Genomic DNA, 57,671 nt, shown 5'->3' with positions numbered 1-57,671 from the left:
CCTTCTGCATTGGTAGAGTAAACATCTTTATCTTTGTCGTAGTGTGCAACTAACGCTTCAGTTTCACGAGTTTCAGGTACAACCACTTGACCATGAATATTCGTTGGAATACCACCCATTTGGTAATGGATTGTTGGTACTACAGGAATTGGTTCTTTAGTGATGTCAACGTTTGCGAACTTCTTACCAATCTCAAATACAGATGGAAGACGTTTCATGATCGTATCCGCACCCAAGTGCGTCATATCAAGTAAGATGTAATCGCCTTTAGGACCACAACCACGGCCTTCTTTAATCTCTTGGTCCATAGAACGTGATACGAAGTCACGTGGTGCCAAGTCTTTTAAAGTTGGTGCATAACGTTCCATGAACGGTTCGCCGTCTTTGTTACGAAGGATAGCACCTTCACCACGACAACCTTCAGTCAACAATACGCCGGCGCCCGCAACACCTGTTGGGTGGAATTGCCAGAATTCCATATCTTGTAATGGAATACCCGCACGAGCTGCCATACCAAGACCGTCACCAGTGTTGATATATGCGTTTGTAGATGCACGGTAAACACGGCCCGCACCACCTGTAGCAAACAATGTTGCTTTCGCTTGGAATACTGCAATTTTACCTGTTTCTTGGTCAATTGCGGTTACGCCGAGTACGTCGCCTGCTTCGTTACGAATAAGGTCAAGTGCAATCCATTCTACGAAGAATTGCGTACCCATTTTCACGTTGCCTTGGTAAAGCGTATGAAGAAGCGCGTGACCTGTACGGTCGGCAGCAGCACATGCACGTGGCACTGCTTTTTCACCGTAGTTTGCTGAGTGACCACCAAACGGACGTTGGTAAATCGTACCGTCAGCGTTACGGTCAAATGGCATACCTAAGTGTTCAAGCTCATAAACCACTTGTGGCGCTTCGCGAGTCATAAACTCGATTGCGTCTTGGTCACCTAACCAGTCCGAACCTTTTACAGTGTCGTAGAAGTGGTAGTGCCAGTTATCTTCTTGCATGTTACCAAGAGATGCACCAATACCGCCCTGCGCTGCTACAGTGTGTGAACGTGTTGGGAATACTTTCGTTAGTACCGCAACTTTTAAACCTGCTTGAGCAAGTTGGTAAGATGCGCGCATACCAGAACCACCACCACCAACGATGACTGCATCGAAAGTTTGGTGTGGAATATTTGTGTAATCTTCTTTAGGGGTTATAGCGCCCATGATTGTTTCCTATCAATTCGCCCAAAAAATCTGGATTGCCCAAATTGCATATGCAAATACAGCAATGATTACCGCCGAAGTTAATACGAGGCGTAAACCATTTGCTACAGGACCCATTGCGCGAGTTGTCACGTAATCCGTGAACACTTGCCACATACCAATCCAAGCATGTGCAACTAAAGATAAGACGGCCAATAAAGACATAATCTTCATTGGTGTGGTCATCATAAAGCCATACCATTGATCAAAGCTGAAATCACCATTACATAGGATCCAACCAAATACCACAACTGTGTAAACCGCTAAAACGACAGCACTTACACGTTGCAGAAACCAATCACGAGAACCTGAACCTGTTAAACCAGTAGCACTTTTCATTAGAGTACGATCCATACAAATGACGCAACGATACCGATTGCAGACAAGATTAATGCGATAGTAGCTGCTGTGCGACCGCTTTGCAGTTCTTCTGCAATACCTTGGTCAGCAAGTAAATGCTTAATACCTGCAATGAAGTGGTAAATTAAGCCGGCTACAAATACCCATACGATAAAGCGCACGACAAAACCAGACATGATGTCTTGAACTTGCGCAAAACCTTCAGGAGAAGACAATGACTTGTCTAAAATCCATAAAAGTACCGGAACGAGTAAAAATACGATGACACCAGAAAGACGGTGTAGAATTGATGCAATAGCCACAGGGGATTTTAAGTTTACGTCTAAAACTTGACCCATGGACAAATTGACAGGTCTGTTGCTTTTCACAGCGGGCATCCTGTAAGTAAAAACTCCATCCGGAGTTTGTTGGAATTAATTCGAAGGAAAGCTGGCATTTTTAGGCATTTATCATAAGTGCCTAAACTTAAAACGACATCGAATTATAAAACGTCGACTATTAAAATACAAACAGTGCTACTCGGGTTTTAACCAAAAAAACCTTAAATAAGAATCATTAACAAAGATATAAATAGTTAAAACCAATATGAATTAACTATAAATTACGCTATATCATTGGTTTTGCAGCACTATCGCATTTTTTTATTAATCGTTTTTGCCTTTAGCATATTAAAATTACATTTAGACTAAAGATAGAGAAATCTTTTAAATCACTCCCCTCTTCATTATAAATTTAAGCCTAAAGCTTCGCCAAGCTTTTATTTTTTAGCAAAATATTGGTCATTTATTTAAAAAACAGATGATCAATATCATCAAATTAAATAGAGACTTATCTAATTTTACATAAAAAAAAGTAGCACAGTTTTAGATTAAAAGTTATACATCAGCCTACTCAAGTACAGCATTTAGTGTGTTTTTTAGGCAAATTTTAAATATTGATCAGCTACTTTTTAGCCAAACGATTCATTTCTTGGTATTGGCTTAGTGCTTTTTATGATTAGAAAAAGTGATGCATATTAGTGAATACATTCAACCTAAGTTATGAAAACTCTACTATTTTAGTGCACTATTGCTGAAATATATGCTGGGATAGCTAGAGCTTTTGCCAATTAAAAATCGTCCAAATTTAAGCCATTAGACTTAATTTTTTCTGCACAAGGCGTGTTTTTGACTTATTATATCGCGTCGGTGTAAATCGCCTGTTTTGTCATATGCATAATTTTTGACTCTATCAAGCATGAGATGTCATTTTTTTATCCATAAGTATAATTGACAAAACTTGCACACCCTCTAATCTTATAGCAATTTTTTGACCGGTCTGATTCAACTATTAATTAAAAATGTTTATGAGTCAGATCTAATATTCACCAGGACAGGAGATCAATTGAATGTCTGAAGTAACTGGCAAGAAAGCCGTATTACAGCTTGATGGCAAAGAAATTGAATTACCGATTTACAGCGGCACTTTAGGCCCTGACGTAATCGACGTTAAAGATGTATTGGCTGCAGGTCATTTTACTTTTGATCCTGGTTTTGTCTCTACAGCTGCTTGTGAGTCTAAAATCACGTTCATTGATGGTGGTAAAGGTATTCTTTTACACCGTGGTTACCCAATTGACCAATTGGCAACTAAAGCTGACTACTTAGAAACTTGCTACTTACTTTTAAATGGTGAGCTTCCAACTGCTGAAGAAAAAGCTGCATTCGATGCTAAAGTTCGCAACCATACAATGGTTCATGATCAAGTCGGTCGCTTCTTCAACGGTTTCCGTCGTGACGCGCATCCTATGGCGGTTATGTGTGGTGTTGTAGGCGCGCTTTCTGCGTTCTATCACAACGGTTTTGACGTTGAAAACGTTGATCACCGTGAAATCACTGCAATCCGTTTAATCGCAAAAGTACCGACTCTAGCGGCTTGGACGTACAAGTACACAATCGGTCAACCGTTTGTTTATCCACGTAACGACTTAAGCTATGCGGAAAACTTCTTGTACATGATGTTTGCAACACCTGCAGATCGTGACTACAAAGTTGATCCTATTCTTGCAAAAGCAATGGACCGTATCTTCACGCTTCATGCTGACCACGAACAAAACGCGTCTACATCGACTGTACGTCTTGCTGGTTCTACTGGTGCGAACCCATATGCATGTATCGCAGCGGGTATTGCAGCACTTTGGGGCCCTGCTCACGGCGGCGCGAACGAAGCTGTTCTTAAGATGCTTGATGAAATCGGCACTGTAGAAAACGTTGCTCCGTTCATGGAAAAAGTGAAAACTAAAGAAGTTAAACTGATGGGCTTCGGTCACCGAGTTTACAAAAACTTCGATCCACGTGCGAAAGTAATGAAAGAGACTTGTGACGAAGTGTTAACTGCACTTGGTATCAATGATCCACAACTTGCACTTGCAATGGAACTTGAACGTATTGCGTTATCTGACGAATACTTCATCAAGCGTAACTTATACCCTAACGTAGACTTCTACTCAGGTATCATCTTAAAAGCGATTGGTATCCCAACAGAAATGTTTACGGTAATCTTCGCGCTTGCACGTACAGTTGGTTGGATCAGCCACTGGTTAGAAATGCACAGCGGTCCTTACAAGATCGGTCGTCCTCGTCAGCTTTACACTGGCGAAACGCAACGCGATATCCAAGGTCGTTAATTCTTTAAGAATTAAAGATTTTGAAAAACCGCCCCTTCGGGCGGTTTTTTTATGCCAACTTTGCTCGTGTTAAAAAAGGAATACAGGCTTCATAAGCACTGCATTCTTGACCTTTGGCACGTCTTAAAAAATAGTCTTGTACCATTTGCGCTTGTTGTTCAATGCCGTATTTAAAAAATGCTTTGCCTTCTTGCAACACATAACTGTATTTACGATTAAATAGGGCGCGCAACAATACGCGCATCCCTTGTTGGACTTGCCAGACATGGGTTAATTCATGAATTAACCAGCTTTGCTGGCTTATAGATTGTATTGAGAAATCCTCACACCAATTGGCAATATTAAAATAAATCTTACCATTGGGACTTACTCCATAATCTTTGAGCACCAAACGATGGGCAACAATTTCTACTGTTTCTAAATTTAAGCTGTCGCCAAAGACCGACTGTGCCAAACACTTTTCGCCCTGAGTTAATGCTCTACGCTTGATAATAAACCACTGCCCAAATCCGGTTTTGCCCTTGGCTTGCGCCATATTGCACCTACATATTATTAAACCTGACTAACAAGGCGTATTATGCAAAGAAAGACAGGCTTTTTTGGATGTATCGGGCTTTTTTTTACGATTTCATTACGCAGTGTGCAGCAATTCGTATATAGTAGAACCCGCAAATTACTTATTTTAAGACTTTATTTTGCTGTTCAACACTTCTACATAATCTTGGACTTATAGCAATAACAAACTCAAGTTATGTACATATCCTGATAGGTATAGGATTTTATTGGAATGAAAAATTTTAACATTGCCCTTGCACAGTTCTCTCCGCATATTGGCAATATCGAAGCCAATACTCAAAAAATGCTGGAACAAATCAATGCTGCGAAACAACAAAAAGCTGATTTAATTGTTTTTCCTGAGTTAGCAATCATTGGTTATTCTGCAGAAGATTTATTATTACGTCCAAGCCTAAGCAAACGTACTGAGCAAGCTTTTGCTGCATTAAGTGAAGTCAAAGACATTGTCTTGGTGTTTGGTTTTGTCCATCAAGCTGAAGATGGTCAACGCTATAACTCAGCAGCTGTCATGAAAGATGGTCAAGTGCTTGGCATTTACAACAAACAAAACTTACCTAACTACAGCGTGTTTGATGAAAAACGTTATTTTAACGAAGGTCATCAACACCTCGTATTTGAATATTTAGGTCATAAGTTTGGTGTGCTGATTTGTGAAGACGTTTGGGCTTTACCAACCGTGCAACAAGTGGCACAGCTTAATGTTGAAACGGTATTGGTACTCAATGCTTCACCTTATGAAGTGGGTAAACCACAGCACCGTGTGCTGACCATGCAGGAGCTGGCTAAGCAATTACAGCTTAACTTGGTTTACGTAAACCAAGTCGGTGGCCAAGATGACATTATCTTTGATGGTACCAGCTTCTTAATTAACAAAGATGGCTCAGTTGCACTACAAGCAGCCACCTACCAAGAACAGCTGTATATCGCTGAATACGACGCCGATCAACAACGCTATAAGCAAGCTGAGATTGTCCCAGCGCTTGATACCATGGCTGAGATTTACCAAGGCCTGGTCATGGCAACTCGTGACTATGTACAGCGTTCAGGCTTCCCTGGTGTGATCTTAGGCTTATCTGGTGGCATTGATTCAGCCTTAACACTTGCGATTGCTGTAGACGCCATTGGTGCCGATAAAGTTCAAGCCGTGATGATGCCATATACGTATACTGCACAAATCAGTGTAGAAGATGCTGCAGCACAAGCCAAAACTATGGGTGTAACCTTTGGTATTGCCGAAATCAATCCAATTGTGAATAGCTTTATGCAAACGCTATTCCCATTCTTTGGTGAAGCCAAAGCTGATACCACAGAAGAGAACTTACAAGCACGTTCTCGTGGTACCTTATTAATGGCACTGTCTAATAAGTTTGGTAATTTGGTGCTGTCTACAGGCAATAAATCTGAGCTATCTGTGGGTTATTGCACTCTATATGGCGATATGGTTGGTGGTTATGCAGTACTCAAAGACGTGTATAAAACCATTGTATTTGAATTGGCGAAATACCGTAACAGCATTGCAGATACACCTGTGATTCCTGAACGTGTGATTACCCGTCCACCTTCAGCAGAACTCAGCCCAGATCAAAAAGATCAGGATTCTTTACCGCCATATGACATCCTCGATGCAATTCTTTACGCCTATATTGAAGAAGATATGAGCCAAGAAGATATCATTGCCAAAGGCTTTGAGCGTGAAGTGGTTGAGAAAGTGATTCGACTGACTGACCGTAGCGAATATAAACGTCGCCAAGGTGCAATTGGTCCACGTATTTCATCGCGTGCTTATAGCCGTGAACGTCGTTATCCAATCGTGAATGGTTGGAAGCCCGGCATCTAAACTGAAGCCTTAATAAAAATCGTCAACATCGCCTGCTTATAGAAGCAGGCGATTTTTTTATAGATGGGGGTTAAACTCAAATATAGCTTAATCATGCATGAAACAGCTGCTCACCGAGTGATGATCGCCATTCATAAAGGCTCAATATTTTTTAGACAAAAAAAGAGACCAAGCTGAGAGCTTGGTCTTTAAAATGGTGGCTATGACGAGACTTGAACTTGTGACCCCCGCATTATGAGTGCGGTGCTCTAACCAACTGAGCTACATAGCCGTAAACTGTGCGCGTATTATGTAAATATTTTACACTCAGGTCAAGGCATTTTATTTACGAATGTTCACAGTTTAAACAAATAACGTAACTTTGTTATTTTTTTGCGCAAAATCCAGCAAAACATGCTATTTCAAGTAAATAATCTAATAAAACTTGGGTTTACATCATGATGAAATTTCTTATCTTAAACAGCATCTGTTTAATTTTACTCACGGGCTGCCAATTCGTTTCGCCGATTGTGACTGACTATAATGGGGTACGAATGGATGTAGCGCGTTATATTAATCATTCATGGCGCTTTAGCTTAAAAGAACGTGAAATATTAGTGGCCTATGCCAAGCAACAGCAAAAGATTACTGCTTGGCAGCGTTTGACTGTACCAGAACAACAACAGTTGGTAGAACAACGTTTAGTAGGACGTCATTGTGCAGCACAGAAGATCAATCCTAAAAAACTCGACTTAGTTGACCAACAAATATTTGCTAACAGCGATCTACAAGCAAAGCTTCAAGCCATGTATGCGCTACAACAAAATGTGAATATTCAGCTTGATCAAGTTCAATGCAGTGAAAAATTCTAGACAAAAAAAAGACCACATTAGTGAATGTGGTCTTGAAAATGGTGGCTATGACGAGACTTGAACTTGTGACCCCCGCATTATGAGTGCGGTGCTCTAACCAACTGAGCTACATAGCCGTAAACTGTGCGCGTATTATGTACCTAATTAAAATATCCGTCAAGTACTTTTTTCACAATTTTGTAAAAAATTTTTGAAGTGAGCCGATAAGCCGGGTTCTGTCGTGAACGATCATTCCTCTAGGCGCACAATCACTCATGCGCTCAAGCGACCTACCCGAATCCAGCATGGGCCATGCCTAATGGATTCCTATTTGGTCTTGCTTCCGGTGGGGTTTACCTCGCCATGAACTGTTACCAGCCATGCGGTGCGCTCTTACCGCACCCTTTCACCCTTACCTTCGATTCTAATTGCTTAGAAACATATTGAAGGCGGTCTTCTCTCTGCTGCACTTGCCGTCGGTTTACACCGCCCAGGCGTTACCTGGCACCTTGCCCTATGAAGCCCGGACTTTCCTCCCCTGCTTCAATCACGGAGATTTCCACAGCAGCGATCGTCTGGCTCACTTCGAGCGGCATTCTAACAAACTTTGCAATTAATTGCTTGCGCTTTTTTGAGCAGTTAGTCGTTTATATTTATCCATGAGCTCGTCAGGGCTTTCCACATGCTGAGGATCAAGCGGAATACAGTCGACTGGACAGAATAATTGACACTGCGGTTTGTCATGATGCCCAACACATTCGGTACATAGGTCAGGGTGAATCTCATAGATCACTTCACCCATAAAAATCGCCTCATTAGGACAGACAGGCTCACACACGTCGCAATTAATGCATTCATCGGTAATATATAGGGACACTCTACCAACCTTGTTGTAGCTTGCGTTTAAAGGCGTCAACCACCACTGGCGGTACAAACTTAGTCACATCACCTTGTAAACGCGCAATTTCACGCACCAACGTAGAAGAAATAAATGAATATTGCTCCGACGGGGTTAAAAACACTGCTTCAAATTTAGCATCCAACTGACGGTTCATATTGGCCAATTGAAATTCATATTCAAAATCAGAAACAGCACGTAAACCACGTAGTACCGCAGTTGCCTGTTGCTCACGGAAAAAATTCACCAGTAAACCATCAAAACCAACAAATTCTACGTTAGATAAATGACTTAAAGATGCCTGTGCTAAGGCCACCCGTTCGTCCAAAGTAAAGACTGGGTTTTTATGATGACCGATGGCAATCGCCACCACAACTTCATCAAACATTTTGGCCGCACGTGTCACAAGATCGATATGCCCATTGGTAATCGGATCAAATGTGCCTGGGTAAATCACGCGAGTTTTAGACATCCATTGTACTCTAGTTTATTTTGTTCGAGCCTTATTCTAGCAAAAAGCGGCTTTTTTAGTGAACCAAAAGTTAAACTGGGTAAATTTTTTCAAACATTTATGAATTGTCAGCATGGCGCGCTTGGGGCACAATAGTCTTTAAGTTGGGAAGTGTCTTATTATGGCAAAAGTATCGGTAGTGAAAAAAAATAATGGCGGGACCATTGCACAGAATAAACGTGCACGTCACGACTATTTTATTGAAGAAAAATTTGAAGCAGGTTTATCGTTACAAGGTTGGGAAGTCAAATCGTTACGTGCTGGCCGTATGACCTTAAGCGAAAGCTATGTCACCTTTAAAAATGGTGAAGCGTATTTGTTTGGTGCACAGATTCAGCCTTTATTGTCTGCATCGACGCATGTCGTGCCAGAAGCAACACGTACACGTAAACTGCTGCTGAGCCGTCGTGAACTGGACAAATTATTGGGTGCTGTCAATCAAAAAGGTTATTCTTGTGTACCTTTGGCCTGTTATTGGAAAGGCCCTTTAGCCAAGTTAGAAATTGCTTTGGTCAAAGGTAAGCAATTACATGACAAACGTGCCACGGAAAAAGACCGTGATTGGCAACGTGATAAAGCCCGCATTATGCATAAATAATAAAAAACCTCCATTTTGGAGGTTTTTTTGGTTTTAAACTCATCAAAAGCTTAAGCTTTAGAAGCTAAACGCGCCAAGGTTAAAGCAATATATTCACCAAACCAAATCGCGGTGTCTAAATCGCCTTGCGGTGGCGTCACTTCAACCGGTGCATTATCGGATTGGGTCATTAAACCTAAGCAGCTGGATAGGCGGTTGAGATCAGTGTCACTCGAACCAGTTGCCATTAAAGGCAAACCACACCACAGCATGCCATGTTGCATGGCAAATAAATTAATTTGCTGTAGTACCATGAGTTTATCGCCACTTAAGCCACCTGAATTAGTAAAGCCTGCCGCCAACTTGCCTTGCCAACTCCGTTTTTGCCAACGTTTCGATGAACCATCCATAAAGGCTTTAAACGCAGCAGGTGCACTGCCCATATAGGTTGGGCAACCAAAAATAATGGCATCGGCTGCATCTAAGGCATCCCAATCTAAATGCTCAATTGACATATTAACGACACGAATACCCGTTTCTACAGCCCCTTTAGCAATATAAGTGGCCACTTTAGCGGTATGTCCATAAGGACTGTGATAGACAATTGCGAGCGATTTATTAGATAAAGACATAGTCATCAATGCAGATCATTTTAGTCAAGTTTAGCAGTTTTTAGCCATAAACACGAATGTTGCCATACGTCCAGTTTTGGCTTCACGGCGATAAGAAAAATATTCATCCGCCTGACGATAGCTACATTGATCACCGCCATAAACCTGAGTTACGCCATGCTCGGCTAAGATATAACGCGCAATGGCATATAAATCGGCATAAAATTTATCTGCTTGTTTACCATGCATAAATGCTATTTCTAAAGCTGGATATTTATCGCAAAATGCGGCTTTTACTTCTGCACCAATTTCAAAATTGGCTTGACTAATCGCAGCACCTAGCCATGCCCAGGTCGGTTGAGTGTGCATAGCAGCAATGGTATTTTCGATAATGCCATGGGCTAAACCTTTCCAACCGGCATGTAAATTGGCGACTTCTGTACCCTCCGCATTACCTAATACCACAGGTAAGCAATCGGCGGTCATCATCATTAAGGCATGACCTTGAGTGTTGGTGACTAAAGCATCACCCTCTTGTGCCACTAATGTGGCTTGCTCTTCAACCCGATGACACAGCACGCTATGGGTTTGATTCATCCATGTAACTTTATTGACACCAAAGGCATTAAGCTCATTGAGTAATTGCATACGGTGTTGTTGCACACGCTTGGCATCATCACCCACATGTAGCGCCAAGTTAAAACCATTTAGGCTTGGATTGTCTGTCGGTACAACAGCGTCATGCGCAATGCGCGTTTGTGCTACATAAACGCCCTGAGGCAAACCAGAAACAAATTGCATGCTGTTTGTCCTTAAAATAAAAATGGCTATATTGCTATAGCCATGTTGAGATTAATATGCCTTGTTTTCGCTACGTAATACTTCAATTAAAGCATTAAAGTCTTCTGGCCATGGGGCTTCAAACATCATCTCTTCACCTGTACGTGGATGCACTAGGCCCAGTTTTACCGCATGCAAAGCTTGGCGTCTAAAACCACGTAAAGTGGCATTGAGTAATTCTGATGCACCTGCTGGTACACGCACTCGTGGCATATATACTTGATCACCGACTAAACCAAAACCGATATAGCTAAAGTGCACACGGATCTGATGCGTACGACCAGTTTCTAAACGCGCTTGCACACGGGTAAAGTGTTGGAAGCGTTCTTTCACGTTATAGTGCGTCACCGCATCTTTACCGCCCGGTAATACGGTCATTTTGACCCGATCTACTGGATGGCGTTTAATTGGCTCATCGACTGTACCACCTGCAATCATATTGCCGTACACAATCAGATCATAAACACGATAGACCGATTTTTTAGCCAATTGCTTGGTTAAGGCAAATTGCGCTTCTAAGTTTTTCGCCACCACCAATAAACCTGAGGTGTCTTTATCAATACGATGGACTAAACCAGCACGGGTGAGTTCCGCTGATTTTGGATAATGATGCAACAAAGCATTCACTAAAGTGCCTGAACTATTGCCTGCCCCTGGATGTACCACCATACCGACAGGCTTATTGACGACTAAAATATCGTCATCTTCATAGATGATATCCAGTGGAATATCTTCAGGTAGGCTGCGTGTTTGCGCCTCTAGCTCAACATCAAGGCTTAAAACTTCTGTGCCTTCACATTTGTATTTCGGTTTAACCACTTGGCCATTGACCAATAAATGGCCTTCTTTGAGCCACTGTTTCAGTTTTTCGCGGGAGAAATCGTTCCAAACTAAAGCCGCTACTTGGTCAATACGTTGACCTAGATAGCTTTCATCTAATTGAACTTGCAACGTTAAACGTGTTGCAGTTGTTTCTGAAGTATGGTTATCTGCATCCTCTGAATCTTCAAGCAAATTGAAATCAGTTTCAGGGATATTAGAATCGGAAGATTGTACTTGGGTCATTTGCTCATTCAGACAAAAGTGATTTAATGGTGCAATTGTAGCTTATTGCCCGTATTAACAGAGGAATTTTTATGTCGCTGCCACGTTATAAAATTACAATGCTTGCGCTTACGCTTGGCGCTGCATCTGCAATCGTGGGTTGTAGCAGTAATCCAAAAAAACAAGTGGTCGATACTGGGCCACAATCGAGTGAACAAGTTTATATTCAAAAAGCCGAAAAAGCACTGGAACGCGGTCAATATGTCGAAGCTGCAAAAAATTTAGAAGCGATTGATACATATTTCCCCACAGGTGATTATGCCACCCAAGCCCAGCTTGAGTTGATGTATGTCAAATTCCAACAAAAAGACTATGAAGGTGTTGTGGCTCTTTCAGAGCGTTTCATCCGCAGCAACCCTGAACACCCGCAAGCAGAGTATGCCTACTATGTGCGTGGTGTGGCCAATATGGAACAAAACTATCACTCGATGTTGCGTTATACCTCACTTAAACAAGCACACCGTGATGTGAGCTATTTAAAAGTGGCGTATCAAAATTTTGTTGATTTTATCCGTCGTTATCCATCAAGCACTTATGCAGTCGATGCAGCGCAGCGTATGCAATTTATTGGTCAAGAGTTGGCTGAAGCTGAGATGAATGCGGCACGTTTTAACTTAAAACGTAAAGCATGGGTGGCAGCACTTGAACGCAGTCAATGGGTAGTCGAGCACTATCCAAAAACCCCACAAATTCCAGAAGCTTTAGCTACTATTGCCTATAGCTATGAAAAATTAGGTGATCAAGCTTCGGCACAGCAATATATTGATGTGTTAAAGCTCAATTACCCACATTTGGTCAAAGCCAATGGTGAAGTCAATTTACGTGCCGCACGTTCTGAAGAAAGCTTCTTGAATCGTGCCACTTTAGGTATTTTTGGCCGTGAAGCTAAAACCAATTTAGATCAAGACCCAGCAACGCTAGAGACACCAAAACGCAGCTTAAGCAATCGATTAAGCTTTGGTTTACTCGATCGTCCAAGCCAAGACTAATCTTAAGGTTCGCATTTTTGTTGAGGGCAAGTTATTATACTTGCCCTTTTCGTCTTAATCGGCATTGATTAGGCGCACAAATTGGTTTAGTTTTTAAACGCATCTTTTTCTTGTTTGGTTAAATGGCACTGACACACGATGGCAATTCCTCAGCATATTATTGATCAAGTCGTGGATCGCACCGACATTGTCGATTTAATTAGTCAGCGTGTAAAACTGAAAAAAACCGGCCGTACCTATTCAGGTTGTTGCCCGTTTCACCAAGAGAAAAGCCCGTCTTTTCACGTTTATCGTGACAAACAGTATTTTCACTGCTTTGGCTGTCAGGCCAACGGGAACGCCATTCGTTTCTTAATGGATATCGACAGCCGAAATTTTGTTGATGTCATGAAAGACTTGGCATCACAAGCAGGCATCGAACTGCCTAAAGACGATATCGACAATAAAAAACGCATTGCTTATAAACGCGAAATCAAAAAACCTGTAGCAATCGCTGCCCCACAGCCCACTCAATCAACTGGCGCGCCCAATTCCTCCGAAGAAGCCAGTTATTTTGACTATCCACCGCCAAATGATGAAATTGATTATTCAGCGCAATTTGCGGATTTTGACCCCTTTAGTACCCAAGCAGAAGTAGAACAAGAAGGCGACTTATATACCCTCCTTGAAAATATTGCCCAGTTTTATCAAGCCCAATTACCGCATAGTCAAACTGCACAAAATTACTTTAAACAACGTGGTTTAAGTCAAGATACCATTGCCTATTGGCGTTTAGGTTATGCACCTGAAGATTGGCAACATCTAGAAAAAGCTTTTCCACAAGATATAGAGGGCTTAAAACTACTCGGTTTAATTCGTACCAGTGACAAAGGTCGTGATTTTGACTTATTGCGTGATCGGGTGATTTTCCCCATTCGCGACAGCAAAGGTCGTGTAGTAGGTTTTGGTGGCCGTGCACTCAATGACGACATCAAACCTAAATACATCAACTCGCCTGATTCTGAAGTGTTCCATAAAAACCAATTGCTGTATGGCTTATATGAAGGCCGTAAGCAAAAAGCCCATGATTGGTTGATGGTGGAAGGCTATATGGATGTCATTGCGCTACAACAATATGGCATCTATGGTGCTGTGGCAACTTTGGGTACCGCCAGTAACACTGAACATTTAAATATTTTATTTAAGCAAAACTCGTGTATTACTATTGCCTTTGATGGTGATGCTGCTGGACAAAAAGCCGCACGGCGCACGCTTGAAATTGCCTTACCTCTATTAAATGATGGACGTGAACTGAAATTTTTTGTGTTGCCTCACAATCACGATCCAGATTCCTTAATTCGTCGTGAAGGATTGGAGAGTTTCCAGCGTCTGCTCAAACAAGCCCCGCTATTGTCTGATTTTGTCTTTGCGCATCTAACTCAAAACCATGATGTGAATACCCCTGAAGGTAAAAGTCAGGTGATGGCGGAATTACGTCAACTGACTGACCTTTTGCCAAAACATGGCTCATTCCGTTATCTACTCAGTCAATCTTTTAAAGAAAAGTTAGGTTTTGGGCGTAAATGGACACCTAAGGTCAATAATGATGCTTCGTTGTCTTTTAATATTCATACCCGCGATGAAGACTTTGCCGTGGCAATTTTAATGCATCATCCATTTTTATATATTCATTTTGAAACTTTGCGTGCCTTAATGCAGCCAGATGAACTTTTGTCACGCATACTAGATCGTTTAGACGGTATTTTTGATCAACTCCCCGATGATCAAGAGCTTGCCACCTACTATGTTTTGGGTGCTTGTAGTCGTTATGCGCATGAAATTGCAGACATTATGCAACGCACCAATATTGAAGCTTTAACCGAAGCGCCAGAAATGGCCGATAAATTGGCTGCTGAATATGCCTTATCACTACAAGAGAAGTATTTAAAGCAAAAATTAAAATCACCAAAATCATTGGTAGAATCGAGTAATTTACGCCAACAACTGAATGAACTGACCAAAAAAATCAGCTTAAGATTGGTGTCTTAAGCTGATCATGTTAACGCTTGGGCTTGCGTGGATGCTGTATGGTGTTATCCAAGCTGTCGCGAATAAAACTAAAATGCGCAGGATTATCAGCTTTGGCAGCCTCACGTAATAAAATTGAGGTTGGATGCAATAATTTTTGCGCCAAACGATGCGAAAAATCTTGCATCACGCTTGCTGCATCTTCACCTTTGGCAATACGCGCTAAAGCCAAATCTAGTTCTTGCTGACGCAAGCTTTCGCCATGCTCGCGATAAGCATAAATACTACTACCAGCTTCCTTGACCTTTTGTTGGGTCATTAACTCGGTTGCCAGCTGATTGACCATCACTTCGGCTTCGACTGCCGCTTGGCGACGCTGCGCTAAGTTTTCATCAATGACACTTTGTAAGTCATCGACACCATATAAATAGACGCCATCTAAGTTTTCCACTTTTGGGTCAATATCACGTGGTACAGCTAAATCTACCAGTAACATCGGTTGATAACGACGTTTTTTTAGCGCAGCTTTAACTGCGGCAAACTCAATGACCTGATGCAAACTACCAGTACAGCTTGAAATCACATCAGCACGATGTAAATGCGCATCAAGTTGATCAAAATCAATAATTTCAACTTCAACCCGCTGTGCAATTTCTTGGGCAAGGTTTTCAGCACGGCTACGGGTACGGTTACAAATCATGATTTTACCGACGCCCATTTCGGCTAAATGCTTAGCAACAAGGCTATTCATTTCGCCGGCAGCCACCACCATCACGGTGAGTTTTTCAGGGTGACTAAATACTTGTAGAGCCAACTGCGCCACAGCATAGCCCATAGACACCGCATGACTGCCGACTGCCGTTTCCGAACGCACGCGTTTGGCTGCATAAAACGCATATTCGAAAATACGATTTAAGGTTTTAGAAACCGTAGCAGAATCCTTAGCTAAAGCCAGCGCAGTTTTCACCTGCCCTAAAATCTGTGGCTCACCCAACATTAGCGAATCAAGACCACTGGCCACCCGCATCAGATGTGTCACGGCTTGCGCATTTTCATGACGATAGACATGATTTTGTAACTGTTTGACATCTAAACCGTTCACTTGTGCCAGCCAGTTGAGTACCACATCTGCATTATCAGACATCGCATAGACTTCGGTTCGGTTACAGGTAGACACCACCACCAGATCGTTTAAACGCGGGTCGTGACTTTGCCCTGCCAAGAGCTGGCTTAACTTTTCAGGGTTAAACGCAATTTGCTCACGCAGTTCTACAGAGGCGGTTTGATGGTTGACACCCAATGCAAAGAAAGACATATCAGATCATCATTTCGCTAAATTTATGCTATTGTGCAACATCGGTGTCATAAAAAGCATTACTTGGATTAAGAAAAATTGCGTCAAATAAATGGCCAAAACAGCACTTCAACAATAAAGCAATATTCTAGCACATTGTTACTCATGGGTAGCATGCTGTGCAGCACACATCTTTTGGCTGCAGCTACAGCCTATAATGCCAACAATTACACTGCAATCCAACAAAGTATGATTGCTGAATTTGCATTGGCCTATACTGACACCGCCACTGCCCTACATAACTATACCGTTTTGGCCATTAAGAGCAATTCCACCACTGTTAAGCAACGGGCACTGAATATTGCACTTGAACAAAACGACCTCAAAGCAGCGCTCGATATTGCCACACATTGGGTGGTACAAGAACCTAGCGATGTACCGGCTTTATTTTACTTAGCCCATATTGCCTTACAAGCACATGAATATGAACTTGCAGCAGAAAGCATTGATAAAATCCTACGCCATGACCCAAGTGCTGATCTTGAGAAAATTCTAGCCGGCATTGCGCCAGAATCTCAACAAGACCAAGCGGCGTTGATTGATGCCTTACAAAATAGTCAAGGCAAAGACAATCCCTCTATTTTGGTCATCATTGCTGCCCTAGAAGCACAAACGGGTGATTTTCAACAAGCCTTAAGCACCATTAATCGCGCTTTAAAAAAGCGTCCTAATGCCAGCAACTTCATTCTCATGAAAGCCAATTTACTCAGCGCCTTAGGCGATGAAGCGCTCACCCGCAAATGGTATAGTAAGGCTTCTCGGCAGCATAAGTCCAATTTAGAAATACGTTTAGCAGAAGTGAAATATCTGATTAAGATCAACGACTCAGAATTGGCCTTAGAAAAATTAGAAAAAATTCTATCTAAATGGCCCAAAGCCGAAGAAGCCCTATTTATTGCGGGCTTAACCAGTATTGACTTAAAACAATATGAACGTGCCGAACGCTATTTGGTGGAACTGCGTAACTCCAGTCAATATCAAAATGATGCCTACTACTATCTAGCCCTCAACGCAGAACGTAAGGGTCACTTTGAAACGGCTAAAGCTTACTATCGTTTGGTAGATGGCAGTTTATATGCCGTATCTAGACAAAATTTGATTAACATTTATAGCGAACAACAACGCCTAAATGATGCGTTACGTTTTTTAACCCAAGAACGCGTCAACTATCCGCAGCATGCCAGCTTTTTATATCAAGCACAGGCAGAAATCTTAAAAAAAATGGGCAATAAACGTGCAGCCATTGGTTTACTTGAAGAAGCCATTCAGCATTTAAGTGATGATCCTGAACTGATTTATGCCGAAGTTTTGCTATTAGACCCGTTTTTACAACGTGACCGTCTGGACCAACTGCTTACCCTATTATTAGATTTAGAGCCCAATCATCCAGCTTATTTAAATGCTTATGCCTACACCTTAGCCTTACAAAACCGTCGTTTAGACGAAGCACGCGAGTATGCAGAACGCGCGTTAGACATGGCGCCGGATCAAGCTTCGATTATGGATACCCTAGGATTTGTGGCGTATTTGCAAAATGATTTTAGCACTGCCGCGCAGGTGCTTAAAAGCGCATACATGATGAGTGACAGTATCACGATTGGAATACGCTATGCACGAGCGGTGTATATGCAAGGCGATTTAGCCGGGTTTTATGAAATTTTAAAACAATTGCAACAAAAACATCCTAACGACAAACAGTTAGAACCCTTAAATTCATTACTAGTTCCCCAAACCTTGCCAAAGAGTTCTTGATTTATGTTACAGCTCCCACGTTTTGCCTTGCTTGGTACATTACTTGCCAGCTTAACATTGACCGCTTGTCAGCCTTTTAGCCAACCGCAGCTTAAACCTACTCCACAATTACAAGACAGCCAAAATTTTAGCTTACAAGGCAAAATTGGTGTACGCACGCCACAGCAATCTGGTAGCGCTTTTTATACCTGGGTACAGCAGCATAACCAATTTGAAATTGAACTGAGTGGTATTTTAGGCATTGGTAAAACCCAAATTAGCGGAGAAAAAAACGGCGAAGTTAGTCTCAACAGCAGCCAAACCGGTTTAATTCGTGCTGCCAGTCCAGAAGAATTACTCAAACGCGCTACAGGTTGGGATGCACCAATTACCTATTTAATGGATTGGATTCAAGCCAAACCTGCCACAGAAGATGCAAAGCTTAGCAAAGACGACCAACAACGCATTCGCCAAATTATTGAGGCCGGTTGGGTGGTGGATTTAAGTTATAACCAAAGCTCGCTCCCAAATCGGTTAATTTTAAAGCAAGCGCTTGAAAATGGTCAGGAAAACCGTATTACTATGCTCATTCAAGATCGTTAAGTGAAAGTTATGTTACGCGTCCCCTCTCCTGCCAAACTGAATTTGTTTTTACATATTACTGATCGTCGTAGTGATGGCTACCACGAATTACAAACCATTTTTCAGCTCATTGATTTGTATGACTGGCTAACATTCAAGCAAACCGACAATACAGACATTACAATTGATGGTTTAAACAACGTTGATCTTGAACAAAACTTAATTTTTAAAGCCACGCAACTGTTAAAACCATTTGCCAAAGCACCAACTGGTTTGAAAATCAGCGTCGAAAAACACATTCCCATGGGTGCAGGCTTGGGTGGTGGCTCATCCAATGCCGCTACAACGCTGATTGTACTCAATCAACTGTGGCAGTGTGGATTAAGTATTGAACAATTGGCACAACTTGGCCTTAAACTCGGTGCAGATGTCCCTGTATTTGTACATGGTAAAAATGCCTGGGCTGAAGGCATTGGCGAGCGTTTAAGTTGGATAAATTTAGCTCAAAAACAGTATATTGTGCTTAAACCTGATTGTTTTATCAGCACACAATTACTTTTTTCACAAAAAACGTTGACAAGAAATGAAAAGGTCTTTAAATTCTGCGGCTATCAGCAAACGCCATCTGATTTTAAGAATAACTTTGAGCCTCTGGCACGAAGCTTATACAAGGAAGTCGATGAAGCGATGCAATACTTAGATCAGTTCGGTGTTGCAAAACTTACAGGTACAGGTGCTTGTGTTTTTGTTGAAGCGACTTTAGATATGCCAGTTGATGACATTCTAGCAAATGCACCATGTAAAGCTTACTTGGTGAATAGCTTAAACGAATCGCCATTGATGGATTTTAAAGTAGATTAGGGGTATCGCCAAGTGGTAAGGCACCGGGTTTTGATCTCGGCATCCGTTGGTTCGAATCCAGCTACCCCTGCCATTTTCACCTGTAAAATAGATGTACTGTATTAGGGGTATCGCCAAGTGGTAAGGCACCGGGTTTTGATCTCGGCATCCGTTGGTTCGAATCCAGCTACCCCTGCCATCTTACAGTCATCAAATTAGGGGTATCGCCAAGTGGTAAGGCACCGGGTTTTGATCTCGGCATCCGTTGGTTCGAATCCAGCTACCCCTGCCATTTTCTCAAAAAAGACAGAACAGTCTTTATTGCTTTAAAGTTAAAAATTCTTGACATTAAGCAATAAAAATATTAAAGTTCTGCCGCATTAGGGGTATCGCCAAGTGGTAAGGCACCGGGTTTTGATCTCGGCATCCGTTGGTTCGAATCCAGCTACCCCTGCCATCTATTCCCATATATTCTAACCGCCAAGGGTGCTTCATGCCCAATCTTGTCGTTTTTAGTGGAACTGCGCATCCACAATTCGCTCAAAAAGTCGTAAGCCATTTACACATTCCTCTAGGTGCTGCATCTGTTTCTACCTTCTCTGATGGTGAAATTGCTGTAGAAATCACTGAGAACGTGCGTGGTAAAGACGTATTTATCGTACAACCTACTTGTGCTCCAACCAACAATAACCTGATGGAAATTTTGGTAATGGCGGACGCGCTTCGTCGCGCAAGTGCTGGTCGTATTACTGCTGTCATCCCTTACTTCGGTTATGCTCGTCAAGACCGTCGTCCTCGTTCAAGCCGTGTGCCAATTACTGCCAAAGTTGTTGCAGATATGCTAACAACTGTAGGGATTGACCGTGTGGTGATGATCGACTTACACGCTGACCAAATCCAAGGTTTCTTCGATATCCCTGTAGACAACATCTACGGTACGCCAGCATTACTTGCTGATCTACGTCAACAGTCACATCACAACCTTATGGTTGTTTCGCCTGACGTTGGTGGTGTAGTCCGTGCTCGTGCTGTTGCAAAACAAATGGGTGATATTGATCTTGCGATCATCGATAAACGTCGTCAAAAAGCGAATGAATCACAAGTGATGCATTTGATTGGTGATGTAAAAGATCGTGACTGCGTTATTGTAGATGACATGGTCGATACAGCAGGTACTTTATGTAAAGCTGCTGATGCATTGAAAAACTTTGGTGCTCGCCGTGTTGTTGCCTACGCAACTCACCCAGTTTTATCTGGTAAAGCAATCGAAAACTTGAAAAACTCAGTGATCGATGAATTGGTTGTTACAGACACGATTCCGCTTTCAGAAGAAGCTTTAGCGCTTGGTAAGATTCGCCAAGTTTCAGTTGCAAGCATGGTAGCTGAAACAATTCGTCGTATTAACAACGAAGAATCTATTAGCGCAATGTTCGATTCTTATCTATAATCGAACGCTTAAATTTCAAAGCCCTGCCTTTTGGCGGGGCTTTCTATCAACTAGACTGGTCGCAAGTCTAGTCCATTAACTTAAATAGGATGTCTATCATGGCAAACTTCGTATTAAATGCAGTAGCACGTGAAGAAGCAGTTCAAGGGAAAGGTGCGAGCCGCCGCCTTCGTCTTCAAAACAAAGTTCCAGCAATTATCTACGGTGGCGAAGCTGCTCCTGTAGCGGTTACTTTAGAACTTCGTGAACTTGTTAAAGCATTAGAAAGCAACGAATTCTTCGCTGAAGTTGTTGAAATCAACATCGACGGTAAAACTGAAAGCGTTAAAATCCAAGCGCTTCAACGTCACCCTGCAAAAAACACACCTATGCACGCTGACTTCAAACGCGCATAAGTGTTTATTGGTGTAATTAGTGGCTAATCTTTCGCTAATTGTTGGTTTGGGCAATCCCGGTCGGGAGTACGCCCAAACCCGCCATAATGCAGGCTTTTGGTTTGTCGAACGCCTTGCAGAGCGTTATGGTATCAATTTAAAAAACGACCCAAAATTTAACGGCATTAGCGGCCGTGGCAATATCGAAGGTCAAGACGTTCGCTTATTGTTGCCGACGACTTTTATGAACCTATCGGGTAAAAGTGTCGTGCCTTTTGCTAAATTCTATAATATTGCACCTGAAAGCATGCTCATCGCCCATGATGAACTGGATATGAATCCTGGTGTCATTCGCCTAAAAACCGGTGGTGGTCATGGTGGTCATAACGGCTTACGTGATATCGTGCCGCATACAGGTCCGAATTTCCATCGTCTACGTATTGGGATCGGTCATCCGGGTGCCAAAGATCAAGTCTCAAGTCATGTGCTAGGTAGAGCGCCGAGCAGTGAACAAACCCTGATGGATGATGCGATTCATCATGCCCTCGCACAAATCAAATTATTGGTTAATGGCGATATTCAACCAGCCATGAATCAAATTAACGCGTATAAGCCTTAAAATTTATCCTCTTGCGCATTGTGCATTTTCCACGCACAATGCGGTGCGCTCTGGTGCGCTCGAAAATTAATGGATGAATTGGGAGCTTGTATGCTGTCTCGTTTACTTAAATGCAAAATTCACCGTGCAGTGGTAACTCATGCTGAATTACATTACGAAGGCTCATGTGCCATTGATGGCACCTTGATGGATTTGGCGGGTATTCGTGAATATGAAGAAATTCATGTTTGGAACGTCACCAATGGCAAACGTTTTACTACCTATGCCATTCGTGGTGAAAATGATTCAGGCATGATTTCTGTCAATGGTGGTGCAGCTCACCAAGCGGACGTCGGTGACTTAGTAATTATTGCTACTTTTGGTGACTTTAATGAAGTTGAGGCTGCTTTGCATCAACCTCGTTTGGTGTATGCCAACCCAGACAATACTGTGAATCACACAGCAAATTGTATTCCGGTACAAGTGGCTTAAATTTTTTAAGTGCTAAAAAAAGCTCGCAATTGGCGAGCTTTTTTGTGGACAGCTGGCTTAAATCTTTTCAATTTCGATTTTGCCTTGCAACAAGTGATAGCGAATGCCTTTGGCGCGTACAAAAGCCAAATCATAAGATGCATTAGCCAATGCCAAAACGCGGCGTTCAAATTCATCCCAGAGCGGGCGCACTTGCTTATAGTGAATGCCTAAACCACTGTCATCCGTAAAATGGCGGTTTTTCTCACAAAGTTTTAGAGCATGATACAGCTTACGCCCACGACTGGCATTGGGACGTAAACGTACGCGTTTCGACTGCACAAAGCCTTCTACCTGCACTAAGTTTGCCTGCGGTAACATTGGGACTAAAATTTGGTCTAACTGCGCATCTAAGCGGTTCCATACTGCGGCATGTTGCTCAGGCGTATATTGATTCCAATGAATCACTTCATGGCTAAAACGTCGGCATCCACGACAAACCAAATCACCAAATACCGTAGAACAACGTCCTGCACACGGGGTTAAAGAGGCAATTCGACGCTCATTGCTCAAAATAAAAACTCCACATTTTGCCTTAAGATTTAGCGCGCCTAGCATAGCCTGAGATGGGCAGTTTAAAAAGGCATATTTTTTGTATGGAAATTTTGAATCTCTAGACAATATCAGTTAAAATGCGCGCTTTAGAATTTACTAGCTACATTTGGAGTCTCCATGAACGCTACTGTAGAACAGCTTGCACCTGTAGAACAGCAAGCGACCGTTAACTGGGTTGTTGCAGCACTTTACCAATTCAAAGAAGTTCAAGATCCTGCTGATCTGCAACAACGTCTTTTAGACTTGGTAAAAACCATCAATCTATGCGGTACTCTGATTGTAGCTGGCGAAGGCATTAACGGGACAGTTGCCGGTGATCGTGCAGCCATTGATACGATTCATCAATTCCTTTTAAACGAAGGCTTTAACGAAATGGAATACAAAGAGTCTGATAGCTCTGAAAAACCATTCCGTAAAATGAAAATTAAATTGAAAAAAGAAATCGTGACTTTAGGTGTACCAGTTAAGCCTCGCGATTTAGTCGGTCACTATCTTGATCCTAAAGAATGGAACGAACTCATCGCACGTGATGACGTGATTTTAGTGGATACCCGTAACGATTATGAATATAAAGCGGGTACCTTTAAAGGCGCGATTGATCCTAAAACTGAATCATTCCGTGAATTCCCAGAATATGTAAAAAACAACCTTGAACAGCACAAAGACAAGAAAATTGCCATGTTCTGTACGGGTGGTATTCGCTGTGAAAAATCAACTTCTTTGCTGTTACAAGAAGGCTTCACTGAGGTTTATCACTTAAAAGGCGGTATCTTAAAATACCTAGAAGAAACCCCACCAGAAGAAAGCATGTGGGAAGGTGAATGCTTTGTATTTGACGGTCGTACTGCAGTTACTCACGGTGTAGAAGAAGGTCAAAACGTCAAATGTCATGCATGTGGTTGGCCATTAACTCCTGAAGAAGTCGAACTGCCAAGCTATGAACATGGTGTGTCATGCGTATATTGCATCGACAAAACCACTGAAAAGCAAAAAGAAGGCTTCCGTATGCGTCAATCACAAATTGCCGCAGCAAAACGTAAACGTCTATAATATAAAAGCCCGCGTTAAGCGGGCTTTTTTAATTTACAAAACAAAGCTTTATATAAAAATAAAACTCACCTAGTATAAATTCACTGTCTATTTATCTATCTCTCTTATGAATTTGACTGCTTGGATTATTGGTATTATGGAACGTTTGGGCTACTTTGGTATTGCCTTACTGATGTTCCTAGACAATGTCTTCCCCCCTATTCCCTCTGAAATTATTATGCCCTCTGCAGGTTATTCTGCTTCACAAGGCACTCTCACCCTCTTGGGAGTAATTATTGCGGGTAGTTTTGGCTCACTCTTGGCTGCAGCAGCTTTGTATTGGGTGGGCTATCAATTTAGCCATGCTGCCATTTTCCGTTTCGTGGATCGTTATGGTAAATATTTATTTATTAAAAGTGATGATGTTAAAAAATCCTTAGCTTGGTTTGAAAAATACGGTCATCGTATGGTGTTTTTTGGTCGGATGGTACCTGCGGTACGCTCGCTGATCAGTATTCCTGCTGGCATGAGCCGCATGCCGTTTTGGAAATTTATGCTGTTTAGCAGCTTAGGTACGATTATTTGGACGACTTTTTTAGCCTGTGTCGGATTTTACTTTGGCGAGAATCAAGCGCTGATGCATCAAATTTTTAGTCAAGTGGGTTATGGCATTGTGGCTATTGTACTGTTGATCATTGGTGTGATTTTTTATCGTCGTTGGCAACGTAAACATAAAGCTTGATGTAAAAAGTCAACACTACATACCTGCTGTAACCTGATGCTACGCTTTTACCCTCATCAGCTACAGCAGATTGCTCTACCTTAATGAACTTATAACAACAATTTTAAGGTGAGCTTATGTCAGATCAACATCGTCCAGATATCAATGAAGTTAATCAAAGCTTATCGTCTGAACAGCGTGAGAAACTAGCTCGTGATGCGATACAAGCTCAGTCCCTAAACACAGATACACCTACGGGAGATGGCATTGTAGAAACCCATCCGCTGCATGCCAATGTCGATCAAGGCATTGAAAACAACTTAAGTGATCAACAACACCAGCATTTAAATGCCGATCCGCTCAGTGGTGAACCCGGCGCCCATCCAATTGGTACAGGCGTGGGTGCCGCAGGTGGCGCTGCTGCAGGCGCGGCTATTGGTGCAGTCGGTGGTCCTGTAGGCGCAGTCGTTGGCGGTGTAGTTGGTGCAGTGGTCGGTGGACTGGCGGGCAAAGGTGCCGCCGAAGCCATTAATCCAACCGAAGAAGACCATTATTGGCGCGAGCAAAGCGTTAATATGCCCTATTACCAACACACCTTAAAGCAATATCCTGATGCAAGCTACCAGCGTGATTATCAACAAGCCTATCGTTTAGGTTATGAAGAAAGACGCTTACATCCTGCAGATACTTCATTTAGTCAGGTAGAAGCCGAGCTAGAGCAAAAATGGCAGCAAGTCAAAGGTGAATCACGTTTAACTTGGCAACAAGCCAAACAAGCCAGCCAAGATGCTTGGCAACGGCTTACATAGGCCATAAAAAAAGCACCCGAGGGTGCTTTTTAAATAAAAACTTAGTTTGGTGTGTGATACATCAAATAAATTTCGTTTAAGTTATCTGGAATTTCTTCCGCTAACTCATCCATCAACTGACCATTACGGCGGAATGATTCCATTTGTGGATCTTCTTCGTCAATGCCACTAAACACCATAATCGGTAAAGTTAAGTCAACCAATTGTTCTTCAAACTCATCGGTAAACCATGCTTCTTCGTTTAAGAACATTGCGTCAACAAAGCCAACGCTCCAGTCACCTAAACTTGATTCAGTGTCTGCTTCTTCAATTTCAAAAGGAAATTCAATCCCTTCTTCATTGGCCAAGCTTTGGCGAATTGAGTCTAACCATGCTTTAACCTGTGCGATGATTTCTGCTGGAACCTTTTTCTGATTGCCTTCAAACAGCTCATCTAACCATTTGTCAAACTGAGGGCCAACTGCAATAGCACATAAAAAACCATGTGTTGCTGCAAAATCTAGACCGTATTCATTTTGGTCACCATCTAGATATTCACTTAACTGGTCTAAATCAAAAGCACTCATCTAATATCCAAACTTAGAAATATCGAAAGGTTTAGCATAGCATTTATTTAAGCCATGCCACATTGAAATTGATTAATCTTCATCGTCAAAATCGTCATCATCGTCGATGTCGTAATCAAATTCCTTAAGTTCACGTTCTAAACGACGTTGCGCGAGTAATTCATCGATGAGGCGGCGTTTTTCCAACGACTCTTTAGCACTCAGCTTAGTTGAGGCCTCTTCAAAACTAACATCATCATCACCGTAGCTATCATCTAGTTCAAAATCTGTCGAAGACACTAAAACTACCTCTAATGAAAAAATGTAATGGGTCTAGGCGCTATTTATCTGCCTTTTTTTATATTGTCAAGTTTTATTATTTCACTTGGCTTAAATTTACCATTTTGTACTTGTTTTTCGTCTAGATTTTTGTGTATTTTTTGCACACAGCATCATTCAATGTTAAACATGTTAAGATGCACATAGATTTACAGCAATGCAGCTTTTTAAGCTTGTAATTTAGACAAGCATCCCCATATTGTACTGTAACTATATATTTATAAATCATGCCTGAGCGATCAATTCAAAAACTATTTTTGAGAATTGTGCTATCATGCACGGTTTTTTACTGCCACAGATTCAATGAAGAGTAAGCAAAGATGAGCGATATGACTTCCCCTACTTCTCAAGTAGCGGCGCTGATTAGCCGAGGCAAAGAGCAAGGTTACTTAACGTACGCTGAGGTTAACGATCATCTCCCAGACTCAATCACGGAAAGTGAACAGATTGAAGACATTATTCAAATGCTTCAAGACGTCGGTATTCCAGTGCATGAACGTGCGCCTGAATCTGATGACACCATGTTCGATTCGAACAATGCTGATGCAGCCGATGAAGTGGCTGAAGAAGAAGCAGCTGCGGTACTTGCCTCGGTAGAAAATGAGCCTGGCCGTACCACTGACCCTGTACGTATGTATATGCGTGAAATGGGTACAGTTGAGCTTTTAACGCGTGAAGGCGAGATCAGCATTGCCAAACGTATTGAAGAAGGGATTCGCGACGTTCTCAATTCAATTGCTTATTGGCCAAATGCAGTTGAAGTTGTACTCCAAGAATATAATGACTATGTTGCAGGCGAACGTCGTCTTGCTGACATTTTATCTGGTTATTTAGACCCAGAAACTGATGAAGATATTCCTGAAGTTTTAGAAGACGATGCGGACTTAGACGATGATGAAGAAACATCTACGACTAAGCCAACCAAAGATGTCAAACTTGACGATGATGACGAAGAAGAAGAATCTGAAAGCGATGATGATTCTGAAGCCGATTCAGGTCCTGATCCAGAAATTGCCAAAGCGCGTTTTGCTGAGCTGTCTGACGCTTGGAAAAACACCAAGAGCGTGATTGAAAAACATGGTCGCAACAGCCCTGAAGCCAATGAAGCTTTAGAAGCACTTGCCACTGTGTTTATGATGTTTAAATTTACCCCGCGTCTTTTTGATTTAATTTCAGAAATGATTCGTGGTACACACGACTCAATTCGTAGTTCTGAACGTGAAGTGATGCGTTATGCAATTCGTCGTGGTCGTATGGACCGTACTCAGTTCCGTACCTCTTTCCCAGGTCAAGAATCAAACTTTGCATGGTTAGATGAGCAAATTGCCAAAGCCAGCCCAGATCAAAAAGGCTATCTTGAAAAAGTTCGCCCAGATATTTTAGCGTTCCAACAAAAGATCGCGGATATTGAAAAAGAGCTTGGCTTAAGCGTTAAAGATATCAAAGACATTTCAAAACGTATGGCAGTTGGCGAAGCCAAAGCGCGTCGTGCTAAAAAAGAAATGGTTGAAGCTAACTTACGTTTGGTGATTTCGATTGCGAAAAAATACACCAACCGTGGTTTGCAGTTCTTGGATTTAATTCAAGAAGGTAACATCGGCTTGATGAAAGCGGTAGATAAGTTTGAATACCGCCGTGGTTATAAGTTCTCAACTTATGCAACATGGTGGATTCGTCAGGCGATCACCCGCTCGATTGCTGACCAAGCGCGTACCATCCGTATTCCAGTACATATGATCGAAACCATTAACAAGATTAACCGTGTTTCGCGTCAATTGTTACAAGAAATGGGGCGTGAACCAACACCTGAAGAATTAGGTGAACGTTTAGAAATGGACGAAGTGAAAGTACGTAAAGTACTGAAAATCGCCAAAGAACCCATTTCGATGGAAACCCCAATTGGTGATGATGAAGATTCGCATCTAGGTGACTTCATTGAAGACAGCAACATTACGTCTCCAATTGATGCGGCAACGTCTGAAGGCTTAAAAGAAGCAACCCGTGAAGTGTTAGAAAACTTAACCGAACGTGAAGCAAAAGTCTTAAAAATGCGTTTTGGTATTGATATGCCAACCGATCATACATTGGAAGAAGTGGGTAAACAGTTTGACGTGACCCGTGAGCGTATTCGTCAGATTGAGGCGAAAGCATTACGTAAATTACGTCATCCTTCACGCTCAGAACACTTACGTTCATTCCTTGAGAATGACTAATCTATCGCTAAGACAATACGCACTTGAATATGGGGCAAACTGCCCCATAATATGAGTATTAGCGCATACATCAAAATACCTGCTTAATGCAGGTATTTTTAATCTAGAGGTATCCCATGATTGACATGACCAATCGTACTCCATCACGCGAACTGCAAGAAGATCTATGGGTCTTCCCTATGGACTATCCAATTAAATTGATTGGTCTTGCAGGTACCGAGTTACATGTGGCTGTAACTGAGATTTTCGTAAAACATTTTCCAGATTTTGATGGCAGCAGCATGACCATAACGCCTTCACGCACGGGTAAGTATCACTCTTTAACTGCCCAGCTGCGTTTTGAAGAACTTGAACAAGTACATGCTGTCTATGCAGACCTTGCAGCTTGCCCGCTGATTAAAACTGCACTTTAATTTAAAAACACGTCCTCGGACGTGTTTTTTTATGCTTGTTAGCCTTTGCCCTTTTTATCTCAATTCATCTTATAATCAACAGCAATTGTTAGATGTATAGGACGCACGCTGTGACAGATGTTGCTGCCAAACCTGTTTTAATTATTCGTCATTATCATGAGTTAACTCCATATCAAGAGCGCTTTTTAGAAATGAAAAGCCTCACCGAACAACGTGATGAAAATACCCCAGATGAACTGTGGATTTTGCAGCATCACGATGTACTTACCCAAGGTCAAGCGGGTAAGCCTGAGCATGTTTTAATGCCCAGCCATATTCCTTTGGTGCAAAGTGACCGTGGTGGTCAAGTCACTTGGCATGGCCCTGGTCAATTGGTGGCTTATTTTATGTTTGACCTCAATCGTTTGGGTTGGAATGTACGCAGTTTAGTGAGCTATGCTGAAAACCTCATGATTGAGCTGCTTAACAAATACGGTATTCAAGCCTATGCCAAAGCTGATGCGCCTGGTGTTTATGTTTCCGAACGTAAAATTGGTTCGCTAGGTTTTAAAATCCGTAAAGGACGCAGCTACCACGGTTTAGCCTTAAACATTGACTGCGACTTATTTGGTTTTCATACCATTAATCCATGTGGTTATGCTGGACTTGAAATGGTACGTGTCATGGACCTCGTAGCTGACTATCCATGCTTTGATGACTTGTGCTTAGATATGATTGCAAGTTTACGTGCCAGCGGTTACTTTAGTGACATTCAAGTGATTGACGCTTAAATTAAAAAAAATGAGGGCTTCTCGCCCTCAAGCAAAAATAACTCTTTATAAAAAAGGATTCGCCTGTGATTGCAGCAAGCGCCGTCAAGCCGGCATTACAGCAGACCTACGTTAAGCTAATGATGGACATCATTGGACGTGGTCTGGTGATGGCTAGCCAAGTCGATCAAGAAGTTCAAGCTGAGGTGAGTAAGTTTCCCACAGGTTTTGTGCTGTCAATGGGTGTTTTTCCCAAAGGACCTGCATTTGTGGCCCGAGTAACCCATAATGCCCAACTTGAATTGCTCAGCGACTACACAGCAAAGCCTGATCTCACTATTCAATTTAAACATTTAAGCCATGCCTTTTTGGTATTTTCTTTTCAAGAAAGCACGGCGCAAGCTTTTGCCAATGACCGTATGGTGGCAGATGGTGATTTAAGTAATGCGATTCGTTTAGTGCGCTGCTTAAATAAGATGGAAGCACTGATTTTGCCTAAACTCTTAGCTGAGCTTGCTGTCAAAGAATATCCAAAATCTTTAGCTTTAAAACAAAAACTTTCTGGTGCCGCGCATATTTACTTAAAAGTGGCGCAATCTTATTTAAAACGGAGTAACAAACATGGCTAAGCCTTATTATGAATTTTTCTGTCCAGTCAAAGTCATTGCCGGTCATGCAGCCCTAGAACATATTCCGTTTGAACTTGCCACCTTAGGTGCCAAACGTGCGCTGATCATTACCGATAAAGGCGTACGTGCCAATAAATTATTAGCCCCAGTTGAAGCTGCATTTGTCAGTACAAACACTGTGATTGCGGCTATTTTTGACGATGTCCCTCCTGATTCAAGCTTAGATACCGTGCGTAAAGCTGCCGAGCTATATCGTCAGCATAACTGTGATGCCATTATTGCTGTGGGTGGCGGCTCGGTGATTGATACCTCTAAAGCCACCAATATTTTAGTCTCTGAAGGCGGTGATGACTTACTGCAATATTCAGGTGCACACAACTTACCTAAAGCGCTTAAGCCATTTTTTGTAATTCCAACCACCTCAGGTACTGGTTCAGAAGTCACTATGGTCGCGGTGGTCTCAGATCCTGAGAAAAATGTCAAAATGGCTTTTGCCTCTTATTATTTAATGCCGCATGCTGCCATTCTTGATCCACGTATGACCAAAACCCTGCCAGCGCATTTAACTGCCATGACTGCCATGGATGCCATGACCCATGCAATTGAAGCGTATACTGGCTTAGCGGCAAATCCAATGAGTGATGCCTATGCCACAGCCGCCATAAAAAAGGTCAGCGAAAACTTATTTAGCGTGCTCGATAATCCTGAAGATGCTCAAGCACGTTTAGAGTTGGCCCAAGCCTCGACCATGGCAGGCATTGCGTTTTCTAATTCAATGGTGGGCTTAGTACATTCATTGGGTCATGCTTTAGGCGCTGTGGCACATTTACCACATGGCCTATGTATGAATCTATTCTTACCGTATGTTTTAGAATACAACCAATCGGTGAATAGCGAAAAAATCGCTGATTTATTGCTGCCTTTGGCTGGGGCAGAAATTTATGCGCAAACACCAGCACACTTACGTGCCGAAAAAACCATTACGAGCATCATGACCATGCGTGATCGACTCTATAGCTTGACCAAATTGCCACGTACTTTACGTGAAACACATAAAGTCTCGGAAGCGCAGCTCGATGAGATCGCAGAAAAAGCCTTAAATGATGGTTCGATCATCTATAATCCTAAAGAAGCCAGCCTAAAAGATTTAAAGCAGATCTTAGAAAAAGCTTGGTAATTTGAGCATTTTAAGCCAATATAAGCCCAAATAGGCCTGATGTTTTTTTAAGCATCAGGCTTTTATTATGAATTTATCTCAGCTGGCTTACATGGCACATTTTCTGCTAGTAGCAAAGAAAGTTGCTGACAAGTGCGAACATTTCAAGTAGATTGGCGCACTTTTATTTTATCTCTGGGGGGATCGTTCGTCTCAAACGGTCCTTATACACAATGACTGATCCTTGATCAACGATTAAGAGGATAACGCCGTTGACTAATGTTTCTGGGACTCAATCGGCAGCGAAACTGCAAAAAACGCTAGGACTCTGGCACATTATTATTATTGGTTTGGCCTACATCCAACCCATGACTTTGTTTGATACCTTTGGTTTGGTGTCAGAAGAAAGTAACCTTCATGTTCCGACCTCTTATGTTTTTGCCTTAGTGGCAATTTTATTAACCTCTCTAAGCTACGGGCATATGATCCGTCGTTACCCATCCTCGGGTTCGGCTTATACCTATGCACAAAAATCAATTCACCCCAATGTTGGCTTTATGGTGGGCTGGTCGTCTTGGCTAGATTATCTATTGTCGCCAATGGTGAATATTATCTTGGCAGTGATCTACTTAGAGGCACTGTTCCCATCGGTCAATCATTGGGTATGGGTCGTAGTGCTCACCGCCTTTATGACGGGAATTAACTTACGCGGTGCGCGCTTTGTTGCCAACTTTAACAGTTTAATTGTCTTTGTACAGTTGATTGTGATTGCGGTATTTACTTACTTGGTCTACAGCAAGTTACAAGCGGGCTTTAATGCAGATGGACCAATTTCTGCTGATGCACGTTATCAATTGTGGAGCCTTGAGCCATTTTGGAACGAGTTGACCTCAGTTGGTGCACTGATTACTGGCGCAACTTTACTGTGTTTCTCATTTACAGGTTTTGACTCACTCAGTTCATTGGCCGAAGAAACCAAAGACACTGAAAAGACTTTACCAAAAGCAATTTTCTTAACTGCACTCATTGCAGGTGTGATCTTTATTATCAGCACTTACTTTATGCAGATTTACTTCCCAAATACACCGGGCAGTTATTTTGAAAATATTGCTGAAACACAACCAGAAATTCTGCTCTTAGTGGGTGGTTCGTTATTCCAAGCTTATGTTCTTGGTTTTGCGATTATTACCGTAATGGCGTCAGGGATTTCAGCTCATGCTGGTGTATCACGTTTAATGTATGTGATGGGTCGCGACGGCGTAATTAACAAGAAGATCTTTGGTCATATTAGCCCTAAAAACTTCACCCCATCGTACAATATTTTAATTGTGGGTGCGGTGGCGTTAACGGCTGGCTTTATGGACTTAGACATGGTGATTTCACTGATTAGTTTTGGTGCCTTAACTGCCTTTACTTTTGTGAACTTATCAGTAATTTCACGCTATGCTTTACGTGATGGTCGAACTAAGAATTTCAAAGACATTGTCAATTTTGTCCTTGTACCTTTATTCGGTTTTATCAGCGTATTTGCGCTATGGCTTGAAATTGAAGAAGACTCTTTAAAATATGGTCTATGGTGGGCCATGATAGGTATTTTATACTTAGGTTATAAAACCAAAGGCTTTAAACAGCCAGCCCCTCAACATAACGAATTTGATGATCGTTAATTGAGACCAATAAAAAAAGGCGCTTAAAGCGCCTTTTTTTATATCTTATCTTAAGCGACAGTTAAAGCCCAATTGGGTATCTACCAAATTATCTTTAAAGCCTAAACTTTGAATAAAAGCATCGCGGTCTTGTAAACGTTGCTGAGCTTCTGCACTTAAACGCGCTCGATTAGCATCAGCGAGTTGATAGGTATCATTCACTACACTTTGATAAATGCCACACACCTCTTGGCGCTTAGCTTTTTTAAGCTGACGACCATGCCAAGTCCGCTCAAAATCATTTGGGCTTAAGCTTTTGCCCCATGTTTTAATACGCTGCTGCATTTTAAGCTGCATGGCTTGTAAGGCTTGTTTAATTTCTGCTTGACTCACTGGTTCAGGTGCAATGCTTGGTGTAGGTGCTTCTACACTGGCTGTAGGGACTTCTGTCGCCTGTGTCATCGCGCTTAATGTCATCAGACTCAAAGATAAAACCAATACGCTTAAAGGACTTAAGTTGTGTGTTATTTTCAAGATCACGCTCTTCTTTTATCAATTCAGTTAGGGTTATAACCAAAATTACCTTTGCTCAACAGTCTTGACATCAAAAAACCACCCGAAGGTGGTATTTTTTATAATGCTTTAAAGCCTTGCTGACGCCATGCTTCATAGACAATCACAGCCGTGGCATTGGAGAGGTTTAAGCTGCGTGAGTTTTCAGCCATTGGCAAACGAATCCAATGTTGTTCTGGAAACATCATCCGTACATTTTCAGGTAAACCGCGTGTTTCAGGGCCCATAAGTAATGCCACTGGTCGGTTTAAATCCGAAGTATGCGGGGTTTCACTGCCTTTGGTGGTGAGTGGATACACCGCATCTAAACCAATACCTTTACTGGCCAAATCTGCTAAACATGCGTCAATATTGTCCCAAATCTGCATGTTGGCATATTCGTGATAATCCAAACCTGCACGTTTGAGCTTTTTATCATCGAGCTCAAAGCCTAAGGGTTTAACTAAGTGTAATTGTGCACCTGTATTGGCACATAAACGAATGATATTGCCTGTGTTTGCAGGAATTTCAGGTTCGTATAACACAACATGAATCACGGGGTTTTCTACCTATTTAAACGGCAAAGCCTTAGCCTTGCCACTGTAATTGTTCACGTAAGCGCACCACTTCACCAATAATGGTCAAGGTTGGCGCTTGAATATGATGTGCGCTGACTTGGCTCGCAATATCCGCTAAAGTGCCCACCACGACTTTTTGCTCAGGCGTCGTACCTTTAGAAACTAATGCCACTGGCATATCTGGACGTTGCCCGTGCTCTATCAAACGTTGGCAAATTTTCTCTAAGCCCACCAAACCCATATACAGCACTAAGGTCTGATTTTCATAAACCAGCTCTTGCCAAGGTAACTCTGGTGAACCCTCTTTAAGATGACCCGTTAAGAAACGTACACTTTGTGCATAGTCACGATGCGTGAGCGGAATACCCGCATAGGCTGAACAACCCGATGCCGCGGTAATACCTGGGACGACTTGAAATGGTACACCTGCGGCAAAGAGTTCTTCAATTTCTTCGCCACCCCGACCAAAGATAAAAGGATCACCACCTTTTAAGCGGCAAACACGTTTACCTTGCTGTGCATACTCGACCAATAAGGCATTAATACCTTCTTGTGGTACCGCATGATTCGAGCGCGCTTTGCCAACATAGATTTTTTCGGCATCACGGCGGCATAAGTCCATAATTGGCTCAGACACTAAGCGGTCATAAATCACCACATCAGCTTGTTGCATTAAGCGTAGCGCTTTTAAAGTGAGTAGTTCAGGATCACCTGGCCCTGCGCCCACCAAATACACTTCGCCTTTTGGGGTTTTCCACTCGTTTAAGGCTTGCTCAATAAGACGCTCTGCTTCAGCTAGATTGTCATTAAATACCTGTTCTTTGAGTGGACTTGCATATAAGTCTTCCCAAAAAATGCGGCGTTCATCTGGATTGATAATTTTCGCTTTGACGGTACTTCGCCATTGGCCCGAAAACGCAGCCAATTTACCCATACCATGAGGAATTGTGGTTTCTAACTGCGTACGAATTTGGCGTGATAACACCGGCGAGGTGCCATTACTGGCCACAGAAATCACCAAGGGTGAACGGTCAATAATCGCAGGTACCATAAAGCGGCAATGCGGTGGATCATCCACACTATTGACCAAGATATTTTGTGCTTCACAGTGTTCAAATACTGCTTGATTGACCTGTGCTTGATCCGTTGCAGCAATCACTAAACGATAGTGAGCAAGGGGAAAATCTGTACTAAAAGGCGCAGCGACATATTGCCCGTGGCTGCTTTGCACCAGTTCAAGCAAATTGGCTTCAATTTCAGGCGCCACGACATCAATCACTGCACCTGCTTTGGCTAATAGCAGCGCTTTGCGGTACGCAATATGTCCACCACCAACAATCAAACAAGGTTGCTGCTGCAACTTTAAAGAGATGGGAAAAATTTCCACGGCGACCCTCTGATTTTTCTTTGATTGTCTAAAAACAATTGCGATGCCTCAAGGCATCGCAACTTTAAAACACAATGACTTAGTCAATAAATTCTAAGCCGCCCATATATGGACGTAATACTTCAGGAATTTCGATTGAGCCATCGGCACGTTGGTAGTTTTCCATGACTGCAAGTAAAGTACGCCCTACCGCCAAACCTGAACCATTTAAAGTATGTACAAATTCAGTTTTCTTTTGATCAGCGCGGTAACGTGCTTTCATACGACGTGCTTGGAAGTCACCCATGCATGAGCATGAAGAAATTTCACGGTAGGTATTTTGACTTGGTACCCACACTTCTAAGTCGTAAGTTTTGATCGCGCCAAAGCCCATATCACCGCCACATAGCACGACTTTACGGTAAGGTAGACCAAGGGCTTGTAAGATGCCTTCTGCATGACCGGTTAATTCTTCTAATGCATCCATTGACGTTTCAGGTTTTACGATTTGCACCATTTCAACTTTGTCAAACTGATGCTGACGGATTAAACCGCGTGTATCACGACCATAAGAACCTGCTTCACTACGGAAACATGGCGTATGTGCTGCATATTTCAGTGGTAAACGTTCAGGATCAATAATTTCGTCACGGACAAAGTTGGTCACTGGCACTTCAGCAGTTGGAATTAAATAGAATTCTTTTTCACCTTGTAATTTGAATAAGTCTTCTTCAAATTTAGGCAACTGACCTGTACCACGTAATGAATCTGCATTCACTAAATACGGCACATAGGCTTCGGTATAGCCATTTTTAAGCGTATGTGTATCAAGCATAAATTGGGTTAAGGCACGTTGTAGGCGCGCAAGCGGGCCTTTTAAAACGCTAAAACGTGAACCTGTCAGTTTAGTTGCCGTTTCAAACTCTAAACCGCCCATCCACTCACCTAAGTCAGTATGATCTTTAATGTCAAAATCAAACTGGCGCGGTGTGCCCCACTTTAATACTTCAACGTTATCGTTTTCGTCACGACCTTCAGGTACAGATTCATGCGGTAAGTTTGGAATAGACAGTGACTTTTCTTCAAGCTCCGCTTGTAATTCAGCTAAGGCTTGTTCAGCTGCTTTGATTTCATCGCCAATCGCAGACATACGTACCATGATGTCCGAAGCGTCGCCACCTGCTTTTTTAATTTGACCGACTTGTTTGGCGCCCGTGTTACGCTCTGCTTGTAGCGTTTCAGTTTTAGATTGAATCTCTTTACGGCGTGCTTCTAAGTCTGCCCATTCTGCAACATCAAGCTGTACACCACGTTTTGCCAAGGCTAAATTTACAGCCTCAATATTATTTCTGAGTAATTTCGGGTCGATCATAGCCAATCTTTTTGAAGAAAAAAACTGGCTATAGTGTAAGCTGTTCAAAGCAAAAAATACAGTAATCGCCCTTGCTTGCTGTGTCTTATTACAGCAATTACCCTATTTTTGCGCTTTGGCGTAATTTGGCAAACTTGGTAAGTATTCAGGCTTTAGAATTTTGGCTAAAAATGTATAGGGTACGCTGAGTTCGGTCATGCCATCGACATAACTGCCTAGTTCATAGACGGGATAAACCAAAGTTAAGCCTTTGGCGGAAAAATAAAAATTATCACTGAGCTTTAATTGTTCAAGTTCAATATGACGCTGTTTCAGCCATGCATAATTTTTATCATACATCAGCTTAAGTAAGGCCGCTTCTTGGCCTTTGTGGATAATATCTTTGAGCGCCAAACGTTTTTCTAAGTTTAGATCAAAATTGACATATTCATGATGTGACATACTTTGCGGCAATTGACCACCATAGCTGTAACTTTGTATGGCAAACATGGCGATATTTTTACGCTGGCCAATATAATGTACAAATTGATTATTTTGCTCGAGTACAACTTTTTCGTTACTCACATCTGGCACTACCACCTCAGCATCGACTTGAAATGCCTCAGGTTCAAGCTCAGCCAAACGTGTTAAGAAGTATTCATCAATCCAAGGTAGGTTGGTTTGTACGCTTTGCATGTCATATAAGGTGCAGCCCTTTTCGGTACACACTTCATTACGTGCCAACTTCACTTCCATGGCTTGGCTTTCAAGCAAAACTACTTTGGGTACTTGCGGTTTAGGATCACTGGGGCGCGGTGCATCTTTGGGTTGGCACGCCATAAGCCCCAACATTAACGTCAATACGATCCACACGGTAGACTGTTGCATGACACCTTTTACCTCAAGCCAAAATGAAGCCACACTATAGCGCCACAAAAAAATTCTGCATGTTAAAAATCCAAGTAAAAGAACATTTTTTAAACAAGTAAAAAAGCAGCCCGTAGGCTGCTTTAGAAGCGATATATGTTATTGATCAATAATGTCCGTACCCTTTGGTGGGGTAAAGTTAAAGGTCGAGGCTGGAATCTTGGCATTGACTTTGGTGTTGCTAAAACGCACGTGTGTAGTTTGACCCAATGAATCTTCAAGAATCATTAAAGTAGGTGCATTTTTAGCCCCAAAACTAATGGTTAAACTTTGAAATGCGCCCTCTTTATTTTTTGGATACAAAGTGTAATAAGTTTTGCTTTGATCTGGCTGTGAGATCCGGTATGCCTGCTGAATTTGCGCAGTATTACCGGATAACAACAACGCTGGCGTATTGGCCACTTGCTCATCCAAGCTTTGGCGTACTGCTTGTTTTAAATCAGGATCGTAAATCCACACGGTACGGCCAGTACTGACAATGGTTTGTTTGACAGGGCTATTAATTTGCCAATGGAATTTGCCTGGGCGTTCAACCTTCATGACCCCTTTGAAAGTTTGATTCATGTGCTGAGCCGTCAAAGCTTTGTTATTTTTGGCTTTGGCTGAGGTTTTGGTGCTTTGCTCAAAGTTGGCTGTTAGGCTTTGAATACCGCTCAATTGTTTAACTAAGTTTTGAGTCGCAACCTGTTCTGTTGCCGGCGCGGCATAGGTACTTGTGACCATCAGCGGTGTCAGGCTCGCTGCACCCACTGCCATTGCACTTAGTGTTTTACCTAACATATTCATGTGATCACCTTAGTTATCAGTTATGTGTTTCGCTCATGTTAAACCAAATTTACCGCTAAATATGGGAGAAAATTGGCAGTTTTGTTGTTTTATTTCAAGTAAATGTAGGATTTTATCCATCATGATGGAGTTTTAGCTGCATATGACGCATAAAAAAAACCCGCAACAGGTGCGGGCTTTTTTTCTATTAAAACTTACGCTTCAACAGATACGTAGCGACGGCCAAATTGACCTTTCACTTCGAATTTTACTACGCCATCAGCAGTAGCAAATAGAGTATGGTCACGGCCCATACCTACGTTTACACCAGCGTGGAACTCAGTACCACGTTGACGAACGATGATGTTACCAGCTGTAACTGATTGACCACCGTAGATTTTTACGCCTAACATTTTAGGATTCGAGTCGCGACCGTTTTTAGTCGAACCACCGGCTTTTTTAGATGCCATCTCTATATTCTCCTAGAATTAGCCTGCGATCGCAGTAATTTTCAACTCAGTAAACCATTGACGGTGACCTTGTTGTTTACGATAGTGCTTACGACGACGCATTTTGATGATGCGGATTTTGTCGTGGCGACCGTGGCTAACTACTTCAGCAGTTACAGTAGCGCCAGCTACAACTGGAGCACCGATTTGAATGCTTTCGCCGTTAACAAGCATTAATACGTCATCAAACGTAATAGATGCGCCAACTTCAGCTTTCAATAATTCAACTTTAAGGGTTTCACCCTCAACAACACGGTGTTGTTTACCACCGGTTTGGATTACTGCGTACATAGTGTACTCCAAAATACCCGTGTGTTCGTGCCAATACAACAACATATTGAACTTCAAACGAACGCCACTGGGGGTTATACGAAGCGAGGAATTTTAAGTGATTCTCGGCTAAACAACAAGCCATTTTACATAAAATATTGTCTGTAGAAAAAAGCAGCAAAAGCTTAAATTCCTGATACTATTTGACCGACATGGCTGATTTTGTGTAAGTTTCAGCAATTAAAATAAGTTTTTAGCTATTCGGTACGCACTTAAAGCCTACCCAGTCGACCTAGAAATGGTTGAAATGTTGTAAAATGGCGGCTTTTTCGAGCGTCTTCAACAAACATGGGCATTTGCACATGCCTATGTTTAAGATAAATTGTTACACTCTCTTTGCAATTTTATATTTATAGAGGTTTGTCTTTCATGGCCATCGACTTTAAGCAAGATATTCTCGCTCCTGTTGCTCAAGACTTTGCTGCGATGGACACATTTATTAATGAAGGCATTACCTCAAAAGTTGCCTTAGTGATGGCAGTGAGTAAACATGTGGTCGAAGCAGGTGGCAAACGCATGCGTCCAATTATGTGTTTATTGGCAGCCAAAGCCTGTGGTGTTACTGATTTAGACGCGCATCGTCGTTTAGCAGCCATCATTGAAATGCTACATACCGCAACCTTAGTGCATGACGATGTAGTCGATGAATCAGGTTTACGTCGTGGCCGTCCAACTGCCAATGCCACTTGGAACAATCAAACTGCAGTCTTGGTGGGTGATTTTTTAATTTCACGCGCTTTTGACTTACTGGTGGATTTAGACGATTTAAAATTACTTAAAAACTTTTCCACGGGCACCTGTGAAATTGCCGAAGGCGAAGTGTTACAGTTACAGTCTCAGCATCAACCTGACACCACAGAACAGACTTATTTAGCCATTATTCATGGCAAAACCTCACGCCTATTTGAAATGGCAACTGAAGGTGCGGCAATCTTGGCTAAAAAACCAGAATTTGCCTTAGCCTTGAAAAAATTCGCCGGTCATTTTGGCAATGCTTTTCAAATTATTGATGATATTTTAGACTACACCTCAGATGCAGAAACTTTAGGTAAAAATATTGGTGACGACTTGATGGAAGGTAAACCGACCTTGCCATTGATTGCCGCACTCAAAAATACCCAAGGGGATGAGCATGCCATTATTCGTAAAAGTATTGCCACAGGCGGTACCGACCATTTAGACCAAGTGATTCAAATTGTGCACAATTCAGGTGCACTTGATTATTGCCGCCAACGTGCCACCGAAGAAACCGAAGCTGCGATTGCCGCATTACTTGAATTACCTGAATCTGAATCCCGCCAAGCGTTAATGAACCTTGCACATTTAGCCTTACATCGTATTCAATAAGTTGCGTATGCAGATAAAATTTAACGACCTTTTACTTCAAATGCAGCAGCAGCTCGAATCGCGAGCGCCGCTGCATGATGAAACACTCATCCAACTGGTCGATCGTTTACGACCAAGTGACCCTCAGCTACAACACGAAATTCATGATCATCTACAGGCTTTAATTGACTGTTTAATTCGTGTGCCCTACGCGGTGAGCACCTTACAAACTTTTATTTTAAGACTGATCAGCCAATATAAACAAAGTGGCTTATATGCCGATACAGGTATTTTATCGCAAGATGGTTTTTGGAATCAGCTCTTTAAACGCTTAGGCGCACATTTCCTGCCATTAATTCCAGATGAAAGCCAATTACAACAATTACTCCGCAGGGTATTTCATCAGCGCAGCGATAAAAACTGGCTTGACAATATTAGTGACCAAGATTGGCAACAGTTATTTATTTTACTGTCGCAAGGTCATAGCAACCAAAGCTATAAACTACAGATTAAAAGTGAGCTCATTAAAGCCATTACCGTACTGTCTTATCGCATTAGCGGGATTGGTTTGTATCCAGAATTTATTGATGCTTATCCGGAGCTAACCGAATACGAATCACCTTTCTTGGTGCAAAACCGCGAGATCATTGATTTCATCCGTCACTACAAAGACTTGCATCGTAATACCGAGCATATGATGGTGGTGGCGCCACCTGATGCTGCCCAAGCCTTGGTGATGATTGAACAATGCCATGATGTGGTGCAAAAAATTCGTCGCTCCACTAAGCGGATTGGGGTCAGTGTCAGTCTGACCTATTTATTAACTTTGCTTGAACAATGTTTAGAACGTCTAGAGCTGCTCCTAAACTTAATTGTTGAAGATAACGATAGACGCTTTAAGATCCTAAAAGAGCTACTAATTGATGTCACTGCCACCAGTTATGATGAACTCAGTGTGCGCTCTTTACTGACCACCAACAGTGAATTGATAGCCTTACAGGTCACTGAAAACGCCAGCAAAACTGGTGAACACTATGTAAGTACCGATAAACAGGGCTTCTTTGGCATGTATAAGTCCGCCGCTGGTGCCGGACTGATTATTGCTGTGATGGCCACTTTAAAGACCTTGATGGCACGTGTGTCGATGGCCCCCTTGATGCAGGCTTTTTCCTACAGCATGAATTATGCATTGGGTTTTATGCTGATTCATGTCCTGCATTTTACTGTGGCCACCAAACAACCTGCCATGACCGCAGCCGCACTTGCCTCTACGGTACAACGTGGCAAAGGCTCGAAGATGGCACAATTGGCAGAAGTGGCTGTACTCATTGTCAACATTATTCGCACCCAATTTATTGCGATTTTAGGTAATATCTCGATTGCTATTCCAACTGCTGCATGTATTGCTTTTTTCTGGGATGCAGCGCTGCACGAACCCTTAATGACCCATGCCAAAGCCGCAAAAACTTTACATGATTTAAATCCGTTTACCTCATTGGCTGTCCCCCATGCGGCGATTGCCGGAGTATTTTTATTTTTCTCAGGCTTATTGGCTGGGTATTTTGACAACATGGCGGTCTATCGAAAAATAGGACCACGCCTTAAAGCCCATCAACGTCTAAAAAAATGGATGGGCCAAGAACGTCTTAATCGTTTTGCAGATTATATAGAGCGTAATTTTGGTGCTTTAGCCGGTAATTTCTTATTTGGTATTATGCTTGGCAGTATGGGAACGATTGGCTTTTTGCTCGGGTTACCACTCGATATCCGCCACATTGCCTTTGCTTCAGCCAACTTTATTCAAGGCTTAATAAACATTAACCAACCTGATCTGGGTTTGGTCATTGTGTCCTTGCTTGGTGTCTTACTGATTGGTTTAACGAACCTTTTTGTCAGTTTTACTTTAACAATTATTGTGGCCTTACGTGCGCGTCGGGTACGCTTTGAACAATGGCAACCTTTAGCAAAATTAGTCCTGACTCATTTTTTAACCCGACCCAGCGACTTTTTTTGGCCCCCTAAGCAAGCCATTGCTATAGAACAAGAATTGCAAAAAAAATCAGGCATATCGTAATTCTTATACAGAAAAACCTGATGAAAACCTATAAATTTGCATAACTTACACACGCTTGAAAAGAAGTGTACTGACAAGTACACTTTAACACTAAGGATTAACCGCGCTGTAATCGGTTGTCATATTTAGGGGTCTTCGATGCCTTATTGCCTGCTGCTGTTAGGTTTTTTATTGTTATTTTTCAGTATATTGATTCTTAATTCCCCCACTTTAAATGCTTTAGATCTAAGCGCAGTGGTGTACTTGAGTCAGCAACGTAATGAAACGTTCAATCAAATATCAAGCAGCTTATCTGTGCTAGGCGGCATGCCTTTTGTATTATTTTTCACCACACTATGGTGTTTTGTCTTAGCGTGGTATAAAAAATATTCAAAAATACTTTTTATTGGTCTTGGACTTATAGGAAGTATCGCTTGTGCTTGGCTACTTAAATATCTCATTGCCAAACCGCGTCCACCTGAAATCTATCATCTTGTAGAAAGCTACGGATCATCGTTTCCAAGTGCGCACAGTTTCTATGCAGCAAGCCTTGCCGCATTGGTGCTATTGGTCAGTCGAGGTCATCAGCTATACCGCTATTTGGCAGTATTGGCATGCTCTTGGTTGTTGGTCATGGGAGGATCACGAGTATATTTAGGCGTACATTACCCTTCTGATGTGATTTCTGGTTGGGGCATTAGTTTTATATGGATCAGCTTGCTGTATTTGCTTGGCAAATCTCAGTTTTGTCCTAAAAACAAATTTTAAATAAACATCTTAATTGAGGTGGAATAATGATGTCTGCAAAGCTTTGGGCACCCGCCCTGACTGCTTGCGCATTAGCAACAAGTCTGGTGCTTGTTGGCTGTAGCAAAGACGAAAATAAACAGGCAGCCGCTGCTCAGCAGCAAATGCCGCCAACCGAAGTTGGTGTCATTGTTGCCCAGCCACAAAGCGTCGAGCAATCAGTCGAACTTTCTGGCCGTACTACAGCCTTTGAAGTGTCTGAAGTACGCCCTCAAACCAATGGCGTGATTTTAAAGCGTCTGTTTGCTGAAGGCAGCTATGTGCGTGAAGGTCAAGCGCTGTATGAAATTGATTCACGTACCAATCGTGCCAATCTCGACAGCGTACGTGCGAATTTAGCGCGTCAACAAGCCAATTTAAACGTGTTACGCGTTAAAGAAGGTCGTTATCGTCAATTGGTCGGTTCTAACGCCATTTCTAAACAAGAATATGACGATGCTGTGGCACAAGTGAAATTGGCTGAAGCTGATTTAGCTGCCACACAGGCCGAGCTACGTAATGCTGAAATTAACCTCGGTTATTCAATTGTACGTGCACCAATTTCTGGTCAATCGAATCGTTCAACAGTGACCGCCGGCGCTTTAGTGACCGCCAGTCAAGCTGAGCCTTTAGTGACCATTCAGCGTCTTGACCCCATTTATGTTGATATCAACCAATCAAGTGCCGAGCTATTGCGTTTACGTCAGCGTCTATCTCAAGGGAGCTTAAATAGCTCAAACAACACCACGGTGAAGTTAAAGCTTGAAGATGGTAGCTATTATCCTGTTGAAGGTCGTTTGGCATTTTCTGATGCCAGCGTCAACCCTGATACGGGTACAGTAACCTTACGTGCTGTGTTCCCAAACCCGAACTATTTATTGCTGCCAGGCATGTTTGCCACTGCAAAAATTGTACAAGGTGAAGTGCCAAATGCTTACCTGATTCCACAAGCGGCTATTACGCGTACCCCAACTGGTCAAGCCATGGCAATGTTGGTTGATGCCAATGGGAAAGTTGCACCGCGTCCAGTGACCACCACGGGTGCGCAAGGTACCGATTGGATTGTCACCGAAGGTTTAAATCCAGGTGATAAAGTGATCGTTGATGGTATTGCTAAAGTGAAACCTGAACAGCAGGTGGTTGCTAAACCGTATCAACCTAAAGCGGCTGCGCCTCAAGCTCAAGCCCCAAGTGCGGATCAACAACCTGCCAGCGAAGCAAAATCAGCACCTGAACAAAAAGCGCAAGCTTAAGAGGTAAGGATGGCTCAATTTTTTATTCATCGCCCAATCTTTGCTTGGGTGATCGCATTGGTGATTATGCTGGCGGGTGTGCTCACCTTAAGCAAAATGCCAATCGCACAGTATCCAACCATCGCACCACCCACAGTGACGATTTCTGCGACTTATCCTGGTGCTTCTGCTGATACCGTAGAAAATACCGTGACGCAGCTGATCGAGCAACAGATGAATGGTCTCGATGGTCTACGCTACATTTCATCAAACAGTGCCGGTAATGGTCAGGCATCAATTACCTTAAACTTTGAACAAGGTATTGATCCCGATATTGCACAAGTTCAAGTCCAGAACAAACTGCAATCGGCAACTGCTTTATTACCAGAAGATGTACAACGTCAAGGTGTACGTGTTACCAAGTCCGGTGCCAGCTTCTTACAAGTATTAAGCTTCTATTCACCGGATGGTTCACTGACCGGTAACGACATTAAAGACTATGTTAACTCCAACATCTCTGAACCTTTAAGTCGTGTGGCAGGTGTAGGTGAGGTACAAGTTTTTGGTGGCTCATACGCTATGCGTATTTGGTTAGATCCGGCTAAAATGGCCAGTCTACAAGTGACGCCAAGTGATGTATCTGCTGCGATTCGTACCCAAAACGCGCAAGTTGCGGTGGGTCAATTAGGTGGTGCACCGGCAATTGAAGGTACGGTTTTAAACGCGACCGTTACTGCGCAAAGCTTACTGCAAACGCCTGAACAATTTGCCAACATCTTCTTAAAAAATACCTCTAACGGTGCACAAGTCCGTTTAGGTGATGTAGCAAAAGTTGAACTTGGTGCAGATAACTATCAGTTTGATTCTAAATATAACGGTAAGCCATCTGGCGGTGTCGCAATTAAACTTGCTACCGGTGCCAATGCCTTAGATACTGCGCAAGCGGTTGAAGCCCGTTTAAAAGAATTACGTCCTAACTATCCTGCGGGCTTAAAAGACGAACTGGCTTTTGACACCACACCTTTTATTGAACTCTCAATTAAAAGTGTAGTCAAAACCTTAATTGAAGCGATCATCCTGGTTTTCATCGTGATGTTCTTGTTCTTACAGAACTGGCGCGCCACGATTATTCCAACCATGGCAGTGCCTGTGGTGGTACTGGGAACTTTCGCAGTCATCAACATGTTTGGCTTCTCGATTAACACCTTAACCATGTTTGCGATGGTACTGGCCATTGGTCTTCTGGTCGATGATGCCATTGTCGTGGTGGAAAACGTTGAGCGTGTTATGGTCGAGGAACATCTAGATCCTGTGACCGCAACAGAAATCTCGATGAAGCAAATCTCAGGCGCTTTAATTGGGATTACCTCGGTGCTGTCTGCGGTATTCGTACCTATGGCATTCTTTGGTGGTACGACAGGGGTTATTTATCGTCAGTTCTCGATTACTCTTGTTACCGCCATGGTGTTATCACTGCTTGTAGCGTTAACCTTTACGCCAGCGCTATGTGCCACCATGCTCAAACAGCACGATCCAAACAAAGTTCCAAGCAACAATATCTTTGCTCGCTTCTTCCGTTGGTTTAATAGCAGCTTTGACAAAATGTCAGAGAAATACCAAGGCGGCGTCAACCGCATGACCCACAACAAGATTTTCTCTGGTGCGGTTTATGTCGTGGTACTTGTCGGAATTGTGTTCTTGTTCCAAAAACTGCCTTCTTCATTTTTACCTGATGAAGACCAAGGTGTGGTGATGACACTGGTACAACTACCACCAAACGCAAGTTTGGAGCGTACTGGCGAAACCATGGATGCCATGACGGGCTTCTTCTTAGAGAATGAAAAAGACCACGTTGAATCTGTGTTTAGTGTGGCAGGTTTCTCATTTGCCGGTGTGGGTCAAAACGCAGGTATGGCGTTTATTAAACTCAAAGACTGGTCAGAACGTACAACACCTGAATCGCAAGTCGGTGCGATTATTGGCCGTGGTATGGCACTTAATATGATCGTAAAAGACGCGACTTATATTATGCCTTTACAGCTGCCAGCGATGCCAGAACTTGGCACCAGCTCAGGCTTTAACTTACAGCTTAAGGATGCTGCAGGTAATGGTCATGCTAAATTAATCGAAGCACGTAATATGATCCTTGGCATGGCCGCACAAGACTCACGTCTTGCTGGTGTTCGTCCAAATGGTCAAGAAGATACACCGCAGTACAAAGTGATTGTTGACCATGCACAAGCCGGTGCGATGGGCGTCAGCATTGCTGAAATTAACAGCACTATGGGTATTGCTTGGGGTGGTTCATACGTCAACGACTTTATTGATCGTGGTCGTGTGAAGAAAGTTTATGTCCAAGGTCAATCTGATTCACGCATGATGCCGGAAGACTTAGATAAGTGGTATGTGCGTAATAACAAAGGCGAGATGATTCCATTCTCAGCATTTGCTACAGGCGAATGGACCTATGGTTCACCACGTCTAGAACGTTATAACGGCTTATCATCAGTCAACATTCAAGGTACACCCGCACTGGGCGTCAGCTCAGGTGATGCGATGCTTGCCATGGAAGAGATTGTGGCCAAACTGCCTCAAATGGGCGCAGTCGGTTATGACTTTGAATGGACAGGTTTATCACTCGAAGAACGTGAATCAGGCGATCAAGCACCATTCTTATATGCGCTATCGCTCCTGATTGTATTCTTATGTTTAGCCGCCTTATATGAAAGTTGGTCAATTCCATTTTCGGTATTATTGGTGGTGCCATTAGGTATTATTGGTGCTTTGGGCTTAACTTTTGGCGGCATGGTGTTGTTCCAAAATCCAAACCTATCCAACAATATTTACTTCCAAGTGGCGATTATTGCGGTCATTGGTTTGTCGGCTAAAAATGCGATCTTGATTGTTGAATTTGCCAAAGAGTTGCAAGAAAAAGGCGAAGAGCTATTTGATGCAACTTTACATGCAGCCAAAATGCGTTTACGTCCAATTATTATGACCACTTTAGCTTTTGGTTTTGGTGTACTGCCACTTGCCCTCTCTTCAGGCGCGGGTGCGGGTAGCCAACACTCAGTGGGTTATGGTGTATTAGGTGGTGTAATCAGTTCAACATTACTTGGTATTTTCTTTATTCCAGTCTTCTATGTATGGATTCGTAGCATCTTCAAATACAAACCAAAGCCACCACGTACGGAGAATATGTCTTAATGCAAACTCTATGGTCTACAACTGGCCGTGGTCTTGCACTTTCTGCACTTGCGCTTGCTTTGACTGCATGTCAAAGCATGCGTAACCCAGAACCTCAAGTGCAAGCGACCACTTTACCTGTGGCTTATGTTGCGCCTGCAACAGGTCCTTCAGTGGCAGAGCAAGGCTATAAGGATTTCTTTGCCGATCAACGTTTGGCACAAGTGATTGACCTTGCCTTAACCAATAACCGTGACTTACGTATTGCTGCACTCAATATTCAACGTGCCCAGCAAACCTACCAAATTACTGAAAACAACCAATTACCAAGTATTGGGGTCAGTGGTAGTGTATTACGTCAAGACACGGTCAATAGCAAACCGATGACCAGCTATAATGTAGGTCTAGGGGTAACTGCTTATGAGCTTGATTTTTGGGGGCGAGTACGTAGCTTAAAAGACAATGCTTTAGACACATACTTAGCAACCGCAAGTGCACGCGATGCCACGCAAATTGCACTGGTTGGTCAAGTTGCACAAGCATGGTTAAGCTACTCTTTTGCTGCTGCCAATTTGGCTTTAGCTGAACAGACCTTAAAGGCACAACTTGAGTCTTATAACCTGAATAGAAAACGTTTTGAGGTTGGGATTGATAGTGAAGTGCCAGTACGTCAAGCGCAAATCTCAGTAGAGACTGCACGTAGTGATGTGGCCAATTACAAAACCCAAATCACTCAAGCACAAAACTTACTTAACCTCTTGGTGGGTGAGCAAGTGCCTAGCAGCTTGTTACCCAATCAACGTGTGACGCGCATTACTGCCAATAATGCCATTCGTTCTGGTTTACCAAGTGATTTACTTAACAACCGTCCGGATATTCGTGCGGCAGAGTATCGTTTATCTGCAGCAGGTGCCAATATTGCCGCAGCCAAAGCGCGTATGTTCCCAACGATTAGCTTAACCGGTTCGGCAGGTTTAGGCTCACGTGAGCTTAGCGATTTATTTAAATCAGGTTCATTTGTCTGGTCATTGGGTCCAAGCCTAGATATTCCACTTTGGGATTGGGGCACACGTAAAGCCAATATCAAAATTTCAGAAACTGATCAGCAAATTGCTGTATCAGACTATGAAAAATCGATTCAAAATGCGTTCCGTGAAGTCAACGATGCCTTAGCGGTACGTCAAAATATTGGCGAGCGCTTGGCAGCACAGCGTAGTTTAGTCGAAGCCACCAATAAAAACTATCAATTGTCACAAGCGCGTTTCCGCGCGGGTATTGATGGCTTCTTAACGGTGTTAGATGCACAGCGTGGCAATTATACAGCGCAGCAAGGTTTATTATTGCTCGAACAAGCCAATTTAAACAACCAAGTTGAACTGTATAAAGCCTTAGGTGGCGGTTTAAAAACTTACGCAAGTGACCCTTTAGTTAATCCAGCTTCTTCAGCTGAACAAGCAGAACTGCGTAATACCCCATAAATGTTAAATTAAAAAAAGCTCACCTGGTGTGGGCTTTTTTTATTGCTTTTTAATAGATTTTTTCCTATGGTCAAGGCATTAATTAAGAGAAGAACTAGATGTTATTGAGTAATTTAGAAAGCATGCCCGGCTATACGATTTGCCGCCAAATTGATGTGGTCTATGGCAGTACCGTACGCAGCAAACATGTTGGACGTGATTTATTGGCTGGTCTTAAAAATATTGTTGGTGGTGAACTGACCGCTTATACCGAACTACTAGAAGAATCACGTCAAGAAGCCCTGAACCGTATGATTGCCAAGGCCCAAAGCTTAGGTGCCAACGCGGTGATTGGGATTCGTTTTTCGACCTCAAATATTGCCCAAGGTGCCTCTGAACTGTTTGTCTATGGCACGGCGGTGGTGGTTGAACCCATCATGCCAAAACTGCCCGATCCTTTTGCGAGTTAAACCATGGAAAATTTACTTTTCCAATTGGGTGTATTTGCCCTGCTGTTTGTGATTGGCTTTACCTTTGGGCGCTACAACGAGCGTAAGCATTTAGCAGAACTTGAAATGAATGAAGCGCGCCTTGCCTATATTACGGTAGATAATCAACGTTTGATCCAAAGCACACAGCCAGGTCAGCTTATTAGCAGCAATGTGGTGATTTCACATGACTACTTTAAATTTGTACTGGCCAGCATTCAAAATTTCTTTGGTGGACGTTTAAAAAGTTATGAAAGTATTTTAGAGCGTGCCCGACGTGAAGCGTTGATACGTTTAAAATTAGAGGCCGAAAAAGTAGGTGCCACCCATATTATGGGCCTACGCCTGAGCACCACAGAAATGGGTATGCAAGGCAGTATGGTTGAAGTCTTTGCTTATGGGACAGCCATTCAACCTGCCTAATTTTGTATGTGCCGACCTTTCTCAAGCTCAAACTTTGAGCTTGAGGAAAGCTTGCTGAATTGACCTTGGATCGGAGGCTGTACACCACACCGATTACATTTTAGCTGCAACTTTTGCAGGGGATTAGGATAGAATGGCACGCGCTCTTTGTATGCTCACCACGATTAAGTCAAATCGTTTTAGCTTTGCTGTTATTTAAAAACTTACACTCGCTGATACTCTGCTCAGCTGCTGCAACACCTGTAGATGCTCAATGCTCACCATCCATTTTTATTTTCTCGACTAGCACACCATGCTCACCTCTGATCTTAACATCTACAGCTTACTCATCCCAAGTTTAGTGCTGTGTTTGAGCCTGATTACGCTGCTCATCGCTTATAACAAGAATTTAGGCAATTATTTGGTGAGCTACGCTACGGGACTGTTTTTAATTGGTGTGACCATTTTTTTAAATACCACCCTATCCACAACACTGCTAAATAGCTTTGCCAGTATATTAAGCCTAATTTATTTTAGCTCTTGTGCCCTACACGCCCAAGCGCTGTATATCCGTTTAAAGTTGCCATTTTCATTGCGACGTTGTTGCATGTTTATGCTATTAGGGATGCTAGGCGTCGCGTTTTTTTCTCACTATTATGCCTACCAAAACGCCCGTATTGTTAGCATTGCTTTGGTTACCGCCTTAATCTACTTGCACCGTCCCATCTTATTTTTTAAGGTCAAAACACGCCTCAAGATAGATTATTATCTCAAAATATTTACTTACGTGATGTTGGGCCTTGTCTTATTTAGAGCAGGCTTAATCATCGCTCTACATTCAACTGACGAGTATATTGCACAAAATGAAGGCTTATGGGCGTTGACCCAGATGATCATTGTGTTTGTGAATTTAGTGTTTTTTAGCTTATTTGTTAGCAGTTCTATTTTTGATTCTATAACCAAACTCAAACAAGAACGTTTGTTAGATCCACTGACCGGACTGCTCAACCGACGCGGTTTTAATATGTATGTGGCTAAACTCAAAGCTGCCATGCCCCATCAAAATGCAATTTTAATGGCCGATTTAGATCACTTTAAAAACATTAATGATCAATACGGCCATCATATTGGTGATCTTGCCCTGCAACATGTCAGTCGTCTGTTACAGCACAATCTTCGTGAACAAGATCAGGTCTTTCGCATCGGTGGCGAGGAATTTATTATTTTATTAGCACAAGTCAGCAATGAAAATGCCGATGAAATTGCTGAGCGCATTCGAAAAAACATTGAACAAGAAGCGCTGCTTTATCAAGGTCAAAGCATTAATTTATCTATTAGCATTGGCATTAGCTTTTTTAAACATGGCCAGCAACTCGACACAGCCTTATTAGATGCCGACCAATTGCTGTACCAAGCTAAAAAAATGGGTCGTAATCAAGTTCAACGCGCTTAAAGCCATTATTTGACTTTGATGTTACGGATCATTTTATACAGCAGCTTGGGTGATAAACGTGACACTATGACCCCTATTTTTTCCTTAAGCCCACCCACCACAATATATTCTTGCTCATCCAATAAAGCCGCAACCACAGTCTGCGCAAACTCATCGGCATCTAAGCCATTCTCAATCGCACTGTCTTGATGCCCTTGTGGCTTACCCTCACCATTTAAAGCATTAAACGACACGTTGGTTTTCACAAAACCCGGAAACACTACCGATACTTTAACCCCATGCTCTGCCACTTCGGCGCGTAAGCTATTGGCCCACATATGAATGGCAGCTTTGGCGGCTGAATATGTGGCGCGGTACTGGGTCCCCAATAAGCCTGCGACACTGGAAATAAAGACAATACGACCCGTTTTTTGCGCCAAAAAGGTGGGTAATACCGTTTTGGTTAAAAACACCTGTGAGAAATAATTAATTTCCATAATGGCACGTTCAGTCTGCATCGTAGTGTCTTGAATCAACGCACGCTGACTTAAACCTGCATTATTAATTAAGTAATCAATGCGCCCCTTATGTTGGAGCACTTGGGCATAAGCATGACGGATATCTGCCTCATTGGTGACATCACATGCCACCACCAGATGACGTTCTGGATGGCTCAGGCTCAAACGCACCTGTTCTAGTACCTCTTGACGACGTGCGCTTAATACCAGTTGTGCGCCTTGCGCTGCAAAAGCTTTAGCTAAAGCCTCCCCTAAACCTGAAGATGCCCCAGTAATCCAGACCACTTGATCGGCCAAATTGTGCTGTGTTGTCATGTTATGATTCCTAAGGGTTATGTATAGAAATAAAGGTTAAAAAATGTTTTAAGTAGGCTTGGGCATGCTCAGGACTTAACTGCTTAGCCATTTTTTCTAAACGTTTGTAGCCCATCTGCGTGGTGAGACCAATGACACCGGCTAAGCTTTTATCGACCACAAAATTAAATTTGAGTTTTTTCTTAGGCTCACGTACCAACTGAGTTACGCCTTGGTCAATAATTTCAATCAAACTACTAAAAGCAGCAGGGATTTTGCTTGGGTCTTCCGTCAGAAATTGACATTGCGTCTTAAACTTGCTGGCTAATGCTGGGGGAATAGGATATTTCAGCCAAATTTGTCCCTCTTGTACTGAGGTCATTTCAGCCAAATCATTAATCAACAGTTTAAGCCGTTCATTGTTTAACAGTTGCATCGACCACGGTAAATGTTTACGAATGCTGGCAATAATTTGCTCGACGGTGTGTTCAGATTCAAATTGCGATTGCTCGGCAGAAATTTGGCTTAAATAACCAAACACTTGCTCGACAATTTGACAAGCAATGTCTGCTAAATTCTCGCCCACTGGCTGAGCCAAACTTTGCGCATGACCCAAATTTAACAATTGCTGTAACTCTAAAAACCGTCGATAGGTGGTAGGCTGTAAATTCAGTTGCACCATATCATCCATAATGGCCTCTTGTTATTGTTGTCCGGAAAAACTCCGCTTTAGCATAGGCCAACTTGACGGATAAACCAATTGCATAAACTTTGATTTTGCCTCATCCCGCAGCTTCATATTTTTTGCTACAATGATTGCAATTTTTATCCACTTTTGATCTGTTCGAACTATGACTGATTCAGCGCAAAATATCGCGACAACCTACGATCCGACTGAGATCGAGAAAAAATGGTACCAAACTTGGGAAGAGCGTGGTTACTTCAAGCCATCTGAAAAAGGCGAGTCTTTCTGTATCATGATTCCGCCACCAAACGTCACTGGTAGCTTGCACATGGGTCATGGTTTTAACAATGCCATCATGGATGCTTTAACCCGTCATAAGCGTATGTCTGGTTTTAACACGCTTTGGCAACCAGGGACTGACCACGCAGGTATTGCAACGCAAATGGTGGTTGAGCGTCAGCTCGGTGCACAAGGTATTAGCCGTCATGATTTAGGTCGTGAAAAGTTCATCGACAAAATCTGGGAATGGAAAGAACAATCTGGCGGTACCATTACCCGTCAAATCCGTCGTTTAGGTTCATCTGTGGATTGGTCACGTGAACGCTTTACCATGGATGAAGGTTTATCAAATGCTGTTAAAGAAGTGTTTGTAAAACTACATGAAGATGGTTTGATCTACCGTGGTAAACGTCTGGTTAACTGGGATCCAAAACTTCAAACTGCGCTTTCTGACTTAGAAGTTGAGTCTGATAAAGAAGAAGCAGGTTCATTGTGGCACTTCAAATATTTCTTTGAAGATAAGTCACTTCGCACACATGATGGTAAAGATCACATCGTTGTGGCAACCACTCGTCCTGAAACTTTGTTGGGTGATACAGCTGTTGCAGTTGCACTAGATGATGAACGCTATGCGGCATTGGTTGGTCAAAACATCATCCTACCAATCACAGGTCGTGCTGTTCCAATCGTTAAAGATGAATATGTAGACAAAGAATTTGGTACAGGCTGTGTGAAAATCACTCCTGCGCATGACTTCAATGACTATGAAGTGGGTAAACGTTGCGAATTACCAATCATCAACATCTTCAACAAAAATGCTGAAGTGCTTGCTGAGTTTGAATATATCGCCAAAGCGGGCGAACAAATTTCTAAAACCATTCCTGCCCCTGCGGACTATATTGGTTTAGAGCGTTTTGAAGCACGTAAAAAGCTCGTTGAACAAGCTGAAAGCGAAGGTTGGTTAGACCAAATTCAACCATACACGCTTAAGCCACCTCGCGGTGACCGCTCAGGTGTGATCGTTGAGCCACTTCTTACAGACCAATGGTATGTGAAAATTGCACCGCTTGCTGAACCTGCAATTAAAGCAGTGAAAGATGGCGACATCAAATTTGTCCCTGAGCAATACAGCAATATGTACATGGCTTGGATGAACAACATTCAAGACTGGTGTATCTCACGTCAATTGTGGTGGGGTCACCGTATCCCTGCTTGGTACGATGCGGAAGGTAATGTTTACGTTGGACGTTATGAGGAAGAAGTTCGTGCGAAAAACAACATCCCTGCCGATGTTCAGTTAGACCAAGACGAAGACGTGTTAGATACATGGTTCTCTTCTGGTCTGTGGACATTCTCAACTTTGGGTTGGACAGGCGATGCTGAGAAAGATAAAGAAAACTATTTCTTAAATACCTTCCACCCGACTGATGTGTTGGTAACAGGTTTCGACATCATCTTCTTCTGGGTTGCCCGCATGATCATGATGACCATGCACTTCATGAAAAATGAAGATGGCACACCACAAGTACCGTTTAAAACCGTATATGTACACGGTTTGGTACGTGATGGCGAAGGTCAGAAGATGTCTAAATCTAAAGGTAACGTGCTTGACCCATTAGATTTGATTGACGGTGTTGATCTTGAAACACTCGTACAAAAACGTACCACAGGTTTGATGAACCCGAAACAAGCAGCGAAGATTGAAAAATCAACCCGTAAAGAATTCCCTGAAGGTATTCAATCTTACGGTACTGATGCGGTTCGTTTCACTTTCTGTGCGCTTGCAAATACGGGTCGTGATATCAAATTTGATATGAAACGTGTTGAAGGTTACCGTAACTTTGCCAACAAAATCTGGAACGCTACGCGTTTCGTGATGATGAACTGCGAAGAGCAAGTGATTGGTCAAGAAGTCCGTCAAGACCTTTGGGAATTGCCTGAACAGTGGATCGTGAGCCGTCTACAAAAAGCAGAACAAGCAGTGCAAACCGCATTTGCAACCTACCGTTTAGACTTGGCTGCACAAGCGATTTACGAGTTCATTTGGAATGAATACTGTGACTGGTATGTTGAGCTGACGAAGCCTGTTCTAAATGATGAAAACGTATCGGTTGAGCGTAAAGCTGAAGTGCGTCGTGTTCTTCTTTCTGTGATGGAGGCGTCTTTACGTTTAGCACATCCATTGATGCCGTACCTTACAGAAGAAATCTGGCAAACACTTGCGCCGAAACTGAACATCGTTGGCGAAACCATTATGCTTGCACCGTACCCTGTTGCTGACCAAGCCCTTATCAACGAACAAGCTGAAGCAGATATGCAATGGCTTCAAGGTTTGATTGGTGCGGTACGTAACATCCGTGGTGAGATGGGTCTAGGTAATGCTCGCTTGTTGCCTGTTCTGCTTCAAAACACCACTGATGCGGAAAAAGCGCAAATTGCTCGTATTGAACCGTTGTTTAAAGCATTGGCGAAAGTTGAAAGCATTACATTCCTAAACGATGCTGAACAACCGCCATTGTCTTCATCTTCAGTAGTTGGTCATGTGTCTGTATTCGTTCCAATGAAGGGCTTAATTGACCCGAAAGCGGAATTGGGTCGTCTACAAAAAGACTTAGACAAGGTTCAAAAACAGCATGACCAAATTGCAACTAAACTTGGTAATGAAGGTTTTGTGGCGAAAGCACCTGCGGCTGTGGTTGAAGGCGAGAAAGTGAAACTTGCTGAATTTGCTGATCAGTTAGCGAAGATTAAAGCGAATATGGAGCAGATTGCGGCGCTGTAAGGTGTTGTTAGTTTGATCTAATTTGTGTATAAAGGGCTGATTATTCAGCCCTTTATTTTAAATTCACTATACCAACATATATCCCCAAGAATATCTTATTATTTTATCTAGAAAACGACTATCATCATCAGATAAACAATATTTTGCACCAAATTTATCCTTAAATTCTTTTAGAAATTCTTGCGTGATAGTCATAAAATATTTTGGCAATTCAAAATGGCTTAAATTTTTTAAAAAATCATCTTCACCGTATAATTGATTAAGTAATTTTCTTGCTTCTTCAAGAGTCTTTTGTTGCTTAAAGAATGCCTCATTATTCTCATCAATTGTTTCAGGATCGGTTTCAACTAACGTTGTTCCATGTGCTAAAATATTTCTTAAACTAAATAAAATTTTTATCTTTCTATAAAGATCTTTATTAATTTCTTTACTTATATCAAATTTTAAAAAACCTGTATAAAAAGAGAATAATTTTTCAATACCACCCTCACTTTCTAAACGAATAAGAAAACTATCTAAAATATTTTCATATGATGATTTTCCAGTAGCTCCTTTTTTTGAGTTTTCTTCAATATGCCTATTAATCTCATTTCTTAAATTTTGAGATAATACGTACCTTAAAGCTCCCTCAATTATTGCAGCATTCAACGAAAGTAAAGGGAAGTTATATACATAGTTATCTATTATTTTTTCTTCTTTCTCAAAAGTTGGCATAAAACTAGCGTTAATTACATCCTGAGAGCTATCAATTTTCTTTGGTGTATTTTTTCTCTTATGCAAAAGAGCAAGTTGCTCATAACTGCGTAACAAAACTTGGTGAGTAGCTAAATTCAAATAAGACATTTTTTACCCCTTGTAAAAGTAAGTTTAATCTTCTTATTCTACCCTCACCCCAGCCCTCTCCCATAGGGAGAGGGAGCAGTCATTTGTAGTGGTCAACAAATATTGGACACAGTTTTAAGTTCATTTTCAGCCTGACAAGGACTGATACCATCGTTAAATCGATGAGGTCGTATCTGATTGTAGTATTCCATCAGATACAGACCAACATCTA

Annotated in this window: 56 protein-coding genes, 6 tRNA genes and 1 other RNA gene (1 of these 63 running past the window's edge); 36 read left to right on the top strand and 27 right to left on the bottom strand. The window is 42.4% G+C overall.

Going from position 1 to position 57,671, the window contains the following annotated elements:
- The 3 genes in view from AC5YCD_RS00315 to sdhC are tightly spaced (at most 12 nt apart) and all read right to left on the bottom strand, a layout consistent with a single transcriptional unit that may run on beyond the window.
- A protein-coding gene (locus tag AC5YCD_RS00315; RefSeq protein WP_496128141.1) for an FAD-binding protein crosses the window boundary here: on the bottom strand, window positions 1–1,214 show its 5' portion. Its footprint begins 685 nt before the window's first position; only the first 1,214 of its 1,899 coding nucleotides appear in the window; it begins with the start codon at window positions 1,212–1,214; its stop codon lies off the left edge, out of view.
- A gap of 12 nt (window positions 1,215–1,226) precedes the next feature.
- Window positions 1,227–1,592, bottom strand: coding sequence for a succinate dehydrogenase, hydrophobic membrane anchor protein (gene sdhD / locus AC5YCD_RS00310; protein ID WP_496128140.1), 366 nt, complete (start codon window positions 1,590–1,592; stop codon window positions 1,227–1,229).
- A complete protein-coding gene (gene sdhC / locus AC5YCD_RS00305; RefSeq protein WP_122902215.1) occupies window positions 1,592–1,990 on the bottom strand; it encodes a succinate dehydrogenase, cytochrome b556 subunit in 399 nt (132 codons plus the stop codon). Before sdhC ends, sdhD begins: the two co-directional genes overlap by 1 nt.
- A 1,010-nt stretch (window positions 1,991–3,000) precedes the next feature.
- On the opposite strand from sdhC, the gene gltA reads away from it, so the two are divergent.
- Window positions 3,001–4,278 (top strand): citrate synthase, encoded by a 1,278-nt coding sequence (gene gltA / locus AC5YCD_RS00300; protein ID WP_496128139.1) that lies wholly within the window; start codon window positions 3,001–3,003, stop codon window positions 4,276–4,278.
- Window positions 4,279–4,327: 49 nt separating this feature from the next.
- Here gltA and AC5YCD_RS00295 read toward each other — a convergent pair whose 3' ends face one another.
- A complete protein-coding gene (locus AC5YCD_RS00295; RefSeq protein WP_496128138.1) occupies window positions 4,328–4,813 on the bottom strand; it encodes a type IV secretion protein Rhs in 486 nt (161 codons plus the stop codon).
- A gap of 252 nt (window positions 4,814–5,065) precedes the next feature.
- On the opposite strand from AC5YCD_RS00295, the gene AC5YCD_RS00290 reads away from it, so the two are divergent.
- Window positions 5,066–6,691 (top strand): NAD+ synthase, encoded by a 1,626-nt coding sequence (locus tag AC5YCD_RS00290; protein ID WP_496128137.1) that lies wholly within the window; start codon window positions 5,066–5,068, stop codon window positions 6,689–6,691.
- 194 nt (window positions 6,692–6,885) lie between these two features.
- Here AC5YCD_RS00290 and AC5YCD_RS00285 read toward each other — a convergent pair.
- Window positions 6,886–6,962: transfer RNA gene (locus AC5YCD_RS00285), tRNA-Met, on the bottom strand.
- Between the two features lie 166 nt (window positions 6,963–7,128).
- Between AC5YCD_RS00285 and AC5YCD_RS00280 the strand changes: the two genes are divergently transcribed.
- A complete protein-coding gene (locus AC5YCD_RS00280) occupies window positions 7,129–7,542 on the top strand; it encodes a hypothetical protein (RefSeq protein WP_496128136.1) in 414 nt (137 codons plus the stop codon).
- A gap of 39 nt (window positions 7,543–7,581) precedes the next feature.
- Here the strand turns inward: AC5YCD_RS00280 and AC5YCD_RS00275 are convergent.
- The 4 genes from AC5YCD_RS00275 to coaD form a co-directional block, all read right to left on the bottom strand.
- A tRNA-Met gene (locus AC5YCD_RS00275) sits at window positions 7,582–7,658 on the bottom strand.
- Window positions 7,659–7,730: 72 nt separating this feature from the next.
- Window positions 7,731–8,108, bottom strand: an RNA gene (rnpB, locus tag AC5YCD_RS00270) — RNase P RNA component class A.
- Window positions 8,109–8,134: 26 nt separating this feature from the next.
- Window positions 8,135–8,398: a YfhL family 4Fe-4S dicluster ferredoxin gene (locus tag AC5YCD_RS00265; RefSeq protein ID WP_496128135.1), complete on the bottom strand. Its 264-nt coding sequence runs from the start codon at window positions 8,396–8,398 to the stop codon at window positions 8,135–8,137.
- 1 nt (window position 8,399) lies between these two features.
- Window positions 8,400–8,891 (bottom strand): pantetheine-phosphate adenylyltransferase, encoded by a 492-nt coding sequence (gene coaD, locus AC5YCD_RS00260; RefSeq protein ID WP_496128134.1) that lies wholly within the window; start codon window positions 8,889–8,891, stop codon window positions 8,400–8,402.
- A 160-nt stretch (window positions 8,892–9,051) separates the two neighbouring features.
- Between coaD and smpB the strand changes: the two genes are divergently transcribed.
- Window positions 9,052–9,528, top strand: a complete 477-nt coding sequence (gene smpB / locus AC5YCD_RS00255; RefSeq protein WP_122901633.1) for an SsrA-binding protein SmpB — start codon at window positions 9,052–9,054, stop codon at window positions 9,526–9,528.
- A gap of 50 nt (window positions 9,529–9,578) precedes the next feature.
- Here the strand turns inward: smpB and AC5YCD_RS00250 are convergent, their stop codons facing one another.
- The 3 genes from AC5YCD_RS00250 to rluD are packed head-to-tail and all read right to left on the bottom strand — an operon-like array spanning window position 9,579 to window position 12,023.
- Window positions 9,579–10,139: a flavodoxin family protein gene (locus AC5YCD_RS00250; RefSeq protein ID WP_496128524.1), complete on the bottom strand. Its 561-nt coding sequence runs from the start codon at window positions 10,137–10,139 to the stop codon at window positions 9,579–9,581.
- 30 nt (window positions 10,140–10,169) lie between these two features.
- A complete protein-coding gene (gene pgeF / locus AC5YCD_RS00245; RefSeq protein WP_496128133.1) occupies window positions 10,170–10,919 on the bottom strand; it encodes a peptidoglycan editing factor PgeF in 750 nt (249 codons plus the stop codon).
- Between the two features lie 51 nt (window positions 10,920–10,970).
- Window positions 10,971–12,023, bottom strand: a complete 1,053-nt coding sequence (gene rluD / locus AC5YCD_RS00240) for a 23S rRNA pseudouridine(1911/1915/1917) synthase RluD (RefSeq protein ID WP_496128132.1) — start codon at window positions 12,021–12,023, stop codon at window positions 10,971–10,973.
- Window positions 12,024–12,094: 71 nt separating this feature from the next.
- Here rluD and AC5YCD_RS00235 point away from each other — a divergent pair, with 71 nt between their 5' ends.
- Both AC5YCD_RS00235 and AC5YCD_RS00230 read left to right on the top strand, forming a co-directional pair.
- On the top strand, window positions 12,095–13,051 hold the full coding sequence (locus AC5YCD_RS00235; protein WP_496128131.1) for an outer membrane protein assembly factor BamD: 957 nt from the start codon (window positions 12,095–12,097) through the stop codon (window positions 13,049–13,051).
- 138 nt (window positions 13,052–13,189) lie between these two features.
- On the top strand, window positions 13,190–15,079 hold the full coding sequence (locus tag AC5YCD_RS00230; RefSeq protein ID WP_496128130.1) for a DNA primase: 1,890 nt from the start codon (window positions 13,190–13,192) through the stop codon (window positions 15,077–15,079).
- Window positions 15,080–15,089: 10 nt separating this feature from the next.
- Here AC5YCD_RS00230 and hemA read toward each other — a convergent pair whose 3' ends face one another.
- Entirely contained in the window at window positions 15,090–16,373 is a 1,284-nt protein-coding gene (hemA, locus tag AC5YCD_RS00225) for a glutamyl-tRNA reductase (protein ID WP_496128129.1), read from the bottom strand.
- Between the two features lie 78 nt (window positions 16,374–16,451).
- Here hemA and AC5YCD_RS00220 point away from each other — a divergent pair, with 78 nt between their 5' ends.
- The 11 genes from AC5YCD_RS00220 (at window position 16,452) to panD (ending at window position 22,476) form a co-directional block, all read left to right on the top strand.
- Window positions 16,452–18,164, top strand: coding sequence for a tetratricopeptide repeat protein (locus AC5YCD_RS00220; protein WP_496128128.1), 1,713 nt, complete (start codon window positions 16,452–16,454; stop codon window positions 18,162–18,164).
- A gap of 3 nt (window positions 18,165–18,167) precedes the next feature.
- Window positions 18,168–18,746, top strand: coding sequence for a lipoprotein insertase outer membrane protein LolB (gene lolB / locus AC5YCD_RS00215; protein WP_496128127.1), 579 nt, complete (start codon window positions 18,168–18,170; stop codon window positions 18,744–18,746).
- Between the two features lie 9 nt (window positions 18,747–18,755).
- Entirely contained in the window at window positions 18,756–19,586 is an 831-nt protein-coding gene (gene ispE / locus AC5YCD_RS00210; RefSeq protein ID WP_496128126.1) for a 4-(cytidine 5'-diphospho)-2-C-methyl-D-erythritol kinase, read from the top strand.
- Window positions 19,585–19,659: transfer RNA gene (locus AC5YCD_RS00205), tRNA-Gln, on the top strand. The genes ispE and AC5YCD_RS00205 overlap by 2 nt, the downstream gene beginning before the upstream one ends.
- 30 nt (window positions 19,660–19,689) lie before the next feature.
- Window positions 19,690–19,764, top strand: a tRNA-Gln gene (locus tag AC5YCD_RS00200).
- 18 nt (window positions 19,765–19,782) lie between these two features.
- Window positions 19,783–19,857: transfer RNA gene (locus AC5YCD_RS00195), tRNA-Gln, on the top strand.
- A 90-nt stretch (window positions 19,858–19,947) separates the two neighbouring features.
- A tRNA-Gln gene (locus tag AC5YCD_RS00190) sits at window positions 19,948–20,022 on the top strand.
- Window positions 20,023–20,058: 36 nt separating this feature from the next.
- Window positions 20,059–21,012 carry a ribose-phosphate pyrophosphokinase gene (locus AC5YCD_RS00185; protein ID WP_496128125.1) on the top strand — a complete coding sequence of 318 codons (954 nt, stop codon included), beginning with the start codon at window positions 20,059–20,061 and terminating at the stop codon, window positions 21,010–21,012.
- A 98-nt stretch (window positions 21,013–21,110) separates the two neighbouring features.
- A complete protein-coding gene (gene rplY / locus AC5YCD_RS00180) occupies window positions 21,111–21,407 on the top strand; it encodes a 50S ribosomal protein L25 (RefSeq protein WP_496128124.1) in 297 nt (98 codons plus the stop codon).
- 19 nt (window positions 21,408–21,426) lie between these two features.
- Window positions 21,427–22,005: an aminoacyl-tRNA hydrolase gene (pth, locus tag AC5YCD_RS00175; RefSeq protein ID WP_496128123.1), complete on the top strand. Its 579-nt coding sequence runs from the start codon at window positions 21,427–21,429 to the stop codon at window positions 22,003–22,005.
- A gap of 90 nt (window positions 22,006–22,095) precedes the next feature.
- Window positions 22,096–22,476 carry an aspartate 1-decarboxylase gene (gene panD, locus AC5YCD_RS00170; RefSeq protein WP_122901651.1) on the top strand — a complete coding sequence of 127 codons (381 nt, stop codon included), beginning with the start codon at window positions 22,096–22,098 and terminating at the stop codon, window positions 22,474–22,476.
- 57 nt (window positions 22,477–22,533) lie between these two features.
- Here panD and AC5YCD_RS00165 read toward each other — a convergent pair whose 3' ends face one another.
- On the bottom strand, window positions 22,534–23,028 hold the full coding sequence (locus AC5YCD_RS00165) for a DUF1289 domain-containing protein (protein WP_496128122.1): 495 nt from the start codon (window positions 23,026–23,028) through the stop codon (window positions 22,534–22,536).
- 159 nt (window positions 23,029–23,187) lie between these two features.
- Here AC5YCD_RS00165 and trhO point away from each other — a divergent pair, with 159 nt between their 5' ends.
- From trhO to AC5YCD_RS00150, 3 genes are all read left to right on the top strand, one after another.
- The gene (gene trhO / locus AC5YCD_RS00160; RefSeq protein WP_496128121.1) at window positions 23,188–24,120 is read left to right on the top strand and encodes an oxygen-dependent tRNA uridine(34) hydroxylase TrhO; all 933 of its coding nucleotides are present in this window, start codon (window positions 23,188–23,190) and stop codon (window positions 24,118–24,120) included.
- 106 nt (window positions 24,121–24,226) lie between these two features.
- The gene (locus AC5YCD_RS00155; protein WP_496128120.1) at window positions 24,227–24,841 is read left to right on the top strand and encodes a DedA family protein; all 615 of its coding nucleotides are present in this window, start codon (window positions 24,227–24,229) and stop codon (window positions 24,839–24,841) included.
- A gap of 263 nt (window positions 24,842–25,104) precedes the next feature.
- Complete coding sequence (locus AC5YCD_RS00150) at window positions 25,105–25,629, top strand: hypothetical protein (protein WP_496128523.1); 525 nt, start codon at window positions 25,105–25,107, stop codon at window positions 25,627–25,629.
- 41 nt (window positions 25,630–25,670) lie between these two features.
- Here the strand turns inward: AC5YCD_RS00150 and AC5YCD_RS00145 are convergent, their stop codons facing one another.
- Both AC5YCD_RS00145 and AC5YCD_RS00140 read right to left on the bottom strand, forming a co-directional pair.
- Window positions 25,671–26,195, bottom strand: a complete 525-nt coding sequence (locus AC5YCD_RS00145) for a YecA/YgfB family protein (RefSeq protein WP_496128119.1) — start codon at window positions 26,193–26,195, stop codon at window positions 25,671–25,673.
- Window positions 26,196–26,267: 72 nt separating this feature from the next.
- Complete coding sequence (locus AC5YCD_RS00140) at window positions 26,268–26,474, bottom strand: PA3496 family putative envelope integrity protein (protein ID WP_122901603.1); 207 nt, start codon at window positions 26,472–26,474, stop codon at window positions 26,268–26,270.
- Window positions 26,475–26,833: 359 nt separating this feature from the next.
- Between AC5YCD_RS00140 and rpoD the strand changes: the two genes are divergently transcribed.
- The 6 genes from rpoD to AC5YCD_RS00110 all read left to right on the top strand — a co-directional run bounded on the left by rpoD (window position 26,834) and on the right by AC5YCD_RS00110 (window position 33,340).
- On the top strand, window positions 26,834–28,726 hold the full coding sequence (rpoD, locus tag AC5YCD_RS00135; RefSeq protein ID WP_496128118.1) for an RNA polymerase sigma factor RpoD: 1,893 nt from the start codon (window positions 26,834–26,836) through the stop codon (window positions 28,724–28,726).
- A gap of 125 nt (window positions 28,727–28,851) precedes the next feature.
- Window positions 28,852–29,139 carry a YbeD family protein gene (locus tag AC5YCD_RS00130; protein WP_496128522.1) on the top strand — a complete coding sequence of 96 codons (288 nt, stop codon included), beginning with the start codon at window positions 28,852–28,854 and terminating at the stop codon, window positions 29,137–29,139.
- Between the two features lie 110 nt (window positions 29,140–29,249).
- Window positions 29,250–29,909 carry a lipoyl(octanoyl) transferase LipB gene (gene lipB, locus AC5YCD_RS00125; RefSeq protein ID WP_496128117.1) on the top strand — a complete coding sequence of 220 codons (660 nt, stop codon included), beginning with the start codon at window positions 29,250–29,252 and terminating at the stop codon, window positions 29,907–29,909.
- Between the two features lie 65 nt (window positions 29,910–29,974).
- Entirely contained in the window at window positions 29,975–30,517 is a 543-nt protein-coding gene (locus AC5YCD_RS00120; RefSeq protein ID WP_496128116.1) for a hypothetical protein, read from the top strand.
- Entirely contained in the window at window positions 30,510–31,694 is a 1,185-nt protein-coding gene (locus AC5YCD_RS00115; protein ID WP_496128115.1) for an iron-containing alcohol dehydrogenase, read from the top strand. Before AC5YCD_RS00120 ends, AC5YCD_RS00115 begins: the two co-directional genes overlap by 8 nt.
- 251 nt (window positions 31,695–31,945) lie before the next feature.
- Window positions 31,946–33,340: an APC family permease gene (locus AC5YCD_RS00110; RefSeq protein ID WP_496128114.1), complete on the top strand. Its 1,395-nt coding sequence runs from the start codon at window positions 31,946–31,948 to the stop codon at window positions 33,338–33,340.
- 45 nt (window positions 33,341–33,385) lie between these two features.
- On the opposite strand, the gene AC5YCD_RS00105 is transcribed toward AC5YCD_RS00110, so the two are convergent.
- The 8 genes from AC5YCD_RS00105 to rplU all read right to left on the bottom strand — a co-directional run bounded on the left by AC5YCD_RS00105 (window position 33,386) and on the right by rplU (window position 39,658).
- Window positions 33,386–33,853, bottom strand: coding sequence for a hypothetical protein (locus tag AC5YCD_RS00105; RefSeq protein ID WP_496128113.1), 468 nt, complete (start codon window positions 33,851–33,853; stop codon window positions 33,386–33,388).
- 98 nt (window positions 33,854–33,951) lie between these two features.
- Window positions 33,952–34,428 (bottom strand): tRNA (cytidine(34)-2'-O)-methyltransferase, encoded by a 477-nt coding sequence (locus AC5YCD_RS00100; protein WP_496128112.1) that lies wholly within the window; start codon window positions 34,426–34,428, stop codon window positions 33,952–33,954.
- Window positions 34,429–34,459: 31 nt separating this feature from the next.
- The gene (gene cysG / locus AC5YCD_RS00095; protein WP_496128111.1) at window positions 34,460–35,836 is read right to left on the bottom strand and encodes a siroheme synthase CysG; all 1,377 of its coding nucleotides are present in this window, start codon (window positions 35,834–35,836) and stop codon (window positions 34,460–34,462) included.
- A gap of 79 nt (window positions 35,837–35,915) precedes the next feature.
- Window positions 35,916–37,187: a serine--tRNA ligase gene (gene serS / locus AC5YCD_RS00090; RefSeq protein WP_496128110.1), complete on the bottom strand. Its 1,272-nt coding sequence runs from the start codon at window positions 37,185–37,187 to the stop codon at window positions 35,916–35,918.
- A gap of 102 nt (window positions 37,188–37,289) precedes the next feature.
- Window positions 37,290–38,054 (bottom strand): RsiV family protein, encoded by a 765-nt coding sequence (locus AC5YCD_RS00085; protein WP_496128109.1) that lies wholly within the window; start codon window positions 38,052–38,054, stop codon window positions 37,290–37,292.
- Between the two features lie 138 nt (window positions 38,055–38,192).
- Entirely contained in the window at window positions 38,193–38,879 is a 687-nt protein-coding gene (lolA, locus tag AC5YCD_RS00080; RefSeq protein WP_496128108.1) for an outer membrane lipoprotein periplasmic chaperone LolA, read from the bottom strand.
- Window positions 38,880–39,073: 194 nt separating this feature from the next.
- Window positions 39,074–39,328: a 50S ribosomal protein L27 gene (gene rpmA, locus AC5YCD_RS00075; RefSeq protein WP_122901581.1), complete on the bottom strand. Its 255-nt coding sequence runs from the start codon at window positions 39,326–39,328 to the stop codon at window positions 39,074–39,076.
- 18 nt (window positions 39,329–39,346) lie between these two features.
- Window positions 39,347–39,658, bottom strand: a complete 312-nt coding sequence (rplU, locus tag AC5YCD_RS00070; RefSeq protein WP_122901579.1) for a 50S ribosomal protein L21 — start codon at window positions 39,656–39,658, stop codon at window positions 39,347–39,349.
- Between the two features lie 408 nt (window positions 39,659–40,066).
- On the opposite strand from rplU, the gene sdsA reads away from it, so the two are divergent.
- The 9 genes from sdsA (at window position 40,067) to AC5YCD_RS00025 (ending at window position 52,080) form a co-directional block, all read left to right on the top strand.
- On the top strand, window positions 40,067–41,044 hold the full coding sequence (gene sdsA / locus AC5YCD_RS00065) for an All-trans-nonaprenyl-diphosphate synthase (protein ID WP_496128107.1): 978 nt from the start codon (window positions 40,067–40,069) through the stop codon (window positions 41,042–41,044).
- A 7-nt stretch (window positions 41,045–41,051) separates the two neighbouring features.
- Window positions 41,052–43,097 carry a site-specific recombinase gene (locus AC5YCD_RS00060; RefSeq protein ID WP_496128106.1) on the top strand — a complete coding sequence of 682 codons (2,046 nt, stop codon included), beginning with the start codon at window positions 41,052–41,054 and terminating at the stop codon, window positions 43,095–43,097.
- A gap of 138 nt (window positions 43,098–43,235) precedes the next feature.
- Window positions 43,236–43,844, top strand: a complete 609-nt coding sequence (locus AC5YCD_RS00055) for a phosphatase PAP2 family protein (RefSeq protein WP_496128105.1) — start codon at window positions 43,236–43,238, stop codon at window positions 43,842–43,844.
- Window positions 43,845–43,870: 26 nt separating this feature from the next.
- Entirely contained in the window at window positions 43,871–45,115 is a 1,245-nt protein-coding gene (locus AC5YCD_RS00050) for an efflux RND transporter periplasmic adaptor subunit (protein ID WP_496128104.1), read from the top strand.
- A gap of 9 nt (window positions 45,116–45,124) precedes the next feature.
- Window positions 45,125–48,301 carry an efflux RND transporter permease subunit gene (locus AC5YCD_RS00045; RefSeq protein ID WP_496128103.1) on the top strand — a complete coding sequence of 1,059 codons (3,177 nt, stop codon included), beginning with the start codon at window positions 45,125–45,127 and terminating at the stop codon, window positions 48,299–48,301.
- Window positions 48,301–49,758, top strand: coding sequence for a multidrug efflux RND transporter AdeIJK outer membrane channel subunit AdeK (gene adeK / locus AC5YCD_RS00040; protein ID WP_496128102.1), 1,458 nt, complete (start codon window positions 48,301–48,303; stop codon window positions 49,756–49,758). Before AC5YCD_RS00045 ends, adeK begins: the two co-directional genes overlap by 1 nt.
- Before the next feature lie 98 nt (window positions 49,759–49,856).
- Window positions 49,857–50,207 carry a YbjQ family protein gene (locus tag AC5YCD_RS00035; protein ID WP_496128101.1) on the top strand — a complete coding sequence of 117 codons (351 nt, stop codon included), beginning with the start codon at window positions 49,857–49,859 and terminating at the stop codon, window positions 50,205–50,207.
- Between the two features lie 3 nt (window positions 50,208–50,210).
- Window positions 50,211–50,648 carry a YbjQ family protein gene (locus tag AC5YCD_RS00030; protein ID WP_496128100.1) on the top strand — a complete coding sequence of 146 codons (438 nt, stop codon included), beginning with the start codon at window positions 50,211–50,213 and terminating at the stop codon, window positions 50,646–50,648.
- A gap of 292 nt (window positions 50,649–50,940) precedes the next feature.
- Window positions 50,941–52,080, top strand: a complete 1,140-nt coding sequence (locus tag AC5YCD_RS00025; RefSeq protein ID WP_496128099.1) for a GGDEF domain-containing protein — start codon at window positions 50,941–50,943, stop codon at window positions 52,078–52,080.
- 5 nt (window positions 52,081–52,085) lie between these two features.
- Here AC5YCD_RS00025 and AC5YCD_RS00020 read toward each other — a convergent pair whose 3' ends face one another.
- Window positions 52,086–52,892: an SDR family oxidoreductase gene (locus tag AC5YCD_RS00020; protein ID WP_496128098.1), complete on the bottom strand. Its 807-nt coding sequence runs from the start codon at window positions 52,890–52,892 to the stop codon at window positions 52,086–52,088.
- Window positions 52,893–52,902: 10 nt separating this feature from the next.
- Window positions 52,903–53,562: a hypothetical protein gene (locus tag AC5YCD_RS00015; RefSeq protein ID WP_496128097.1), complete on the bottom strand. Its 660-nt coding sequence runs from the start codon at window positions 53,560–53,562 to the stop codon at window positions 52,903–52,905.
- 160 nt (window positions 53,563–53,722) lie between these two features.
- Between AC5YCD_RS00015 and AC5YCD_RS00010 the strand changes: the two genes are divergently transcribed.
- Window positions 53,723–56,617: a valine--tRNA ligase gene (locus AC5YCD_RS00010; protein ID WP_496128096.1), complete on the top strand. Its 2,895-nt coding sequence runs from the start codon at window positions 53,723–53,725 to the stop codon at window positions 56,615–56,617.
- A gap of 66 nt (window positions 56,618–56,683) precedes the next feature.
- Here the strand turns inward: AC5YCD_RS00010 and AC5YCD_RS00005 are convergent, their stop codons facing one another.
- A complete protein-coding gene (locus AC5YCD_RS00005; protein WP_496128095.1) occupies window positions 56,684–57,460 on the bottom strand; it encodes a hypothetical protein in 777 nt (258 codons plus the stop codon).
- Window positions 57,461–57,671 lie beyond the last annotated feature (211 nt).

It is taken from the genome of Acinetobacter sp. CY05 (genome assembly GCF_059515805.1).
Note: the sequence above shows the minus strand (reverse complement) of the source record. Positions and strands in the feature narration are given on the sequence as shown.

Bases quoted from the DNA above. Each gene is read 5' to 3' on its own strand.
- sdhD (WP_496128140.1), bottom strand. From the start codon at position 1,592: ATGAAAAGTGCTACTGGTTTAACAGGTTCAGGTTCTCGTGATTGGTTT.
- sdhC (WP_122902215.1), bottom strand. From the start codon at position 1,990: ATGCCCGCTGTGAAAAGCAACAGACCTGTCAATTTGTCCATGGGTCAA.
- gltA (WP_496128139.1), top strand. From the start codon at position 3,001: ATGTCTGAAGTAACTGGCAAGAAAGCCGTATTACAGCTTGATGGCAAA.
- AC5YCD_RS00295 (WP_496128138.1), bottom strand. From the start codon at position 4,813: ATGGCGCAAGCCAAGGGCAAAACCGGATTTGGGCAGTGGTTTATTATC.
- AC5YCD_RS00290 (WP_496128137.1), top strand. From the start codon at position 5,066: ATGAAAAATTTTAACATTGCCCTTGCACAGTTCTCTCCGCATATTGGC.
- AC5YCD_RS00280 (WP_496128136.1), top strand. From the start codon at position 7,129: ATGATGAAATTTCTTATCTTAAACAGCATCTGTTTAATTTTACTCACG.
- coaD (WP_496128134.1), bottom strand. From the start codon at position 8,891: ATGTCTAAAACTCGCGTGATTTACCCAGGCACATTTGATCCGATTACC.
- smpB (WP_122901633.1), top strand. From the start codon at position 9,052: ATGGCAAAAGTATCGGTAGTGAAAAAAAATAATGGCGGGACCATTGCA.
- AC5YCD_RS00250 (WP_496128524.1), bottom strand. From the start codon at position 10,139: ATGTCTTTATCTAATAAATCGCTCGCAATTGTCTATCACAGTCCTTAT.
- pgeF (WP_496128133.1), bottom strand. From the start codon at position 10,919: ATGCAATTTGTTTCTGGTTTGCCTCAGGGCGTTTATGTAGCACAAACG.
- rluD (WP_496128132.1), bottom strand. From the start codon at position 12,023: ATGACCCAAGTACAATCTTCCGATTCTAATATCCCTGAAACTGATTTC.
- AC5YCD_RS00235 (WP_496128131.1), top strand. From the start codon at position 12,095: ATGTCGCTGCCACGTTATAAAATTACAATGCTTGCGCTTACGCTTGGC.
- AC5YCD_RS00230 (WP_496128130.1), top strand. From the start codon at position 13,190: ATGGCAATTCCTCAGCATATTATTGATCAAGTCGTGGATCGCACCGAC.
- hemA (WP_496128129.1), bottom strand. From the start codon at position 16,373: ATGTCTTTCTTTGCATTGGGTGTCAACCATCAAACCGCCTCTGTAGAA.
- lolB (WP_496128127.1), top strand. From the start codon at position 18,168: ATGTTACAGCTCCCACGTTTTGCCTTGCTTGGTACATTACTTGCCAGC.
- ispE (WP_496128126.1), top strand. From the start codon at position 18,756: ATGTTACGCGTCCCCTCTCCTGCCAAACTGAATTTGTTTTTACATATT.
- AC5YCD_RS00185 (WP_496128125.1), top strand. From the start codon at position 20,059: ATGCCCAATCTTGTCGTTTTTAGTGGAACTGCGCATCCACAATTCGCT.
- rplY (WP_496128124.1), top strand. From the start codon at position 21,111: ATGGCAAACTTCGTATTAAATGCAGTAGCACGTGAAGAAGCAGTTCAA.
- panD (WP_122901651.1), top strand. From the start codon at position 22,096: ATGCTGTCTCGTTTACTTAAATGCAAAATTCACCGTGCAGTGGTAACT.
- trhO (WP_496128121.1), top strand. From the start codon at position 23,188: ATGAACGCTACTGTAGAACAGCTTGCACCTGTAGAACAGCAAGCGACC.
- AC5YCD_RS00155 (WP_496128120.1), top strand. From the start codon at position 24,227: ATGAATTTGACTGCTTGGATTATTGGTATTATGGAACGTTTGGGCTAC.
- AC5YCD_RS00145 (WP_496128119.1), bottom strand. From the start codon at position 26,195: ATGAGTGCTTTTGATTTAGACCAGTTAAGTGAATATCTAGATGGTGAC.
- rpoD (WP_496128118.1), top strand. From the start codon at position 26,834: ATGAGCGATATGACTTCCCCTACTTCTCAAGTAGCGGCGCTGATTAGC.
- AC5YCD_RS00130 (WP_496128522.1), top strand. From the start codon at position 28,852: ATGACCAATCGTACTCCATCACGCGAACTGCAAGAAGATCTATGGGTC.
- AC5YCD_RS00115 (WP_496128115.1), top strand. From the start codon at position 30,510: ATGGCTAAGCCTTATTATGAATTTTTCTGTCCAGTCAAAGTCATTGCC.
- serS (WP_496128110.1), bottom strand. From the start codon at position 37,187: ATGATCGACCCGAAATTACTCAGAAATAATATTGAGGCTGTAAATTTA.
- AC5YCD_RS00085 (WP_496128109.1), bottom strand. From the start codon at position 38,054: ATGCAACAGTCTACCGTGTGGATCGTATTGACGTTAATGTTGGGGCTT.
- lolA (WP_496128108.1), bottom strand. From the start codon at position 38,879: ATGAATATGTTAGGTAAAACACTAAGTGCAATGGCAGTGGGTGCAGCG.
- rpmA (WP_122901581.1), bottom strand. From the start codon at position 39,328: ATGGCATCTAAAAAAGCCGGTGGTTCGACTAAAAACGGTCGCGACTCG.
- rplU (WP_122901579.1), bottom strand. From the start codon at position 39,658: ATGTACGCAGTAATCCAAACCGGTGGTAAACAACACCGTGTTGTTGAG.
- sdsA (WP_496128107.1), top strand. From the start codon at position 40,067: ATGGCCATCGACTTTAAGCAAGATATTCTCGCTCCTGTTGCTCAAGAC.
- AC5YCD_RS00060 (WP_496128106.1), top strand. From the start codon at position 41,052: ATGCAGATAAAATTTAACGACCTTTTACTTCAAATGCAGCAGCAGCTC.
- AC5YCD_RS00055 (WP_496128105.1), top strand. From the start codon at position 43,236: ATGCCTTATTGCCTGCTGCTGTTAGGTTTTTTATTGTTATTTTTCAGT.
- AC5YCD_RS00050 (WP_496128104.1), top strand. From the start codon at position 43,871: ATGATGTCTGCAAAGCTTTGGGCACCCGCCCTGACTGCTTGCGCATTA.
- AC5YCD_RS00045 (WP_496128103.1), top strand. From the start codon at position 45,125: ATGGCTCAATTTTTTATTCATCGCCCAATCTTTGCTTGGGTGATCGCA.
- adeK (WP_496128102.1), top strand. From the start codon at position 48,301: ATGCAAACTCTATGGTCTACAACTGGCCGTGGTCTTGCACTTTCTGCA.
- AC5YCD_RS00035 (WP_496128101.1), top strand. From the start codon at position 49,857: ATGTTATTGAGTAATTTAGAAAGCATGCCCGGCTATACGATTTGCCGC.
- AC5YCD_RS00030 (WP_496128100.1), top strand. From the start codon at position 50,211: ATGGAAAATTTACTTTTCCAATTGGGTGTATTTGCCCTGCTGTTTGTG.
- AC5YCD_RS00025 (WP_496128099.1), top strand. From the start codon at position 50,941: ATGCTCACCTCTGATCTTAACATCTACAGCTTACTCATCCCAAGTTTA.
- AC5YCD_RS00020 (WP_496128098.1), bottom strand. From the start codon at position 52,892: ATGACAACACAGCACAATTTGGCCGATCAAGTGGTCTGGATTACTGGG.
- AC5YCD_RS00015 (WP_496128097.1), bottom strand. From the start codon at position 53,562: ATGGATGATATGGTGCAACTGAATTTACAGCCTACCACCTATCGACGG.
- AC5YCD_RS00010 (WP_496128096.1), top strand. From the start codon at position 53,723: ATGACTGATTCAGCGCAAAATATCGCGACAACCTACGATCCGACTGAG.
- AC5YCD_RS00005 (WP_496128095.1), bottom strand. From the start codon at position 57,460: ATGTCTTATTTGAATTTAGCTACTCACCAAGTTTTGTTACGCAGTTAT.